At 64.7% G+C, this 49,235-nt stretch carries 67 protein-coding genes and 1 tRNA gene (1 of these 68 only partly in view); 31 read left to right on the top strand and 37 right to left on the bottom strand.

Going from position 1 to position 49,235, the window contains the following annotated elements; all coding sequences use genetic code 11:
• The 6 genes from AC3WN8_RS19300 to AC3WN8_RS19325 form a co-directional block, all read right to left on the bottom strand.
• Positions 1–329, bottom strand: the start of a protein-coding gene (locus AC3WN8_RS19300; protein ID WP_492671099.1) for an ABC transporter permease. The gene continues 430 nt to the left of window position 1, outside the view; only the first 329 of its 759 coding nucleotides appear in the window; the start codon lies at positions 327–329; its stop codon lies beyond the left edge, outside the window.
• A gap of 2 nt (positions 330–331) precedes the next feature.
• A complete protein-coding gene (locus tag AC3WN8_RS19305) occupies positions 332–1,531 on the bottom strand; it encodes an MFS transporter (protein ID WP_492671100.1) in 1,200 nt (399 codons plus the stop codon).
• Positions 1,528–2,643, bottom strand: a complete 1,116-nt coding sequence (locus AC3WN8_RS19310; RefSeq protein ID WP_492671101.1) for an ABC transporter substrate-binding protein — start codon at positions 2,641–2,643, stop codon at positions 1,528–1,530. Before AC3WN8_RS19310 ends, AC3WN8_RS19305 begins: the two co-directional genes overlap by 4 nt.
• A 20-nt stretch (positions 2,644–2,663) precedes the next feature.
• Positions 2,664–3,722, bottom strand: coding sequence for an ABC transporter substrate-binding protein (locus tag AC3WN8_RS19315; RefSeq protein WP_492671102.1), 1,059 nt, complete (start codon positions 3,720–3,722; stop codon positions 2,664–2,666).
• Between the two features lie 14 nt (positions 3,723–3,736).
• The gene (locus AC3WN8_RS19320; RefSeq protein ID WP_492671103.1) at positions 3,737–6,166 is read right to left on the bottom strand and encodes a TonB-dependent receptor; all 2,430 of its coding nucleotides are present in this window, start codon (positions 6,164–6,166) and stop codon (positions 3,737–3,739) included.
• A gap of 79 nt (positions 6,167–6,245) precedes the next feature.
• Positions 6,246–7,292, bottom strand: a complete 1,047-nt coding sequence (locus AC3WN8_RS19325) for an ABC transporter substrate-binding protein (protein ID WP_492671104.1) — start codon at positions 7,290–7,292, stop codon at positions 6,246–6,248.
• Between the two features lie 542 nt (positions 7,293–7,834).
• On the opposite strand from AC3WN8_RS19325, the gene AC3WN8_RS19330 reads away from it, so the two are divergent.
• The 3 genes from AC3WN8_RS19330 to AC3WN8_RS19340 all read left to right on the top strand — a co-directional run bounded on the left by AC3WN8_RS19330 (position 7,835) and on the right by AC3WN8_RS19340 (position 11,794).
• Positions 7,835–9,415, top strand: a complete 1,581-nt coding sequence (locus tag AC3WN8_RS19330; RefSeq protein WP_492671105.1) for a DUF4153 domain-containing protein — start codon at positions 7,835–7,837, stop codon at positions 9,413–9,415.
• Entirely contained in the window at positions 9,412–10,134 is a 723-nt protein-coding gene (locus AC3WN8_RS19335; protein WP_492671106.1) for a response regulator transcription factor, read from the top strand. Before AC3WN8_RS19330 ends, AC3WN8_RS19335 begins: the two co-directional genes overlap by 4 nt.
• Before the next feature lie 103 nt (positions 10,135–10,237).
• Entirely contained in the window at positions 10,238–11,794 is a 1,557-nt protein-coding gene (locus tag AC3WN8_RS19340; protein ID WP_492671107.1) for a sensor histidine kinase, read from the top strand.
• On the opposite strand, the gene AC3WN8_RS19345 is transcribed toward AC3WN8_RS19340, so the two are convergent.
• Positions 11,781–12,473, bottom strand: coding sequence for an endonuclease/exonuclease/phosphatase family protein (locus AC3WN8_RS19345; protein ID WP_492671108.1), 693 nt, complete (start codon positions 12,471–12,473; stop codon positions 11,781–11,783). The genes AC3WN8_RS19340 and AC3WN8_RS19345 overlap by 14 nt on opposite strands.
• Before the next feature lie 100 nt (positions 12,474–12,573).
• Between AC3WN8_RS19345 and radA the strand changes: the two genes are divergently transcribed.
• From radA to AC3WN8_RS19390, 9 genes are all read left to right on the top strand, one after another.
• The gene (gene radA, locus AC3WN8_RS19350; protein WP_492671109.1) at positions 12,574–13,947 is read left to right on the top strand and encodes a DNA repair protein RadA; all 1,374 of its coding nucleotides are present in this window, start codon (positions 12,574–12,576) and stop codon (positions 13,945–13,947) included.
• 117 nt (positions 13,948–14,064) lie between these two features.
• Complete coding sequence (locus AC3WN8_RS19355) at positions 14,065–14,619, top strand: CvpA family protein (RefSeq protein ID WP_492671110.1); 555 nt, start codon at positions 14,065–14,067, stop codon at positions 14,617–14,619.
• Entirely contained in the window at positions 14,616–15,044 is a 429-nt protein-coding gene (locus AC3WN8_RS19360) for an iron-sulfur cluster assembly scaffold protein (protein ID WP_492671111.1), read from the top strand. The genes AC3WN8_RS19355 and AC3WN8_RS19360 overlap by 4 nt, the downstream gene beginning before the upstream one ends.
• Positions 15,044–16,813 (top strand): cation:proton antiporter domain-containing protein, encoded by a 1,770-nt coding sequence (locus tag AC3WN8_RS19365; RefSeq protein WP_492671112.1) that lies wholly within the window; start codon positions 15,044–15,046, stop codon positions 16,811–16,813. Before AC3WN8_RS19360 ends, AC3WN8_RS19365 begins: the two co-directional genes overlap by 1 nt.
• Positions 16,810–17,139 (top strand): DUF423 domain-containing protein, encoded by a 330-nt coding sequence (locus AC3WN8_RS19370; protein WP_492671113.1) that lies wholly within the window; start codon positions 16,810–16,812, stop codon positions 17,137–17,139. The genes AC3WN8_RS19365 and AC3WN8_RS19370 overlap by 4 nt, the downstream gene beginning before the upstream one ends.
• A gap of 150 nt (positions 17,140–17,289) precedes the next feature.
• Positions 17,290–19,560: a TonB-dependent receptor gene (locus AC3WN8_RS19375; protein ID WP_492671114.1), complete on the top strand. Its 2,271-nt coding sequence runs from the start codon at positions 17,290–17,292 to the stop codon at positions 19,558–19,560.
• Between the two features lie 32 nt (positions 19,561–19,592).
• Positions 19,593–20,357 (top strand): tryptophan synthase subunit alpha, encoded by a 765-nt coding sequence (locus AC3WN8_RS19380; RefSeq protein ID WP_492671115.1) that lies wholly within the window; start codon positions 19,593–19,595, stop codon positions 20,355–20,357.
• Positions 20,350–21,813: a xylulokinase gene (locus AC3WN8_RS19385; protein ID WP_492671116.1), complete on the top strand. Its 1,464-nt coding sequence runs from the start codon at positions 20,350–20,352 to the stop codon at positions 21,811–21,813. The genes AC3WN8_RS19380 and AC3WN8_RS19385 overlap by 8 nt, the downstream gene beginning before the upstream one ends.
• A gap of 84 nt (positions 21,814–21,897) precedes the next feature.
• A complete protein-coding gene (locus AC3WN8_RS19390) occupies positions 21,898–22,881 on the top strand; it encodes an AraC family transcriptional regulator (RefSeq protein ID WP_492671117.1) in 984 nt (327 codons plus the stop codon).
• Here AC3WN8_RS19390 and AC3WN8_RS19395 read toward each other — a convergent pair.
• The 6 genes from AC3WN8_RS19395 to AC3WN8_RS19420 form a co-directional block, all read right to left on the bottom strand.
• Positions 22,878–24,056 carry an MFS transporter gene (locus tag AC3WN8_RS19395; protein WP_492671118.1) on the bottom strand — a complete coding sequence of 393 codons (1,179 nt, stop codon included), beginning with the start codon at positions 24,054–24,056 and terminating at the stop codon, positions 22,878–22,880. The genes AC3WN8_RS19390 and AC3WN8_RS19395 overlap by 4 nt on opposite strands.
• Before the next feature lie 22 nt (positions 24,057–24,078).
• Positions 24,079–25,671 (bottom strand): phytoene desaturase family protein, encoded by a 1,593-nt coding sequence (locus AC3WN8_RS19400; RefSeq protein ID WP_492671119.1) that lies wholly within the window; start codon positions 25,669–25,671, stop codon positions 24,079–24,081.
• On the bottom strand, positions 25,671–26,462 hold the full coding sequence (locus AC3WN8_RS19405) for an SDR family oxidoreductase (protein ID WP_492671120.1): 792 nt from the start codon (positions 26,460–26,462) through the stop codon (positions 25,671–25,673). Before AC3WN8_RS19405 ends, AC3WN8_RS19400 begins: the two co-directional genes overlap by 1 nt.
• Positions 26,455–27,945 carry a flavin-containing monooxygenase gene (locus AC3WN8_RS19410; protein ID WP_492671121.1) on the bottom strand — a complete coding sequence of 497 codons (1,491 nt, stop codon included), beginning with the start codon at positions 27,943–27,945 and terminating at the stop codon, positions 26,455–26,457. The genes AC3WN8_RS19405 and AC3WN8_RS19410 overlap by 8 nt, the downstream gene beginning before the upstream one ends.
• Before the next feature lie 107 nt (positions 27,946–28,052).
• Entirely contained in the window at positions 28,053–29,150 is a 1,098-nt protein-coding gene (aroB, locus tag AC3WN8_RS19415; RefSeq protein WP_492671122.1) for a 3-dehydroquinate synthase, read from the bottom strand.
• Complete coding sequence (locus AC3WN8_RS19420; protein ID WP_492671123.1) at positions 29,147–29,698, bottom strand: shikimate kinase; 552 nt, start codon at positions 29,696–29,698, stop codon at positions 29,147–29,149. The genes aroB and AC3WN8_RS19420 overlap by 4 nt, the downstream gene beginning before the upstream one ends.
• Here AC3WN8_RS19420 and AC3WN8_RS19425 point away from each other — a divergent pair.
• Genes AC3WN8_RS19425 through AC3WN8_RS19440 form a run of 4 tightly spaced genes read left to right on the top strand, consistent with a single transcriptional unit; the run spans position 29,697 to position 33,611 of the window.
• Complete coding sequence (locus AC3WN8_RS19425) at positions 29,697–29,933, top strand: hypothetical protein (RefSeq protein ID WP_492671124.1); 237 nt, start codon at positions 29,697–29,699, stop codon at positions 29,931–29,933. The two genes, AC3WN8_RS19420 and AC3WN8_RS19425, sit on opposite strands and share 2 nt — an antisense overlap.
• Positions 29,914–31,725 (top strand): hypothetical protein, encoded by a 1,812-nt coding sequence (locus AC3WN8_RS19430; protein WP_492671125.1) that lies wholly within the window; start codon positions 29,914–29,916, stop codon positions 31,723–31,725. Before AC3WN8_RS19425 ends, AC3WN8_RS19430 begins: the two co-directional genes overlap by 20 nt.
• Positions 31,722–32,651: a tyrosine-type recombinase/integrase gene (locus AC3WN8_RS19435; RefSeq protein WP_492671126.1), complete on the top strand. Its 930-nt coding sequence runs from the start codon at positions 31,722–31,724 to the stop codon at positions 32,649–32,651. Before AC3WN8_RS19430 ends, AC3WN8_RS19435 begins: the two co-directional genes overlap by 4 nt.
• Before the next feature lie 12 nt (positions 32,652–32,663).
• Positions 32,664–33,611, top strand: a complete 948-nt coding sequence (locus AC3WN8_RS19440) for an acetyl-CoA carboxylase carboxyltransferase subunit alpha (RefSeq protein WP_492671127.1) — start codon at positions 32,664–32,666, stop codon at positions 33,609–33,611.
• Positions 33,612–33,729: 118 nt separating this feature from the next.
• Here AC3WN8_RS19440 and AC3WN8_RS19445 read toward each other — a convergent pair whose 3' ends face one another.
• Positions 33,730–33,909: a Flp family type IVb pilin gene (locus AC3WN8_RS19445; protein ID WP_492671128.1), complete on the bottom strand. Its 180-nt coding sequence runs from the start codon at positions 33,907–33,909 to the stop codon at positions 33,730–33,732.
• Positions 33,910–34,026: 117 nt separating this feature from the next.
• Positions 34,027–34,209: a Flp family type IVb pilin gene (locus AC3WN8_RS19450; protein WP_492671129.1), complete on the bottom strand. Its 183-nt coding sequence runs from the start codon at positions 34,207–34,209 to the stop codon at positions 34,027–34,029.
• Positions 34,210–34,291: 82 nt separating this feature from the next.
• On the opposite strand from AC3WN8_RS19450, the gene AC3WN8_RS19455 reads away from it, so the two are divergent.
• On the top strand, positions 34,292–34,690 hold the full coding sequence (locus AC3WN8_RS19455; protein WP_492671130.1) for a (deoxy)nucleoside triphosphate pyrophosphohydrolase: 399 nt from the start codon (positions 34,292–34,294) through the stop codon (positions 34,688–34,690).
• A gap of 3 nt (positions 34,691–34,693) precedes the next feature.
• On the opposite strand, the gene AC3WN8_RS19460 is transcribed toward AC3WN8_RS19455, so the two are convergent.
• Complete coding sequence (locus AC3WN8_RS19460) at positions 34,694–35,563, bottom strand: class I SAM-dependent methyltransferase (protein WP_492671131.1); 870 nt, start codon at positions 35,561–35,563, stop codon at positions 34,694–34,696.
• 82 nt (positions 35,564–35,645) lie between these two features.
• Between AC3WN8_RS19460 and AC3WN8_RS19465 the strand changes: the two genes are divergently transcribed.
• From AC3WN8_RS19465 to AC3WN8_RS19485, 5 genes are all read left to right on the top strand, one after another.
• Positions 35,646–36,344 carry a ComF family protein gene (locus tag AC3WN8_RS19465; RefSeq protein WP_492671166.1) on the top strand — a complete coding sequence of 233 codons (699 nt, stop codon included), beginning with the start codon at positions 35,646–35,648 and terminating at the stop codon, positions 36,342–36,344.
• Positions 36,345–36,375: 31 nt separating this feature from the next.
• Positions 36,376–36,633, top strand: coding sequence for a glutaredoxin 3 (gene grxC / locus AC3WN8_RS19470; protein WP_492671132.1), 258 nt, complete (start codon positions 36,376–36,378; stop codon positions 36,631–36,633).
• Entirely contained in the window at positions 36,633–37,463 is an 831-nt protein-coding gene (locus AC3WN8_RS19475; RefSeq protein ID WP_492671133.1) for a carbon-nitrogen hydrolase family protein, read from the top strand. Before grxC ends, AC3WN8_RS19475 begins: the two co-directional genes overlap by 1 nt.
• A complete protein-coding gene (locus AC3WN8_RS19480; protein WP_492671134.1) occupies positions 37,460–37,933 on the top strand; it encodes a DUF1178 family protein in 474 nt (157 codons plus the stop codon). The genes AC3WN8_RS19475 and AC3WN8_RS19480 overlap by 4 nt, the downstream gene beginning before the upstream one ends.
• A gap of 117 nt (positions 37,934–38,050) precedes the next feature.
• Positions 38,051–38,127 (top strand) — tRNA-Arg (locus tag AC3WN8_RS19485).
• 13 nt (positions 38,128–38,140) lie between these two features.
• On the opposite strand, the gene AC3WN8_RS19490 is transcribed toward AC3WN8_RS19485, so the two are convergent.
• From AC3WN8_RS19490 to AC3WN8_RS19585, 20 genes are all read right to left on the bottom strand, one after another.
• Positions 38,141–39,223: a tyrosine-type recombinase/integrase gene (locus AC3WN8_RS19490; RefSeq protein ID WP_492671135.1), complete on the bottom strand. Its 1,083-nt coding sequence runs from the start codon at positions 39,221–39,223 to the stop codon at positions 38,141–38,143.
• On the bottom strand, positions 39,220–39,393 hold the full coding sequence (locus AC3WN8_RS19495; RefSeq protein ID WP_492671136.1) for a hypothetical protein: 174 nt from the start codon (positions 39,391–39,393) through the stop codon (positions 39,220–39,222). The genes AC3WN8_RS19490 and AC3WN8_RS19495 overlap by 4 nt, the downstream gene beginning before the upstream one ends.
• The gene (locus AC3WN8_RS19500; protein ID WP_492671137.1) at positions 39,393–39,755 is read right to left on the bottom strand and encodes a hypothetical protein; all 363 of its coding nucleotides are present in this window, start codon (positions 39,753–39,755) and stop codon (positions 39,393–39,395) included. Before AC3WN8_RS19500 ends, AC3WN8_RS19495 begins: the two co-directional genes overlap by 1 nt.
• Positions 39,748–39,933, bottom strand: coding sequence for a hypothetical protein (locus tag AC3WN8_RS19505; protein WP_492671138.1), 186 nt, complete (start codon positions 39,931–39,933; stop codon positions 39,748–39,750). The genes AC3WN8_RS19500 and AC3WN8_RS19505 overlap by 8 nt, the downstream gene beginning before the upstream one ends.
• Positions 39,930–40,142 (bottom strand): hypothetical protein, encoded by a 213-nt coding sequence (locus tag AC3WN8_RS19510; RefSeq protein ID WP_492671139.1) that lies wholly within the window; start codon positions 40,140–40,142, stop codon positions 39,930–39,932. The genes AC3WN8_RS19505 and AC3WN8_RS19510 overlap by 4 nt, the downstream gene beginning before the upstream one ends.
• 64 nt (positions 40,143–40,206) lie before the next feature.
• Complete coding sequence (locus AC3WN8_RS19515; protein WP_492671140.1) at positions 40,207–40,650, bottom strand: hypothetical protein; 444 nt, start codon at positions 40,648–40,650, stop codon at positions 40,207–40,209.
• Entirely contained in the window at positions 40,643–40,966 is a 324-nt protein-coding gene (locus tag AC3WN8_RS19520) for a Ref family recombination enhancement nuclease (protein ID WP_492671141.1), read from the bottom strand. The genes AC3WN8_RS19515 and AC3WN8_RS19520 overlap by 8 nt, the downstream gene beginning before the upstream one ends.
• On the bottom strand, positions 40,963–41,193 hold the full coding sequence (locus tag AC3WN8_RS19525) for a hypothetical protein (protein WP_492671142.1): 231 nt from the start codon (positions 41,191–41,193) through the stop codon (positions 40,963–40,965). The genes AC3WN8_RS19520 and AC3WN8_RS19525 overlap by 4 nt, the downstream gene beginning before the upstream one ends.
• Complete coding sequence (locus tag AC3WN8_RS19530; protein WP_492671143.1) at positions 41,163–41,870, bottom strand: ERF family protein; 708 nt, start codon at positions 41,868–41,870, stop codon at positions 41,163–41,165. The genes AC3WN8_RS19525 and AC3WN8_RS19530 overlap by 31 nt, the downstream gene beginning before the upstream one ends.
• Positions 41,867–42,001: a hypothetical protein gene (locus AC3WN8_RS19535; RefSeq protein WP_492671144.1), complete on the bottom strand. Its 135-nt coding sequence runs from the start codon at positions 41,999–42,001 to the stop codon at positions 41,867–41,869. Before AC3WN8_RS19535 ends, AC3WN8_RS19530 begins: the two co-directional genes overlap by 4 nt.
• Complete coding sequence (locus AC3WN8_RS19540; protein WP_492671145.1) at positions 41,998–42,228, bottom strand: hypothetical protein; 231 nt, start codon at positions 42,226–42,228, stop codon at positions 41,998–42,000. The genes AC3WN8_RS19535 and AC3WN8_RS19540 overlap by 4 nt, the downstream gene beginning before the upstream one ends.
• Positions 42,225–42,791 (bottom strand): hypothetical protein, encoded by a 567-nt coding sequence (locus AC3WN8_RS19545; RefSeq protein WP_492671146.1) that lies wholly within the window; start codon positions 42,789–42,791, stop codon positions 42,225–42,227. Before AC3WN8_RS19545 ends, AC3WN8_RS19540 begins: the two co-directional genes overlap by 4 nt.
• 3 nt (positions 42,792–42,794) lie before the next feature.
• Positions 42,795–43,193 carry a hypothetical protein gene (locus AC3WN8_RS19550; RefSeq protein WP_492671147.1) on the bottom strand — a complete coding sequence of 133 codons (399 nt, stop codon included), beginning with the start codon at positions 43,191–43,193 and terminating at the stop codon, positions 42,795–42,797.
• Entirely contained in the window at positions 43,190–43,354 is a 165-nt protein-coding gene (locus AC3WN8_RS19555) for a hypothetical protein (RefSeq protein ID WP_492671148.1), read from the bottom strand. The genes AC3WN8_RS19550 and AC3WN8_RS19555 overlap by 4 nt, the downstream gene beginning before the upstream one ends.
• Positions 43,354–43,602 (bottom strand): hypothetical protein, encoded by a 249-nt coding sequence (locus AC3WN8_RS19560; protein ID WP_492671149.1) that lies wholly within the window; start codon positions 43,600–43,602, stop codon positions 43,354–43,356. Before AC3WN8_RS19560 ends, AC3WN8_RS19555 begins: the two co-directional genes overlap by 1 nt.
• Entirely contained in the window at positions 43,599–43,820 is a 222-nt protein-coding gene (locus tag AC3WN8_RS19565) for a hypothetical protein (protein ID WP_492671150.1), read from the bottom strand. Before AC3WN8_RS19565 ends, AC3WN8_RS19560 begins: the two co-directional genes overlap by 4 nt.
• A complete protein-coding gene (locus tag AC3WN8_RS19570; RefSeq protein WP_492671151.1) occupies positions 43,817–44,452 on the bottom strand; it encodes a hypothetical protein in 636 nt (211 codons plus the stop codon). Before AC3WN8_RS19570 ends, AC3WN8_RS19565 begins: the two co-directional genes overlap by 4 nt.
• Positions 44,449–44,592 (bottom strand): hypothetical protein, encoded by a 144-nt coding sequence (locus AC3WN8_RS19575; RefSeq protein WP_492671152.1) that lies wholly within the window; start codon positions 44,590–44,592, stop codon positions 44,449–44,451. Before AC3WN8_RS19575 ends, AC3WN8_RS19570 begins: the two co-directional genes overlap by 4 nt.
• The gene (locus AC3WN8_RS19580) at positions 44,589–44,855 is read right to left on the bottom strand and encodes a hypothetical protein (RefSeq protein WP_492671153.1); all 267 of its coding nucleotides are present in this window, start codon (positions 44,853–44,855) and stop codon (positions 44,589–44,591) included. Before AC3WN8_RS19580 ends, AC3WN8_RS19575 begins: the two co-directional genes overlap by 4 nt.
• Position 44,856: 1 nt before the next feature.
• Positions 44,857–45,063 (bottom strand): hypothetical protein, encoded by a 207-nt coding sequence (locus AC3WN8_RS19585; RefSeq protein WP_492671154.1) that lies wholly within the window; start codon positions 45,061–45,063, stop codon positions 44,857–44,859.
• Positions 45,064–45,225: 162 nt separating this feature from the next.
• Between AC3WN8_RS19585 and AC3WN8_RS19590 the strand changes: the two genes are divergently transcribed.
• Positions 45,226–45,768 carry a hypothetical protein gene (locus tag AC3WN8_RS19590; RefSeq protein WP_492671155.1) on the top strand — a complete coding sequence of 181 codons (543 nt, stop codon included), beginning with the start codon at positions 45,226–45,228 and terminating at the stop codon, positions 45,766–45,768.
• A 9-nt stretch (positions 45,769–45,777) separates the two neighbouring features.
• Here the strand turns inward: AC3WN8_RS19590 and AC3WN8_RS19595 are convergent, their stop codons facing one another.
• Entirely contained in the window at positions 45,778–46,479 is a 702-nt protein-coding gene (locus AC3WN8_RS19595) for a S24 family peptidase (protein ID WP_492671156.1), read from the bottom strand.
• A 227-nt stretch (positions 46,480–46,706) separates the two neighbouring features.
• Here AC3WN8_RS19595 and AC3WN8_RS19600 point away from each other — a divergent pair, with 227 nt between their 5' ends.
• From AC3WN8_RS19600 to AC3WN8_RS19635, 8 genes are all read left to right on the top strand, one after another.
• On the top strand, positions 46,707–46,841 hold the full coding sequence (locus AC3WN8_RS19600; RefSeq protein WP_492671157.1) for a hypothetical protein: 135 nt from the start codon (positions 46,707–46,709) through the stop codon (positions 46,839–46,841).
• On the top strand, positions 46,841–47,227 hold the full coding sequence (locus tag AC3WN8_RS19605; RefSeq protein ID WP_492671158.1) for a hypothetical protein: 387 nt from the start codon (positions 46,841–46,843) through the stop codon (positions 47,225–47,227). The genes AC3WN8_RS19600 and AC3WN8_RS19605 overlap by 1 nt, the downstream gene beginning before the upstream one ends.
• The gene (locus tag AC3WN8_RS19610; RefSeq protein WP_492671159.1) at positions 47,228–47,455 is read left to right on the top strand and encodes a hypothetical protein; all 228 of its coding nucleotides are present in this window, start codon (positions 47,228–47,230) and stop codon (positions 47,453–47,455) included.
• A gap of 43 nt (positions 47,456–47,498) precedes the next feature.
• Positions 47,499–47,870 (top strand): helix-turn-helix domain-containing protein, encoded by a 372-nt coding sequence (locus AC3WN8_RS19615; protein WP_492671160.1) that lies wholly within the window; start codon positions 47,499–47,501, stop codon positions 47,868–47,870.
• A gap of 130 nt (positions 47,871–48,000) precedes the next feature.
• Positions 48,001–48,144, top strand: coding sequence for a hypothetical protein (locus AC3WN8_RS19620; protein WP_492671161.1), 144 nt, complete (start codon positions 48,001–48,003; stop codon positions 48,142–48,144).
• On the top strand, positions 48,144–48,506 hold the full coding sequence (locus AC3WN8_RS19625; protein WP_492671162.1) for a hypothetical protein: 363 nt from the start codon (positions 48,144–48,146) through the stop codon (positions 48,504–48,506). The genes AC3WN8_RS19620 and AC3WN8_RS19625 overlap by 1 nt, the downstream gene beginning before the upstream one ends.
• Positions 48,503–48,826: a hypothetical protein gene (locus AC3WN8_RS19630; protein ID WP_492671163.1), complete on the top strand. Its 324-nt coding sequence runs from the start codon at positions 48,503–48,505 to the stop codon at positions 48,824–48,826. Before AC3WN8_RS19625 ends, AC3WN8_RS19630 begins: the two co-directional genes overlap by 4 nt.
• Complete coding sequence (locus AC3WN8_RS19635; protein WP_492671164.1) at positions 48,823–49,014, top strand: hypothetical protein; 192 nt, start codon at positions 48,823–48,825, stop codon at positions 49,012–49,014. Before AC3WN8_RS19630 ends, AC3WN8_RS19635 begins: the two co-directional genes overlap by 4 nt.
• Positions 49,015–49,235 lie beyond the last annotated feature (221 nt).

Below are 49,235 nucleotides of genomic sequence, written 5' to 3' on the forward strand. Positions count from 1 at the left end.
ATGAAGGCAAGGATCGGCACTTGCCGCACCGCTTGGAACAGCGGCTGAAACAGCGCCTCGAACAGGCGCGACAGCGCGAGCGCGGTGCCGAAGGCGAGACCGGCCAACGCGCCGATGCCGAACCCCCAAGCCAGCCGGAACAGGCTGTCACCGAGATGACCGCCCAGTTCGCCGTTGCGCACGAGCTCGGCGATGGTCTGCGCCACTTCGGACGGGGAAACCAGGATCTGCGGCGGGAACAGGCCGGTCGACGATGCGAGCTGCCATGCGCCGACAAGCAGCACCGGCGGAAGCAGCGCCGTGCCGAAGGCGATGATGCGTGCGGACATGATCAGGCTTCTCCCAACGCGATTGGCGCGGCGACCGCTCTGCGCCGGCGCAGCAGCCCGATCAGGGCCGCCGCACCGAACAGCACGGGCAGCCAGAGCAGGAAGACCGACTGGACCGCGACGAACTTGCTCGCGAGGCCGCCCGCGATCGCGCCGAATGACGATCCGGTCATCGATGCGAGATTGTAGAGACCGGCGATCTTGCTTTTGCCGCCGGGCACGCTCGCCAGCATGCGGACATTGACGAGGTGGACGATCGCGGATCCCGCGCTCAGCAGCATCGCGCCCAGGGCCAGCCCGGCAAAACCGCCGGTCAACCCAAGCGTCGCGAGCGCCAGCGCGGCCAGCGAAAGGCTGATGCCATAGGCATGCGGTGTCGCCAGGCGCTGGACGAGCGATCCGCCGAGGAAGAGCATCGCGACGGAGATCGTGCCCTGGAACAGCATGACATGGATGCCGTCCTGCTCGGTGAGCAGCGGCAGCCCGATGGCGACGAGGATGATGAAGGTGCCGAACAGCGCATTGGTCGCGCTGCTGACGAATTCGACGAGGCAGCTTTCGGCAACGCCGACATTGGCGAAGATCAGCTGCAGCTCGGCGATGAAGCCGGGGGTTTCCTCAGGCCCGCGCACGTCGCGCACCGGCAGGAAGGACAGGCTGAACAGCGCCATCAGACCGAACAGGGCGGCGACGATCCAGAAGCTGATCGCGATTCCGGCGCGCTGGCTGAGCAATGCGGCGGCGGCGGGGCCGATGATCGCGGTCCCGCCGGTGAGTGCGCCGCGATACCAGCCCGCCTTCGCCTGACCCAATGTCTTCAGACGTTCGAGGAAGGACGAGTTCATCGAAACCATGCGGAACGGGATGCACAGCCCGATCAGGCCGCGCCCGGCGGCAAGCGCGAGCCACGAGCTGCTGAGCGGCATGATGAGATTGACGAGCAGTGGGCCGAGGCTCGACAGGAAATAGACGCCGCGCGCGCCATAGCGAGCGATGATGAACCCGGCGGGCACGGTCACCAGCACCATGCCGATCGATTCCATCGCCGATACGATACCGACCTGGAACGGCGTGGCGCCCAGCGAGATCGCGTAGAGTGTCGTCAGGATCTTGCCGAGACCGACGGTGAGGCCGCTGATCGCGGCGAGCAGGATGAAGCTGGAAAGGAAACGCGTATCGGACAGCGTGTTCTCGTCGCTCATGAGCGCGGCACCTCTTGCGTGGCGGCCGCCTTGGCGGCAGCGGGGCGCCAGAAAGTCTCGAGCTTGAGGTTGCGGATCGCCTGGTCGGCGAAGCGCCGGTCGAGCAGTGCGTCGACATTCACCTTCTCGCGCACCAGGCCTTGCTTGAAAGTATAGTCGGCGGCGGCCCGGTAATGTTCGAACACGGGCGCGTCGAACAGCGGCGACCAGCGATCGGCCCATGCGACGCGGGGTTCGTCCCATTCCTTTTCGACCACGCTCAGCGGGGTTTCGCCGCGCGACGCGATTTCGGCGATGGCGGCCCGGTTCTCGGGCTGCGCCGCCCAATGCGCGGCGCGGACATAGGCGTCGGCGACGAGCTGGGTCAGTTCGGGTTGCTGGTCGACGAAATCCTTTCGGGCGAACAGCTCGGCACGCATCTTCCAGTCGGTCGGCGCTTCCTTGGTCGACCAGATGATCCGGCCGACGCCCTTCTGTTCGAGCAGGATCGCGTCGGACAGCAGGAAGACGGCGTCGACGTCGCCCGATGCGAGCGCCGCGTGGCTGGCGGGCGGATTGATGTTGAGGATCTTGAAATCGTCGAGCTTCAGGCCGTTGGCGTCGAGCAATTTGGCGAAGGGCAATTCCCACGGCCGGCCGCGATGGAGCGCGATCCTTTTGCCCTTCAGGTCGGCGATGCTCTTCGCCTCCAGCCCCTTGCGGACGACGAGATAGGCGTTCTGGCCGCGCCCCGACGGTACGATCAGCCGGGTCTCGACGCCGCCGGCATTGGCGATGAGCGCGGGGAAATCGCCATAGCCCGCGAAATCGATACGCTTGCCGGCAAAACCCTCGTTGATCAGCGGTCCGCCGACCGCGGTCGGCACCGGAAACCAGGCGAGTTCGACGCCTTTCTTGGCAAGCTGATCCTTCAGCCAGCCCTGCTGGATCACGACCTGTGCGAGGCCGCTATATTCCTGCCGGCCCTTATAGGGATAGGCGATGGTCGCGATCGTGAGCGTCCTGGGCAGGCCTGCGGTCTGCGCCGGCGCGTGCCCACGAAACTGGAACGCGATGAGCGCCGCGATGGCGGCGACCGCGAGTATGGCGATCGACAGGGATTTGCGCGACATGGTCTCGATCCTCCCTTCGCTCAGGCCGCGTCGCGCGCGCTGGCATCGTACAGGGCCTCGAACGGGCGCCGGTCGATCCACGCGCCCACGTCGAAATGGCTCGGCAGGAAACCGCGCTCGAACAGGAAGGTCGTGAAATCCGCAAGCGCGTCGATCGACGCGTCCGAAAGATCGGTTCCAAGCCGCTCGTGCAGCGTGTCGCCGCCATAGGCGGCGCGGACGAACTGTTCCGATGACCCGGTTTCGCGCGCGATATAGGCCAATGTTTCCTGCGGGTTATAGACCGCCCAATCGCCGGCGGCGATCACCTGGGCGAGCAGCCGTTCGGCGATCTCCGGATACTGGTCGAGCGTCGCCGCATCGACGGTGAGCGGACGCGGCGTGCCGTTGTTGATCCGGATCTTGGGATCGGGATGGAAACCGGTGTCGATCACGACATGCGCACCGGCGAGAAATGCGAACTCATGGCCGAGCGACCCCTTCACATGGATCGCATCGACCTCGCCGCGTACCAGCGCCTGGAATTCGGCGGTGTAGAGCGGGCGTCCGCTCCATCCACGGCGTGCCGTGATACCCAGCGGCGCTTCGCCGTCGGCGGTTGCCGGATCGCTCGCATCGATATCGATCCATTCGACCTCATGCTCGCCAACGCCGCCGAGCGAGAGGCCCGCGAGCAGCGCGCGCAGTGCGGTGGCGCGGAAGATGTCGATGCGCTGATCCTTGCGCAGCGGCAGCGCGATCCGCCGCCCCTTGAGATCGGCGACGGTGCGGATGCCCGATCCCGGCAGCGCGATGATCGCCTGGCTTTCGTCGATCCAGGACAGGCCGATGACGCGCGTCTCGACGCCGGCGGCGCGCGCCCAGATCGCCGGCACGCTGCCGCCCTGGCGAAAGCTGTGCGGCAGATGATGGTCGATATGCGAAGCACGCGCGCTCGCATCACTGGTTTCCTGGATCGAATTGACGCGGACGCCGAGCGGCGCGAACGCGCTGTCGATCAGCCCGCGGTTGATCGCGATGCCAAGCGGCGTGGGCACGGGGCAGCGCGTGTACCAGATTTCCTTAGGGTAATTGGACATGGCCTGGTTCCTCTTCAGAATTTTGCGGAGACCGACGCGCCCCAGGTGCGGGGGTCGCCATAGGTGGTGAGACGCGCTCCCTGCTGGGTGCCAAAGGTCAGGATCTTGTATTGCTTGTCGGTCAGGTTCCGGACGAAGAGCTGGAATTCGAGCCGGTCGCCGGGCGCCGAGAGCGAAAGCCGCGCATTGCCGAGCGCATAACCCGCCTGTTGCTGGTAACGGCTGACCAGATAGTCGTTGGCGTTCGGATCGGTTTCCTGCGCGTTGACCGTGAAATACTGGCTGGTGCGGTAGCTCCAGTCGCTGCCGACCGCGATTTCCCAGTCGCCGACGGGGAAGCTGTATTCGGCGTCGATATTGCCGGTGAAATGCGGCGCGCGGGTGAACTGGTTGCCCTTGCCGAACAGCAGGCCGGTATTGGGATTGTTGGGGATGAAATCGTCGGTGTAATTGGTGTCGAGCAGGCCGATGCTGCCCGCGATGCGCAGGCCCTTGATCGGCCGCGCCGCGACGTCGAGCTCGACACCCTTCGACCAGCCCTTGGCGTTGATCAGCCGTGCGGTGAAGATCGTCGTGCCGCCCGCCGAGACCGGGACGCCCTGCACCAGCACCTGGATCTTCCTATAGTCGTAATAGAAAGCGGCGAGATTGGCGGTCAGCTTGCCGTCGAACCATGAGGTCTTGAGCCCCGCCTCGTATGAATAGAGATCCTCCGGCGCGATCCCCTCCGGATCGAACTGGACTCCGGCAGTGGCGCTCGCCTGGAAAGTGCCCGACCGGAAACCGCGCGCGAAACGGCCATAAAGCAGGGCGTCATCGCTGATCCTGAATTGCGGCGTGACGTCCCAGGTCAGCCGGTTCCAGGTTTTCGACGGAGATGCGGTGAAGGGTGCGTAGGGCGTGCTCGCCGTCACCGAGCTTCTGAGCCACCAGGTCGAGGGATCGGTGAAAGTGACGAGCGGCCGCGCTGCGGTGGGCGCTGTCGCGGGATCGACGGTGTTGAGCCGCCGCGACGCATCGCCCGCGCCGTTGAATATGTCGATCGTCGCCGCGCGCTTTTCCGATGTGTAGCGGATACCCGCGGTCAGGCTGAGCGCATCGGTGAAGTTGAACGTGCCGCTGCCGAACAGCGCATAGCTTTTGGCGGTCTGGTCGTAGAGCACATTCTGGAAATAGGCGTGGCGCCAGCGCGCCGGCCCGGTGCCGCGATCGCGATAGGCCGTCGTCGCGATCGTCGCGGTCGATGCGTCGGACGAGAAATCTTCCCAGAAATAATGCGCACCAAGGATCCAGTTGAAACGATCGTCGCGCGGGCTGGTGATCCGGAGCTCCTGCGTGAACTGTTCGCTCGACAGGTCGGTGCGCGAACGTGAGCCCTCGAAGACGGTATAATCGGCATCGCCCTGGCTGAGATTGTCGCCCTTGTCCCAGGCCGTGATCGAGGTGATCGTATAGTCGCCGGGCGTCCATTCGAGGGTCAGCGTGGCGCCGCGCTGCTTGGTCTTCGAAATCCCGGGCACGTTCGACGCGTAGAGATCGCGGTCGCCGGTCGGCACATTGCCGTAATCGTCGGCGGGTGCGGTCGCGCCTTTGAGCGCGGCCGTGTCGGGAAAGGCGGGCTCGATGAAGCGCGGGATCGGTGTGCCGTCGAAATTGCGGAAACGGCCGGAGAGCAGGATCTTCAGATCGTCCGACGGCTTGACCAGCAATTGCACGCGTGCGGCGAAATCGTCGAAGCGGCCGGTGCCTTTCTCGGCGGTGCCGACATTGTCGTAGACGTTGCCGCGCCGCTCGTAGAAGAACGATCCGCGCGCCGCGACGACATCGTCGACCACCGCGCCGCCGAAGCCGCCCTGGGTGAAGACCGACCCGAAATTGCCGATGCCCGCGCGGACATAGCCCGACGGATCGAATTCGGGTTTGCGCGAGATATAATGGATCGCACCGCCGACGGTGTTCTTGCCCCAGAGCGTGCCCTGGGGGCCGCGCAGCACTTCGACGCGTTCCAGATCGAACACCGGAAAGGCCTGGAAAAATGGCGAATTGACATAGACTTCGTCGAAATAGACCCCGATCGGATTGACGACGTTCGCCGCCGGATCGTTGCTGCCGACGCCGCGGATGAACCAGCGCGGGCGGTTGCGCCCTTCGGTCTGCGCCGCCGAGGCATTGGGGATCAGGCGGATGATCTCGGCGGCCGAGCGGACTTCGAGCCGCTGGAGCGCATCGCCGCCGACCGCGGTGATCGCGGTGGGCACGTCCTGCAATTTCTCCTCGCGCCGGTTGGCGGTGACGATGATCGCTTCGCCGTCATCGACGGCAGGGGCGCCTGCGGCTTCGGCGGCTTCGGCTTCGGGCGGTTGTGCCCATGCCGGCACTATGGGCGCGGTGAGCGATACCGCGCCGGCCAAAGCGAGATGTGAACGGAAACGGGTTTTCAGCATCGAGTTGTCATTCCTGAAGAAAAATGGGCCGCACCCGATGACGGGGCGCTCTGCGGCGATGTGTGGATGGTGAGGTGCGTCAGGCGGCCTTGCGGGCATGGCTGGCGAGTTCAGCCAGCGGGCGCGGATCGACCCAGGCGCGCGCGTCGAAGTCTGCGGGCAGGAAGCCGTGCGCGAATAGGAAGTCCTTGAAGTCCGACAAGGCGTCGGTGGCCTCGTCGGTCAGGAAGGTGCCGAGCCGCTGGCTGGCATGTTCGCCATAGGCCGCGCGCACCCAGTCGGGCGAGGAGCCGGCCTCGCGGGCGATATAGGCGATCGCTTCGTCGGGATGCGCCGCCGCCCAGTCGCCCGCATCGAGCACGCGGCGCAGGAAGCGCGTGACGAGATCGGGGCGTGCCTCGATCAGCCCGGCATCGACAGTCAGCGTGCGCGGCGTGCCGTTGTTGATGCGGACCTTGGGATCCGGGTGGAAGCCGAGATCGGCGACGATGCGCGCGCCGATCAGCCGGGCGGTTTCCAGCCCGAGCGCGCCCTTCACATAGATGGCGTCGACCTCGCCGCGGACGAGCGCCAGCACTTCGGCACGATAGCCGTGACGGCTGCGCCGCCGAAACCCTTCGCCCGTGGCGATCCCGTCGGTGCCGTTCGGCGCCTCATTGACCGCATCGACACGTTCGACCGCGTCGAGCGAAAGCCCGTCGAGCTCGAGCGCCTTGGCGAAACCCCTGAGTGCGCTGGCGCGATTGAAGTCGATCGAGATCGGATTGACGGGAAGCCCGATGCGGCGCCCGCGCAGGTCGCGCGCCCGGCCGATGCTCGCACCCGGCAGCGCCAGGATCGCCTGGAACTCGTCGGTCCAGGACAGGCCGATAACGCGCGTGTCGCGGCCGTTCGCCCGCGCCCAGATCGCCGGAATATTGCCGCCCTGTCGGAATGAGTGCGGCAGGCTGTGATCGAAATGCGATTCCCGTGCATTCGGGTCGCTGGTTTCCTGGACCGAGCGCAGCGCGATGCCGTCGCGGCCGAATTCCTCGGCGAACCAGTCGAGTTGGACGGCAAGGCCGAGCGGCGTGGGGACGGGGCAGCGCGTATACCAGAGTTCGCTCACCTGTGGCGTGTTCGTCATGTCGAAAGCCTTTCTGACGGGCGCACGTGCCCGATGTCGCGCGGCGGCGCCGCGCGGCTGAAAAATGTGCAGAGGGTTTGCGCGGGCCTCGTGGCCCGCGGTCAGTTCAGCTCAGCAGCGGCATCGCCGCAGGCGGATTCCGTCTGTCGTGGAAACGTGTCTTCGCATTCGTCACTTCCCCTTAACCCTGGGGGGATCACGAAGCCGGGCGTCACGCTACCCTGCATCGCGCTTTAGCCGTTGTTGACGCGGAGCAAGCTGCATCCCTTCAAAAGCCGCGGGTCCTATCGGCAGCCAAAATGCTGAAGGGCGACGACCACGCGCCCTTGGTTCCGATGAATTCTACCTAAACCGTAGAGAATGAGTCGGCAACTCAACTTTTGCTATTCCGTGCCAAAGCGCGGGTAGGTTGCGGCATCCGCCGATCCGGGATGCAGGACTGCACCAATTCTGCATCCGCGCTCCTTCAAGGCAAGACGCCGTGCGGACCAACGCTCCCCGAAGGTACGGCATCACCCGGTCTCCACCGGGAGAGTTCGGTCATGCCGCTTCGCTATTCCTATACCGTCAAATTCGCCGCGGCGCTTGCGCTCGCGCTGTTCGCCAACTGGCTGTTCCTGTTTCACCATGTCGGCGCGACGCCGGGCTATTTCGCATTGGCGCTGCTCGCCGCGCTGATCGTCCTGCGGCCCGTGACCTGGCGTGACCGCAGCGCGATCGTGGCGGTCATCGCCGCCGCCGGTTTTGCCGGCGTGCTGATCGAGGCGCCGTCGCCGCTCGCGTCGATACTGTGCTGGGTCGCACTGGCCTTCGCCGCGCTCGGTCCACGAATCGCCCGGTTCGACGATGCCGGACGCTGGGCGTTGCGGCTGATCCTCCATGTCTTCTCGATTCCGGTGGGGCCGGTGGTCGATGCCGGACGCTGGCGCCGCGCGCGGCGTCGGAGCGGCGGTGGGAAAACTCGCTTGTTGCCGCTCCTCGCATTGCCGATCGCGGGAAGCCTTGTCTTCCTGATGCTGTTTGCCAGCGCCAATCCGATCATCGCGGACGCATTGGCGATGCTCGATACCGGTCTGGCGATCGAGGCGACCTCGCCGATCAGGATCGCTTTCTTCCTGATCGCCTTCGCTCTGTGCTGGGCGCTGCTGCGACCTTTCATCTTCTCGCCGCTTGCCCCGCCCAGGCCGGGTGGGGCGGTCGTCGCGCTGCCCGGTGTCAGCATCGCGTCGGTCACGCTGTCGCTGGTGATCTTCAACCTGCTGTTCGCGGTTCAGAATGCGCTCGACATCGCCTTTCTGTGGAGCGGTGCGCCATTGCCGGGCAAGACGACGATGGCGGATTATGCGCATCAGGGCGCCTATCCGCTGATCGCCACCGCATTGCTCGCCGGCCTGTTCGTGCTGGTGACGATGCGCCCGGGATCGGAAACGGCGGCACGGCCGTCGATCCGTGCGCTGGTGACGATCTGGGTGGCACAGAATATCCTGCTCGTCGCATCCTCGATGCTGCGTACCTTCGACTATATCGACTCCTATTCGCTCACCCGCTTCCGCATCGCCGCGCTGATCTGGATGGCGCTGGTCGCGGCCGGACTGATCCTGATCTGCGTGCGGATGTGGCGAGGAAAGAGCGACGGCTGGCTGATCAGCGCGAACGCCGCCGCGGCCCTGCTGGTGCTTTCGGCGTGCAGCGTCGTCGACCTAGGGCGCATGGCCGCGGCCTGGAATGTGCGTCATGCCCGCGAGGCCGGCGGGCGCGGCGTACATCTCGACCTTTGTTATCTGAACGAACTCGGATCCTCGGCTTTGTTGCCGATCGTCGAGCTGGAGGGGCGCACCGGGGATGGCGCGCTCCGCGAGCGGCTCGCCTGGTCGCGCAATCGGCTGATGGACGAAATGGAGCCGGTGCTGACCGACTGGCGCGGCTGGACCTGGCGTGACGAGCGCCGCTTCCGCACCGCCGAGCGGCTGATCGCGGAAAAAGGGCTCAAGCGCCAGCATTTCGGGCCGCGTCAATGCAATGGCCTGCCATATCCGCGTGAAGAGGCGCCGGAAGCCGTGACGGTCGAGGCGCCCGCCGGCGGGAACGCGGCAATCCCTTTGACAGAGGAGGTCAAGCGGTGACAACAGCCTATGCCATGAGCCGGATGATCCTGATCGTCGACGACGACCCGCATATTCGCGAAGTGCTGTCCTTCGCTCTGAGCAAGGCCGGTATGGAGACGCGAGAGGCCGGGGATGGGGAGGAGGCGCTTGCCGCTGTCGGGAAATGGAATCCCGATCTCGTCATACTCGACATCAACATGCCGCGGCTCGACGGGATCGAAGTCTGCCGGCGGCTGCGCGCCACGGGCGATGTCCCCGTGCTGTTCCTCTCGTCGCGCGACGACGAGATCGACCGCGTCGTGGGGCTGGAACTGGGCGCCGACGATTATGTCGTCAAACCCTTTTCACCGCGCGAAGTGGTGGCCCGGGTCAACGCAATCCTGAAGCGCGGCGGGCGAGCACTGGCGGCCGCCGGACCGCAGACGCAGGTGGTGCATAATCGCCTGTCGCTCGATCCCGAGGCCTGGGAAGCGCGCTGGGCGGGCGACCCGATCGAACTGACCGCGACCGAATTCCAGCTGCTCCTGCTGCTCGCATCATTGCCGTCCAAAGTGTTCAGCCGCGACGCGATCATCGACCGGTTGCATGGACCCGGCTTCGCCGTGACCGACCGCACGATCGACAGCCATATCCGCAACCTGCGCGCGAAGTTCGTCGGCGTCGGGGCGGGCGATCTGATCGAGACGCGCGCCGGGATCGGCTATCGCATCGGGGCATGCATGGGCGCGGCACAATGACATCTTTCCTGTCATCCCCGCGAATGCGGGGATCCAGGAAATGCCGGGAATCGCGCGCTATGTTCCGGGATCCCCGCTTTTGCGGGGATGGCATTCGGCTGCGATGATCGAGCCGCTCAAGCAATGGCTCAAGCGGCATTGGCCGCCGATCCGCTTGCGCGCGATCCTGTTCGGCGTGCTGCTGTTCGTCGCGGCGCTGCCGGGCGTCGCCGCGGTGTTCCTGCGCGTCTATGAGAATACGCTGGTCCAGCAGACCGAGACCGAATTGATCGCGCAGGCGGCCGCCCTTGCCGGCGCCTATCGCGCGGCATGGCCCGAACCGATCGCGGATGCACCCCGGCCGCTCAGGATCGAGCGGCCCAGGGTCGATCTCAATGCGATGCCGATCCTGCCGGTGATGACCGCGCCGGCCGCGGCGGCGCCTGCCGACAGGCGCGCGGCGGTTACCGGGCGGCGGCTGAAACCGGTGGTCGAGGATACCGTCCAGACCACGCTCGCCGCCATCCGCGTGCTCGATCGCACCGGCATCGTGGTGCTCGGTCGTGATGATCTCGGCCGAAGCTATGCGCGGGTTCCCGAAGTCAAGGCCGCGCTTGGCGGCGCAAGCGCGACGGTGTTGCGCCGGCGCGGCGGCTATGAAGCGCGTTATGCGGCGGAGGCGCTCAGCCGTGCCTCAGCGATCCGCGTCCATTATGTCCGGCCTGTGATTGCCGATGGCCGCGTGATCGGCGCATTGATGCTGTCGCGCAGCCCGCGCGGCCTGTTCCTCGGCATTTATCAGGATCGCGGCAAGATCCTGTTCGGCATGTCGGCGATCTTCGTGACCTTACTGTTCCTCGCGGGCTTGCTCTCGCGCGCGATCGCACGGCCGATCGAGGCTTTGAGCCGCGCGACCGAATCGGTGGCGCGTGGCGAGGTGGATGTGCCCGAAACGCCCGCGACCGCGGCGATCGAGATCCGTACGCTCTACGAGAATTTCGCGCTGATGGCCGAGCGGATCGAGGCACGTTCGCGTTATCTGCGCGATTTCGCCGCGGCGGTGAGCCACGAGTTCAAGACGCCGATCGCGGGGCTGCGGGGTGTCCTGGAACTGCTCGGCGACCATGGCGCCGAGATGACCGAGGCGGAGAAAACCCGCTTCCTGTCCAATGCCATGGCCGATGCCGACCGGCTTTCGCACCTGGTCCAGCGATTGCTCGATCTGGCGCGGGCGGACATGACGGTGATGCCGAGCGATGCCAGGACCAGCCTTGGCGGCCCTGCGCGGCGCGTGGCCGACGCGCATCGGGGCGAGGGGCTGGCGATCGACGTCGCGATCCCCGACGATCTGCCGATGGCGGCAGTGCCGGCCGAGCTGATCGAAGCCGTGCTCGAAACATTGATCGAGAATAGTCGGCAGGCAGGGGCAGGGCGGATCGCGATCTCCACGCAGCGCGACGGAGACGGGCTATTGCTGCTTGTATCCGATGATGGTCCGGGCGTGCCGGCCGCCGATCATGAGAAGATCTTCGAGCCATTCCATACGGGGCGGCGGACCGAGGGCGGTTCGGGCCTTGGGCTCGCCATTGCGCGCTCCTTGCTGACGGCATGTGGCGGCGGGATCCGCAGCGTCCGCGTCGCGGCTGGCGCCGTGATCGAAATCCGGCTCAGGCCGGCTTGAGATCGGCCCAGATCGGGAGGTGATCCGACGCCTTGCGTGCAGTGGCGCTATGATGGACGCCGCTGTCCGCCACCTGAAGATGTTCCGACACCATGATCCGGTCGAGCATCGCCACCGGACGGCGGGCATGGAAACTCTTGCCGCATTCGGCGAACGCGAAATGCTTGCCGAAATCGCGCAGGCAGCCCGATCGGCTGCTCCATTCGTTGAGATCGCCCATCATCACCGTCGGCATCGGCTCGCAGGCATCGAGATGGTGGAGCAGGGCATGCGCCTGACGGCGGCGCCAGAGACCGGACAGGTCGAGATGCATGCCCACTACGCGCAGCCTCGCGCCATTGATGGCGATATCCGCGAGCACGGCGCCGCGTGGTTCGAGCGCCGGCAGGTGGATCACTTCCCGGCGGATGATTTCGGCGGATTTGCGTAAGAGGATGGCATTGCCGTGCCAGCCCAGGCTGTCGGCGCGCATGTCGAAGGGAACATGGGCATAATCGCTATGCTCGTCGAGCATGCGCAGTGGAATGACGCCGATACGTGCGCCGAAGCGGCGATCTGCCTCCTGCAGCGCGATCACGTCGGCGCCGATTTCGTTGAGCACGTCCAGCGTGCGTTCGGGCCGGCGGCGGCGATCGGTGCCGATCGATTTACGAATATTGTAGCTGGCGACGCGCATCATGCGGACGCCATAGCGGGACGAACGGAAAAGAGTGAGCCCATTGCGCAAGAACGCACGAACGCGTCTGGCGTTCTATCGATGGAACAGTTAGGGAACATCGATGGCAAAACCTCAGCGTCGATATGTCTGCCAACTTTGTGGCTCGGTCGCTTCCAAATGGCAGGGACAATGCGTCGATTGCGGCGAATGGAACACGCTGGTCGAAGAGGCCGGCACCGTGGTCACGCCGTTCGCGGCCAAGCATAATCTGCAATCGGGCGGCCGCGCGGTCACTCTGGTCGGGCTCGATGCCGATATCGCACTGCCCGAGCGCGCATCGACGGGCATCAAGGAACTCGATCGGGCGCTGGGTGGCGGCTTCGTCGAGGGTTCGGCGACGCTGATCGGCGGCGATCCGGGAATCGGCAAATCGACCCTGCTGCTGCAGGCGGCGGCACGGCTGGCCTTGTCCGGCATGGCGGTGGCTTATGTTTCGGGCGAGGAAGCGGCCGACCAGGTGCGCTTGCGTGCGCGGCGGCTGGGGCTCGGCAATGCGCCGGTGCAATTGGCGGCCGCGACCTCGGTCCGCGACATATTGACGACCTTCGGGACGGGTAAGCCGCCGGCATTGCTGGTGATCGATTCGATCCAGACCATGCACAGCGACCTGATCGAGGGCGCGCCGGGCACGGTCAGCCAGGTGCGCGCGTCTGCGCAGGAACTTATCCGCTTCGCCAAGGAGCGCGGCACTGCTCTGGTGCTGGTCGGGCACGTCACCAAGGACGGGTCGATCGCCGGGCCGCGCGTGCTCGAGCATATGGTCGATACCGTTCTGAGCTTCGAAGGCGAAAGAAGTCATCAATATCGGATCTTGCGCGCGATCAAGAACCGCTTCGGCGGCACCGACGAGATCGGCGTCTTTTCGATGGCCGAAGGCGGGCTCGAGGAGATCTCGAATCCGTCCGCGCTGTTCCTCACCAACCGTGACGAGACGGTGACGGGATCGACGGTATTCCCCGCGCTGGAAGGCACCCGACCCGTGCTGGTCGAGATCCAGGCGCTGACCGTAAGGCTGGCGAGCGGCGCGACGCCACGGCGTGCGGTGGTCGGTTGGGATTCGGGGCGGCTGGCGATGGTGCTCGCGGTGCTCGAGGCCCGGTGCGGGCTGAGTTTCTCGACCTGCGAAGTCTATCTCAACATCGCGGGCGGCTATCGGGTGACCGATCCGGCCGCGGATCTGGCGGTCGCGGCGGCTTTGATCTCGGCGCTTGGCGAGCGTCCGGTGCCGTCCGATGCGGTCGCGTTCGGCGAGATTTCGCTGTCGGGAGAGATCCGGCCGGTGGCGCATGGCGCATTGCGGTTGAAGGAAGCCGGCAAGCTCGGCTTCGGTCGCGCGCTCGTCCCCTCGGCACTGAGCGCGGAGAAAGGCGGGCTGACGCTTTCGGGCTTCCGGACGCTGCGTCAGTTCGTCGATCATATGCTGGCGCGCGAATAAGACCGCTGCCTGCTTGAAGCGCGGTGCACGCTTCCCCAAGTGCAGAAACGGTGGAGATTTCGCGATCATCGCCGAATGCCGATTCAAATTTACGCAAACTTGGTCTAGCTGGAGCCCATGGCTGCCTTCACCGCTCTCGATATCATCGTTCTCCTGCTGGTCGGCGGTGCCGCCGTGCTCGGCTTTTTGCGCGGCTTCACCACTGAGGTCCTGTCGCTGATCGCCTGGATCGTCGCGGTCTTCGCGGTGAAGCTGTTCCATGAACCAGCCACGTCGCTCGTCAGCGGTTGGGTGGGAACCGAGGGCGGCGCGATGGTGCTGGCCTTCGCATTGGTGTTCGGCCTGACCTTTCTCGCCGGGCGGCTCACAGCACGCGCGATCGGGCGCCGCACGCGGCAATCGGCGTTGGGCAGCTTCGATCGCGTGCTGGGTGTGGGCTTCGGTGCGCTCAAGGGGTTGATCATCGCGACCGTGATCTATCTGGCGGTCAGCCTGGTCTATGACACGCTTTATGGCGGCCGTGCGCAGCGCCCCGAATGGATGGCCAAATCCTATACCTATCCGCTGCTCGACGCTTCCAGCCGGGCGCTCGTCGATTTCGTCCAGCAACGCCAGTCGGAGGGCGACGCAGCGGAGAATGCCGATACGGCGAAGAATTCGACCGCGAAATGAACGCGCCGCTCTACAACACCGCCATATTGAAGCTGGCCGCGACGATTCCCTATCATGCACGCCTCGCCGATGCGCAGGGCATTTCGGAAAAACGTTCGCCGGTCTGCGGCAGTCGTGTGACCGTGGACGTGATCCTCGACGCCGATGGCCGGATCGCCGAGCTGGGTCAGGAAGTGCGCGCCTGCGCGCTCGGCCAGGCCTCCGCCTCGCTGATGGCCGCTGCCGCGATCGGCAAGACCCGGGCGGAGCTCGAAGCGGCGCGCGACGCTTTGGCCGGTTTCCTTGCCGGCACGCGCGACGATCCGGGCGACTGGCCGGGGCTGGACATCTTCCTTCCGGCGCGGCCGCATGCGGCGCGTCATCCCTCGATCCGGCTTGCCTTTGAAGCGGTCGCGGAGGCGGCGGCGCGCGCCGCGGGCGCCTGATGCACGAAGCCGGCGGCGTGCCGATGCTGCGCGACGGCGTGGTCCTGCTCGGTTTCGCGATGGTGTTCGTGCTGCTGTTCCGCAAGCTCGGGCTGGGTGCGGTGCTCGGCTATCTCGTCGCCGGGGCGCTGGTCGGACCGCATCTGCTGGGGCTGGTCGGCGATGCCGAGCAGAAACTGGGTATCGCCGAACTCGGCATCACCCTGCTGCTGTTCCTCGTCGGTCTCGAACTGTCGCCGACCCGATTGTGGCAGATGCGCAGCGATATTTTCGGCCTCGGCCTGCTCCAGGTCGCCTTGTGCGGACTGGCGGTCGCATTGCTGGTCTATGCTAGCACGCCGTTCACGCTCGCCGCGGCATTGGCGCTCGGCCTGCCATTGGGGCTGTCCTCGACCGCGCAGGTCCTGCCGATGCTGCAGTCCGCGGGACGGTTGCGTACGCCGTTCGGCGAACGGGCCTTTTCGATCCTGCTGTTCCAGGATCTCTCGATCGTCCCGCTGATCACGATCATCGCCGCATTGTCGCGCAATCCCGCTGACGCTGCCGGCCCGCCGGGCTGGGTACTCAGCCTCTATACGGTCGCGGCGGTGGTCGGGCTGATCCTGGCCGGCCGCTATATCCTCAATCCCCTGTTCCGGCTGATCGGCAATCTCGGCGAGCGCGAGATGTTCGTCTTTGCCGGCCTGTTCACGGTGATTGCCAGCGCGGCGGTGATGGAGGCGCTTGGTCTTTCGACGGCGCTGGGGGCTTTCGTCGCCGGCGTGATGCTCGCGGAAAGCCCATATCGCCACGAGCTGGAGGCCGATGTCGAGCCGTTCCGCACGATATTGCTCGGCCTGTTCTTCCTCGCCGTCGGCATGATGCTCGATCTGACCGTCATCGCCGAGCGGCCGGTATTCGTGCTCGCGATGGCGGCTGCACTGATCGTCACCAAGGCTGGGATCGTGATGGGGCTCGGCCTGTTGTTCAGGATGCCCTGGCGCCAGGCGCTGGCACTGGGACTGTTGCTCAGTCAGGGCGGCGAATTCGGATTCGTCCTGTTCGCACAAGCGCAGAACGCGATGCTGATCGAGCCGCAGGCCGCCAGCCTGTTCGGCGCTGTGGTGACGATCTCGATGGCGACGACGCCGTTCCTGATGGCCTTTACCCGGCGCTTCCGCGCGGAACCGCGACCGGGTGCCGCAAAGCTGGACGGGCCGGTCAGCGACGGCGCCTCGGCGATCGTTGTCGGCTATGGCCGCTTCGGCCAGACTGTCGGGCAGATGCTGGTCGGCCAGCGCGTTCAGGTGACGCTGATCGATTCGGATCCCGAGACGATCGCGGTCGCGGGCGATTTCGGGATGAAGGTCTATTATGGCGATGGCACGCGCGTCGACCTGCTGCGCCGTGCGGGCGCCGAGCATGCGCAGGCACTGATCTTCTGCCTCGACGGCGACCGGCTGGACGAGGCATCGCTCGGGCTGATCGCCAAGGCCTTTCCCGACGCGTCGATCCTGGTGCGTGCCTATGACCGTCGGCACATGATGCGGATCGGTGCGGCACCGATCGCGGGTGCGGTGCGCGACGTCTATGAGAGCGCGATCGTGCTGGCGCGTCAGGCAATGCAGGCGCTGGGCATCGACGATGCCGAGATCGCTCATACCGAAGCCGATTATCGCGAACGCGACGAAGCCCGTTTGAAGGTGCAGAGCGAGACCGGCGATATCCGGGCCGGGATGGAGCGCATGTTCAGCCAGCGCAATGCGGCGCTTGAGGAGGATTGCGGATGATCGTCTTGTTTGCGGCTTTATCGGGCGCGATCGCGGTCGCCGCGGGTGCATTCGGCGCGCATGGCGCATCGGGTCAGGCTGCGGAATGGTTGAAGACCGGTGCAACCTATCAGCTTGTCCATGCGGTCGCGGCGTTGGCCGTCATCGACAGGGTCGGCGCGAAGGGGCCGGCCGCGCTTTTCGTCGCCGGTGGCGCGATCTTTGCGCTGACGCTTTACGCCATGGCGATCGGCGCGCCGCGCTGGCTGGGGGCGGTCACGCCGATCGGCGGCGTACTGCTGATCATCGGCTGGCTCTGGCTGGGCTGGACTGCGCTCAAGGCCTGAAAACGGGCATCGAATCCGGTCGGAGGGCGCCCGGACGCATAACATCTTCACGCCCTGGACATCCGGCGCAGTCGATGGATAGACGCCGGACCGGCTTCATTGCCTTATCCCACCCATGAAATGTCCAGACCATAAGGACGGGGGGATAAGATGATCGACCAGATGAAAGTCGTGCGGATTGCCGCGCTGACATCGGCCAGTGCGCTGATCCTTTGCGGCGCGCCCGTTGCCGCCCAGACCGAAAACGCCGCATCCGCCGCTGCGGACGAGAGCATCGGCGACATCGTCGTCACAGCGCGTCGCCGTGAGGAGACGCTGCAGAAGGTGCCGGTGTCTATCACCGCCTTCACCGCAGCCGACCTCCAGTCGCGGCAGGTCGACAATGTGTCGCAGATCGCGCAGTCGACGCCCAATCTCGTCTTCAATTCCTCCGCGCCGATCTCGGGCAGCAACACGGCCGCCTCAATCTATATCCGCGGCATCGGCCAGAGCGATTTCACGCTCGTCACCGATCCGGGCGTCGGCCTCTATCTCGACGGCGTGTACATCGCCCGCTCTGTGGGCGGCGTGCTCGATCTTGTCGATGTCCAGCGGGTCGAAGTGCTGCGCGGGCCGCAGGGCACCTTGTTCGGCAAGAACACGATCGGCGGTGCGATCAACATCACGTCCAAGCCTCCCGGCGATACGCTGGGCGGATCGATCGAAGTCAAGACCGGCAGCCGCAGCCGCATCGACGTGAAGGGCGTTCTCGATCTGCCGATCTCCGATACGCTTGCCGTCCGCGTTTCGGCGGCCACGCTCAATCAGGACGGCTATGTCCGAAACCAGGGTGGTCCGCGCCTGGGCGATGTCGATGCGCTGATCGGCCGTGTCGCGCTGCGCTGGAAACCCACCGACCGCCTGACCGTCGATCTCGCGGCCGACGCCACGCGCCGGCGCGAGCATGCCCAGGCGCAGAAGCTGCTCGATTTCAATCCCAATGCCGGTGCACCGACATTCGGGCCGTTCAACGGGGTGATCGCGCCAGCGCTCGGCCTGCCGCAATATGACGCGCGCTTCACGCGGGGCGGCCCCTATCAGACCTTCCAGGGCGACAATCCCAATACGATCTCGCATCTCGATCTATGGGGCGTTTCGGGCACGGTCGAATATGATCTGGACAGCGTGACGGTGAAGTCGATCACCGCCTTCCGCAAGTTCGACAGCCAGTTCGGCCGCGACACCGACAATTCGCCCTACACGATCGTCGAAACCTATGACGATATCAGCCAGCAGCAGTTCAGCCAGGAAATCCAGCTGTTCGGTTCCGCGCTCGACGATCGCCTCGACTGGCTGCTGGGCGGCTATTATTTCACCGAGAAGGGCGACAATCTCAACAATGTCTACACCTCGGTCATCCTGATCAAGAGCGGCGGCGCGGTGAAGAACGACAGCCTCGCCGGCTTTGCCCATCTCAGCTTCAAGGCGACCGACAAGCTCCGCCTGACGGCGGGCGCGCGCTATACCGACGAGACCAAGCGCTTCACGCCCGATCAGCAGGTGCTGTTCTACGATTATACCCAGGCGCTGTTCGGCGGCGCCGGCTTCACCGACGGCCAGCGCATCCTGCCGCAGATGCAGTCGAAGCGGAAATTCAACAATTTCTCGGTCCTGCTCGGCGCCGATTATCAATGGACCGACCGGTTGATGACCTATGTGTCCTTCTCGCAGGGCTTCAAGTCGGGCGGCTTCAATCAGCGCGTCTTCCCGCCGCGCGCCGTCCCCGGATCGTTCGAGCCGGAAAAGGCCGATGTGTTCGAGGCCGGCCTGAAGACCTCGAACGCGGCGGGCACCGTGCGTTTCGATCTTGCCGGCTTCTACACCCGTTACCAGGACATCCAGGTCCGCATCCTCGACGTGATCGCGCCGGGAACCGGCAATGCCGCCGCCGGCCGCGTCTATGGTGCAGAGGCCGAATTGACGGTGAAGCCGGCACCGCCGCTGACGCTGCAATTCTCGGGCGGCTATCTCGATACGGGCTATACGCGGTTCGATGCCAATTTCGATCCGTCGCAGGGCATCACCAAAGACAATCGCTTCGTCAATTCGCCGAAATGGTCGCTGGCGGCGTCGGCAAGTTACGTCATCCCGCTGGGCGACTTCGGTGACCTCACCTTGCGCGGCGACTGGAGCTATCGTTCGAAGACCTACAATGACGCCGCGAACAGCGAGAATATCGCGCAGTCCGGCTTCAGCCTGTTCAATGCCGGCATCGTCCTCGATACCGCCGACAAGGCATGGCAGGTCGCGGCGGGCGTCAAGAACATCGCAGACAAACGCTATCTGCTGACCGGCAACAACGAATTTGGCGGCTTCGGTTATGTCGAGGGCGTCTATGCCAGACCGCGCGAATGGAGCCTGTCCGTTCGCCGGACTTTCTGATCCTTTCCCCGCCGCGCCATTCCGGACTCTTCATGCTCAACAGCTTCAACCAGACCGCGCGCTTGCCGCGCGGCAATGGGCTCGATCGTCTTGCGGGGCGGGGGCGTCCGATCCTGGCCTGTTATTTCCCGCTCGGCGATCCTGTGTTCGAAAGCGGCATAGACGCGATCTACCGCTCGGCCGGCGTCGATATTTTCGAACTCGGCCTGCCGTCCGCCAATCCCTACATGGATGGGGCGGATGTCGCCGGGGCGATGCGCCGGGCATTGGCGGGCGGGATCGACCCCTATGCTCGGCTTGCCGACATGGCGGCCTGGCTTGCGGACGCGCCCGACGGTCCGGCAGGGGTCTGCATGGCCTATGCCGATCTCGACCTGTCGCGCATCGCGGCGTGGCCGGGGCTGGACGGCATGCTGATCGTCGGCTCCGTACCGGGCGGTTTCCCGCCGGGCCTGCGAACCTGCGGGTTGCTCAAGCTCGATTTCACCGCCGAAGAGCTGGCGGCCGCCGCTGCCTGGGACGGCTATGTGATGGTCCAGGCCGTCGCCGGCGTCACGGGGCCGCGCGACCGGCTCGATCCGCGGCTGGCCGATACGATCGCGGCGGCCCGCCGCGCGGGCGTGCATCGCCCGATCCTGGCCGGCTTCGGCATCGGCACGGCGGAACAGGCGCGCGCCGCGGTCGATGCGGGTGCCGACGGTGCGGTGATCGGATCGATGTGCGTGCGCAAGGCGATCGAGGGGCCGGACGAGCTCGCGCGCTTTCTCGACAGGGTGAGGTCCGCGCTCGATGACTGAGCACGGCTATATCCTCGGCATCGATCTGGGCACGACCTCGCTGAAGGGCGCGCTCTACGATCTCGACGGCAAGCTGGTCGCGGCCGAATCCGTCGCCTATCCGACGCATCGTTTCGCCGATGGCCGCGTCGAGCAGGATGCATGGGATTGGCTCGAGGCATTCTGGCACGTCGCGGATCGGATCATGGCGGGTCGTGCGCCCGCCGATATCCGCGCCATCGGCCTGTGCAGCCAGGTCAACACCTATGTCTTCGTCGATGGCGACGGCGCGCCGCTGGCGCCCGCCATCGTCTGGCAAGATGTGCGCGCCGCCGAGCAGGCGAACCGGCTGGACGCGATGATCACCGACGACCAGCGGCAGGCCTGGTGGCCGTCGGGCATGACGGTCAGCGCCAGCCATATGCTGCCGCAAATGGCGCATATGGCGGCGACTGCGCCCGATATCTGGGCGCGGACGGCGAAAGTGCTGTCGCCCAAGGATTTCCTGCTGCGCCATCTGACGGGCGCATGGACCGCCGATCCGCTGGCCGCGTTCGATCTGGTCGACGCATCGGGCGCGTATATCGACGCGTTCCTGGCGCTGGTGCCCGGCGCGCGCGAACGCGTCGCGCCGCTCGCGCCGTTTCGTGCGCTGATCGGTCGCTTGCGCCATCCGCATTGGCCGGATTGCGCCGCGCCTGTCGTCAACGGTACGATGGACGCATTCGGCTGTCTGTTCGGATCGGGCGCGGCGCGGCCGGGCGAGGGCAGCTATATCAGTGGCACAAGCGAGATCGTCGCGCTGATCGGCGATCGCCCCGGCGGCCATCCCGGGATCGTCAGTTTCTCGCCCGTCGGCGATTGGCATGTCCAGGCGGGCCCCACCCAGAGCGGGGGCGATACGTTGCGCTGGATGGGCACGCTCCTGAACCTGTCGCACCAGGATGTGCTCGATCGTGCGGCGCTGGCCGATCGCTCCGGCAGCGGCGATGGTGTGCTGTTCCTGCCCCATCTCGAGGGTGAGCGCGCACCCTTGTGGGATGCGCATGCGCGCGGCGCCTTTGTCGGTCTGAATTCCCATGACGCTGCGCCGCAACTGGCGCTGGCCGCGCTGGAGGGGGTCGCGCTGTCCGCGCGCCTGGTTTTCGACGGCGCGGTACAGGCCGTCGGCGGGCGCCCCGATGCGCTTTATCTCGGCGGCACCGGCAATCGGTCCGATCTCTGGGCGCAGATCCGCGCCGATGTGCTCGGTATCAGGCTGCACCGTGTCGAATGCCTCGACACCGGCTCGGTCGGCGCCGCGATCATGGCCGGCATGGGCATCGGTCGTTATCGATCGATTTCGGAAGCATCGGCATCGCTTGTCCGGATCGAACGGACGTTCCTGCCGGATCCGGCCAAGTCCTCCCGCTATCGGCGCATGATGTCGCGCTACATGGCAGCGTATCGGCAGCTCAAGGGATTGGATGCACTCTGAAGCGTACAGACGATTTATTTTAAGCTTGAACAGAATCGGCGTTTACGACAGATTTATGAATTATCGTTCCCGAAGGACAGAACGATGCTCGACGATCCGGCTACGCTTCCCTTGTCTTCGCGCATCGGTCTCGTTTCGAGCGATGTCGGCGAATTCAGCCATTATCTGGCCGGGTCCTATTGCAGCCATCACACGCTCGTGCGCGGCAGGCAACGTTTGGTGGATGCCCGCCACCATCGCGTGCCGCTCGGCAATGTCTCGCTGAACTATCTGCAATATGGCGCCGAAGTGGAGATCGACGCCGGCCGTTTCGAAACCTTCTTCATGCTGGAACTGCCCGTGTCGGGCTGGACCGAACTGGAGCATTGCGGCCAGGCCGTCCGCAAGGGAGTGGGCACCGCCACGATCCTCTCGCCCACCGAACGCGTCCGCTCGATCTGGTCGGAGGATTGCGGCCAGCGGATGATCAAGATCTCCCGCGCGGCGATGGAACGGCGCGTCGCCGACATGCTGGGCCGCGCGATCACGCAGCCGATCATATTCGAACCGCTGATCAGCCTGTCGAGCGAGCCGGGCGTCTCGATCGGGCGCCTCTCCAATTTCCTGTTCGATCAATATGAGCTCGATCCGGGGCTCTTCGGCGAACGGCGCGTCACGGCCGAGATCGAAAGCGCGCTGATGACGCTGCTTCTGCTCGGCCAGACCAACAATTACAGCGATGCCCTGCGGGCGGCGTCATCCGGTGCGATGCCGCGCCATGTGCGCCGCGCGCTCGACTATATCGAGCATAATCTGCGCGAGGATATCAGCATGGAGGCGCTGGTCGAAGCCGCCGCCGTCAGCGCCCGCGCGCTTTATACCGGGTTCGAACGCTTCGTCGGCACGCCGCCCTTGCTCTACATCCGCAATCGCCGGCTGGAGGGCGTTCGTGATGCCTTGCTCGAAGCGAGCGCGCCGACGACGGTCAGCGAATTGGCGATGGAATGGGGCTTCACCCATCTCGGCCGCTTCTCGGCCGAATATCGCCGCCGTTTCGACGAATTGCCGTCGGAGACGCTGCGGCGCTAACCGGTTCTTCGCCGGATCATTGCGAGGCTGGCAATCACGCAGACGAGGCACAGGACCGGCGCGATGACCGCCTCTCCATAAAGTTGCGCGATCGGCGCATTTCCGCGCAATGCGCCCACCGCATAGGATCCGATTCCGACGCCCACCATCATCGCGGCCGTGAGCATCGATGCGATCCACGAGATCGCCTCCGGCGAACGGCCTGCGGTGAAAGCCACCAGCATCGGGAAAAAGGCTGAACAGGACAGGCCGGCGATCGCGAAGCCGGCATAAGCCAATGGCGGGCCATCGATCATCGGCAGCGCGAACAGAGTCGCCGCCATGAAGAGCGGCAGGACCAGCAGGAACGCGGCCGGCGGAACCCGTGCCGCCATCACCGTCGCCAGCAGCCGGCCGATGGTGAGCGCCGCCCAGAAGCAGGTCAGCGCCATCGCCGCACGTGCGGCATCGAGGCCGCGTTCTTCGGTCAGGAACAGGATCGCCCAGTTGGAGAAAGTCCCCTCCGCCACCGAATAGAGCAAAGCCGCGCCCGCGCAGGTCCAGAAGAACAGGGTGCGGCCCGGATGGCGCGCTGCCGGTGCAGTGTCGGGGCGGATTTCGGGCGCGGGGAAGCGCGTGATCGTCGCCAGCGCGAGCAGCGCCGCGCTGGTGATAGCAAGGGATGTGGGCCCGGCCATCCATAGTCCGCCATCGGCAAGCGCGGCGAAGTAGACCGGTGCCAATGTCAGTCCGGCGCCGGCGCACATATGCAGCGCCGTGACGGCGCTGCCCTGTCGTTCGGGGAAAAGCAGCGCGGCAAAGGCATTGAGCGGGCCACCGCCGAAACCGAAGCCGAAACCGAACGCCGCCGTCGCCGCCATGATCATCATCAGCGCACCTGCCGGCGACGCGCCGAGCGATAGCGCCAGCAAAGCCTCCGCCACGCAGAAACAGGCGAGCGCGACCAGGAACATCGCCTTCAGGCTCATTGCGCGGGCGAATGCGCCGCCGCCGACCGCGCCGACCACTGCCGCAATGAGCTGGGGAACATAGATCGCGCCATAATCCGCGCTCGAAAAGCCGTGCGCCGCCCGCAGCACGACGCTGCTCGCCGGGAAACTGACGAGCGTCAGGCCGATGACGAAACCGCCGAGATAGACGCAGACGGCCGCCGCCGTTCGATCCCTGGGCATCATCCTGCTTCTCCTTCGCGCTGCGTCATCGGATATGCTCCGCCGCCATCCAGCCGGACATGCCACCCAACCCCGGACCGGGATGGGTCGATGCGCCGATATGATAGAGCCCGCGGACCGGCGTCTCGTGATTGCGGCCGGCCGGGGAGGGGCGCCAGAGCATGAACTGATCGATGCTGCACGCCCCGCCATAAGGGTCGCCGTCGACCAGGTTCATATTGAGCCGTGCGAGATCGGCCGGGCTGATCGCGTGCCGGCCGATGATGGCGCCTTCGAGATTGGGGATCAGCGCGCATAGCCTGGCGACGATACGATCGGCATAGGCATCGCGGATCGCGTCGGTCCAGCGGCCGTCGGGCGGGGGCGCGATTTCGCCGAGCGCATCGCCCTTCAATGCGCCGTCGCGCGGCAATTCCTGCAGCTGGATCCAGAAGATCCATTGTCCGTCGGGCGCGCGGCCGGGGTCGATCGCGACCGGCTGCGCGACGACGATCGTCGCCTCAGCCGGCAACAGGCCGCGTTCCGCTTCGTTGACCGCGCGCGAGACGCCGTCCAGCCCCGGCGTGATGTGCAGCATTGCGACATCGCGCAACGCGGTATCGGGCCATTGCGGCGGTTCGCTCAGCGCCAGATGGATCTGCATCTCGCCGCGCCCGTGCCGATAGGCCGCGGCATCGATGCGGACCTGAGGCGGCGTATCCGTCGGGGCGAGCAGGCGTCCGTAAAGTTGCGCCGGCGTCACCGAAGCGACGACCGCTTCGGCCGCGCTCAATGTCTCGCCGGTCGCCAATTGTACGCCAGTCGCTTTGCCGTCGGCCGTCACGATGCGGGCGACATCGGCGCCGGTGCGGATCGCGCCGCCACGGGCTTCGATGATGGCGCGGAAAGCATCGACGATGCGGTCGCTTCCGCCCGCGACCATCGGGCTTCCCGCCTGTTCGAGCGAGAAGAGGACGAGCCGGTTCATCAGCGCCGACAACGGGCTTTCCGGAGACAGGCCGACATGCAGCACCCAGGGCGCGAATAATGCGCGGGAAAGCGGCGATGCGAACTCCGCCTCCAGCCAGTCGCGGGTCGATCGCATCGCTTCGCCGAAGAAGCGGACAAGGCCGCGCAGCCCGCGCTTGCGCCATGCGCCGATCAGCAGGCGCAGCGTGCTCCAGCGCCACAGCTCGCCGCCGAGCAGGCCGAAGATCAGCGGCGCATCGGCTTCGATCGCTGCCATCGCGCGGACATAGGCAGCGCCGTCGCCGGAGGCGAGCGCATCCATCGCCGCTGCATTCGCGGCCCGATCGCGCCGGAAAATCAGCGAACGACCATCGGGCATCAGTATCGCGGTCGGTGCCTCGCCATTGACGAAATGCGCCCCTGCCTCTGCCAGCAGCGGTTCGAACGTCGCGAAATGGGGGGCGGTCACGAACAGGGGATAGAGCGTGGACAGCGTGTCGTGGCGAAAGCCCGGAAGCGTCAGTTCGTCGGTGCGGATACAGCCGCCCGCAACCGCCTCGCGTTCCAGCAGGCACACGCGCTTGCCCTTGAGCGCCAACGCCGCGCCGCAGACGAGCGCGTTGATGCCGCTGCCGACGATCAGGACATCGAAAGCGCTCGGCGCCGCCATCAGCGCGGGGCGCTCAGCAAAGGCATCAGCGGAATCCGCCGCTCGGGGCCGAGCGCGCCATAACCGCCATCGACCGGGGTTTCCCCACCGGTCATATAGGACGCCGCATCCGACGCCACGAAGGCGACGACGTTCGCGACTTCCTCGGCATCGGCGACGCGGCCGATCAGGTTGAAATCGGCGGAGACCGCATCGGCATGCGCGCGATCGCTGCCGGTCAATCCGTCGAACGGATCGGACCAGATATGGCCGAGCGTGACCATGTTCACGCGGATGCCGTCGCCGGCATAGTCGATCGCCTGGCTCTTGTTCAGGTGGCGCAGCGCCGCCTTCGCCACGGGATAGGCCCAGCGGCCGACATGCGGGACCTGGCCCGAAATCGACCCGATATTGACGATATTGCCGCGGTTGCGGGCGAGGTGCGGCCGAGCGATCTCGCCCAGGATCGCCGCCGACACGGCACTGACGTTCAGCGTCTCGAGCCAGGTGGCGCGCGACGTGGCCGCGCCGTCATCGCCATAGGAACAGGCATTGTTGACGAGGATGTCGAGCCGTCCGAAGCGCGCGATCGCGGCATCGACGAGCGCATGGCAGGCCGCGTCGTCGGTGATGTCGGTGGGCACGAACAATGCGCGTTCGCCAAGTTCCGCAGCGATCGCTTCTCCCTTGACAACGCTGCGCGCGGCAATGACGACGCAGGCGCCCAAGGCATGCAGCTTGCGGGTGATGGCGGCGCCGATCGATGCGGCGCCCCCCGTGACGATCGCGACTTTCCCGTCGAGTTCAACCATGTCGCAATGCCCTTGAGTTGGCCGCATGTCGGCGCTGCAGTCGCGCGATCAGCGGCGCGTAATCGGCCGCATCGATCGCGACGAACCAATGTTTGATGCGTGTCGCGAGGGGCAGCGGCAGATCGATGTCGCGCAGCAGTTCGTCCATGTGATGGACGGAGAAGGGGATGATGTTCGTGCCCTTGCTGTGCTTGCCGTCGGTGCGCGCTTCCATCCAGGCGAGCCGCTCGTCGATATAGGCGTCGCGCTCGGCTTCGGATGGCAGGGCGACGCCGCCCGAAAGATGATCGGCGAGCCAGAGCGCGCTGACTTCGGCATTCAACTGGCTGAAGAATGACGAATTATAGCCGTTGAACGCGATGCGCGGCGCGCCGGTCGGGATCATCGACCGATACAGCCGGAAATTGCCGTGCGTGTCGGTGACTTTCGCCAGCACCTCGGGTGGCAGGAAATCGCAGCGCTGCTGCCAGCCCGTGCCGCACACGATCACATCCGCCGGCAGCGTCTCGCCGGTGTCCAGCGTCGCACGCCCAGGCTCGAGCATCGCGATCGCGCCCCGGCGGAAACCGAGCGCGCCCGAAGCGATCGCTTCATAGAAGCCGTCGGTGACGAGGCTCACGGTGCTGCGCGCGATCGTCTCCAGCGGTTTTCCGGGATGAAGCCCGATCTTGCGCAGCCGCAATTGTCGCGCGATCACCACCTCGACGCTGCCCATCATCGCATTGCGGATCGGCCGCCCTGGCCCGTGCAGGAAGCGTTCGAAACCCTCCACCCGGATATAGCGGAACAGCCCTTCGCCGAGCCGGTTCAGGAACAGATGCTTGAAGTTCAACTTGCCCGCGAGCTTCTTCGGAATCTTCCAGATGAGATTGCGGGCGATCACCGTCGTCGATGCGGTGAGGGCGAGGCTCGCCTTGGCGACGTCGCAGGACGATTTGCCGTAGCCGATTACCAGCATATGGCGTCCGCGCGCGGCTGCGGCGTCGGTGAACTGGCTGGTGTGCACGATGCGCCCGCCGGCGGCCTCGAACGCCTCGGCACCCGGAAATTGCGGGATTGCGGGGATGGAGAAGATCCCGTTGCAGACAATCAGATAATCGACGCCGACGGTGTCGGTCTCGCCCGCGGCAGAGCGCGTTTCGATGCTCCAGCCGGTCGTTGTCGGACGCGCGGCAACAACCTCGGTGTCGAGCCTTATGGCGTCGCGAAAACCGAAATGATCGACATAGGTTTCGAGATAGGCCTGGACCTGCGCGCCGCTCGGCCATTCCGGATAATCGGCGGGCATCGGGAAATCGGAAAAGGCATAGGTTTCGCGCGGGTTCTGCGTCGTCAGACCGGGATAGCGACGCGATGCTGCCCACACCCCGCCAATATCGGGTTCGCGTTCGAACACGGTCACGTCGAACCCGAACTGGCGAAGGATCTTCGCGGTGCTGAGCCCCGCCAATCCGGCGCCGATGATTCCAATCCTTGCTGTCACATGCCCCCCGAATTCCTCGAACGGGAGCCATGTCTAGATATGGGGTGGCTGGGACGCTGTGCGCTGATCGCGCAAACTGTCCATTTTATGCAGATATCGAGGCGCGATTATCTCGCTTCGATATCCAGAAAGGCCGCGACGTCGGCGAGCGCCACGCTCTTGTCGACGAACGAATCGCCGATGCCGCGCGCGAGGATGAAGGGCAGGGTGCCTGCCGCCATCTTCTTGTCGTGCAGCATGTGCGCGACCAACGTCTCACCCGAAGCGGCGATGCCCGCGGCCGCGAGGCCGTCGGGCAGGCCGATCGCGCGCAGATGCGCGGCGACGCGTTCCGCATCCTGCGCCGAACATAGGCCGCGGCTGGCGGAGAAACGGAAGGCGAGCGCGATGCCGGCGGCGACGCCCTCGCCGTGCAGCAGCCGGTCCGAAAAACCGGTTTCGGCTTCGAGCGCGTGGCCGAAAGTATGGCCGAGGTTGAGCAGCGCGCGGCGGCCGCTGGTCTCGCGTTCGTCCTCGCCGACGATCGTCGCCTTGGCGGCGACGCTCGTCGCGATGGCCTGCGTGCGTGCGTTGGAATCGCCCGCCAGCAATGCCGCCGCATTTGCCTCGCACCATTGGAAGAAATCGAAATCGCCGATCAGCCCGTACTTCACGACTTCGGCATAGCCGGCCCCGACTTCCCGGCGCGGCAATGTGTCGAGGACGGAGGGGTCGATCAGCACGAAACTCGGCTGATGAAAGGCGCCGATCAGATTCTTGCCGGCGCGCGTGTTGATCGCGGTCTTGCCGCCGACCGAGCTGTCGACCTGTGCGAGCAGGGTGGTGGGGATCTGCACGAAGCCGCAACCGCGCTTCAGGATCGACGCGGCAAAGCCCACCAGATCGCCGATCACGCCGCCGCCCAGCGCGATGACATGATCACCACGTTCGACTTCGAGCGCGAGCAGCCGATCGGTCAGGGCTTCGAGCTGTGCCCAGCTCTTGGTCGCCTCGCCTGCGGGCAGCACGATGACATGGCGCTTGATATCGCCCAGCGACGCTTCGAGCCGGGGGAGCTGGTGCATGGCGACATTGGAGTCTGTGACGATGACGGCACGGCCGCGCTTGAGCCAGGGCGCAAGCCGCTCCCCGGCGCGATCGAGCGCGCCGGCCTCGATCGCGACCTCATAGCTGCGGTCGCCGAGCTGGACGGGCACGACGCTCATTGTGCCGCCCGCTTCTTGAGTGCTCGCATGATGCTTTCGACGGTGATCTCGTGGGGCGACGGCTCGCTGCGGATATGGATCGGCGCAAGCGCGTAGAGCGGATTGCGGATTGCGGCGAGTTCGGTCAGCACGGTGCGGGGGTCCTTGTCACGCAACAGGGGACGTGTGTCGCGTCGCGAAACGCGATGCGCGAGCACGTCGATATCGGCGTCGAGCCAGATCGCAAGCGCGCGATCGAGGATCAGCGCGCGCGTCTCGTCCTGAATGAAGGCGCCGCCGCCGGTGGCGATCACCTTGGGAGAGCCATCGATCAGGCGCGCGATCACCCGGCGCTCGCCGTCGCGAAAATAGGATTCGCCGTAACGCTCGAAAATTTCGGAGATGGAGAGGCCGGCGGCAGCCTCGATCTCGTGATCGGCATCGACGAAGGGAAGGCCGAGCCGCGCCGCCAGCCTGCGGCCCACCGTCGATTTTCCGACGCCCATCAACCCGACGAGCACGATCGGCCGGTCCGGTCTCGACGATGTTGCGGGGGCGGTCTGGGGCATGGCGGCGCGCTATACACAAGCCGGATCGATGGAGCAAAACGGTGCAACGCGTCGCTTGGCTCTTGCCGCTCGGGCGTTGGCGCAGCATAGGACTGGCATGTCGCGCGCCATTCGAAACCTCGTCATCCTGCTCGTCGTCTTGGCGGGCGGTCTCTATTTCCTTTCCACGCTTGCGCATGAACAGCCGCAAAAGCGTGTCGAGAAGACCGTGCCCAATGAAGCGCTTGGGCGATAGGGTTTCCCGCCTGGCGCTGATCGGCGCCGCGTTTGCCGGCATCGGGCTGGCCATCGCGATTCCCGCCATCGGGCAGGAGGCGCCCGAATCGCTCTTGCCGCCTGGCTTTGGCGATCCGGTGCCCGCCGCACCGCCTCCGGCGACCGGGTCGCGCCCTGCCACGCCGACCCCGGCCCCGACTTCCGGACCGATCGTGCAGCCATTGCCGGGCCAGCCCCTGGCAGCCGACGCCGAAGGGATCGAAGGCGAAGGCGAGGATGAGCCGCTTCAGCCCACGCTGCCGTCCGAACCCGTGCTCCCGCTGGGCAATGTCGGGCCTCTGCTCGATATCGATGGCGGGATGGGCAATGGCGCGTTCGGCGGCACCGACGGACAATTGCTGTCGCGGCTGATGCGCCGGCTCGATGCGCCGCTGCCGTCGCGCTGGACCTCGATGCTGCTCCGGCGGACATTGCTTTCCAACGTGCCGACGCCGCACGGTGTTTCTGCGCCGGACTGGATCGCGGAGCGGGCATGGTTGCTGCTGCGCATGGGGGAGGCCGATTCGGCGCGCCTGCTGGTGCAAGTGCCCGATGCCAGCCAGTACAGCCCGAAATTGTTCGAGGTCGCGATGCAGACCTCGCTCGCGCTCGGCGACCCGGCCGGACTTTGCCCGCTGGTCGAACCGGCATCGGCGGTCAGCCGCGAAACCGGTTGGATCCTGGCGCGCGCGATGTGCGCCGCACTGTCCGGTGAGCCCGGCACCGCAAGTGCCGCGATCGAGCAGGCGCGCCGCACGCGGCTGGCCGGGCGCAGCACGATCGATCTGTTGCTGGCCGAGAAGGTCGTGGGCGCGGGCGTCAATGGACGCCGCTCGATCACCATCGAGTGGGACGGCGTCGATCAGCTCACGGCCTGGCGTTACGGTCTGGCCAGTGCCACGGCCGTCGATATCCCGGCTGCCCTGTTCCGCACCGTCGGTCCGCAGGTGATGGGCTGGCGCGTGCGTGCGCCGATGCTGCCCGATTCGGAACGGATCGCGGTCGGTCGCCGCGCCGCGGTGCTCGGCGTGCTGTCGAGCGCGGCGTTGGTCGATCTTTATGGCGGCGTGCTCGATCATACCGACGTTTCCGAACAATCGGGAACGCCGCCGCTGAAGCTGCGCGACGCCTATGCCGCGGGCGACATCGGCGATCGGCTGGCGGCAATGCGCAGCCTGTGGGACGAGAACGAAGCCCGTGACGAGCGTTATGCCGGCCTGATCCTCACTGCCCGCGCGGCTGCGCGGGTCGCGCCGAACGCCGATTATCTGACCGACAGCCCGCAGCTTCTGCGCGCGATGTTCACCGCCGGGCTCGATCGGCGCGCGGCGCGCTGGACGGGAATCGTCGAATCGGGCGGTGAGGATGAAAGCTGGGCATTGCTGGCGCTCGGTATGCCCGCCACGCGCGGGCTGACCGTCAATGTCTCGCGGGCAAACGGCTATGCGGGCTCGGTCGATTCGCTGAAGGGCCAGTTCCTTGTCGCCGGATTGGCGGGGCTGGGACGGCTCGATCTGACCGAGGCCAAGGGGCTGGCGACCGATCTGGACTTCGAGCTCGACCGGTCTTCGCGCTGGAGCCAGCTTCTCGATCGCGCCGCGGCGAGCGGGCAGAAGGGGACGACCGTCCTGCTCGCGGCGATCGGCATGCAGACCAATGACTGGCGCTATGTGCCGCCGACGCACCTTTATCACATCGTCTCCGCGCTGCGGAGAGTGGGGCTCGAGCCCGAAGCGCGGATGATCGCGGTGGAGGCGCTGACGCGCTCGTGATCGCGCCTGCCGGACAGGATTCGGCGCTGATCGACAGGTTTCTCGAAATGCTGGCGGCGGAGGCGGGCGCGGCGCGCAACACGCTTGCCGCTTATGGCACGGACCTGCGTGGCGCCTCGTCGCTGCTTGGCGGCCGTCTCGGCGCGGCGGATGCGGCTGCGCTGGGGGCGCTCGCGGCGGGCTGGGCGCCGCTTGCGCGCGCGACGGTGGCGCGCAAATCCGCGGCACTCCGCCGCTTTTTCGCCTTTCTCCATGATGAGGGATTGCGCGCCGACGATCCGTCCGCGGCACTGCCGCGGCCCGCGGCGATCCGGCCATTGCCCAAGATCCTCGACCATAAGGATGTCGACCGCCTGTTCGCGGAGGTCGAGCGCGGATTGGCGCGCGCGGACGCGAATGCGCAGGATCACCGCCTCGCCGCGTTGATCGAGCTGCTCTACGGCTCGGGATTGCGCGCGACCGAGCTGGTTTCGCTGCCGCGCCGCGCGATCGCGTCCGACCGGCCCTTCCTCATCCTGCGCGGCAAGGGCGGGCGCGAGCGGCTGGTGCCTATTTCCGATCGTGCACGCCACGCAGTCGCCGCCTGGGCGGCTTTTGTGCCGGTCGATTCGCCCTGGCTGTTTCCGTCCGGAAAGGCGCATCTCAGCCGCGTTCGGCTCTACCAGCTTGTCCGCGAGCTTGGCATGCGTTCGGGCATTCCGCCCGAACGAATCAGTCCACATGTGCTCCGTCATGCTTTCGCGACGCATCTTCTGGAGGGGGGCGCCGACCTGCGTGCGCTCCAGGCGATGCTCGGTCATGCCGATATCGCAACCACACAAATCTATACGCATGTCGACAGCCGTCGGCTGGTCGAGCTGGTCAATAGCCGCCATCCGCTGGCCGATCGTCCAGCACGCGTTGACGCGAACGGCCGGTCGGCCTAACCCGCCCGACGCATGGTTAGCTTTCTCGACTTCGAAAAACCGATCGCCGAGCTCGAATCGCGCATCGCCGATCTTCGTGACACCGCCGACACGGGCACCGTCGACATCGAATCGGAGGTGTCGAAGATCCAGGGCAAGGCCGACAAGCTGCTGGTCGACACCTATGCCAGGCTGTCACCTTGGCAGAAAACTCAGGTGGCGCGGCATCCGGAGCGACCGCATTTCAAACATTATGTCGCCGGGCTGTTCGAGGATTTCATGCCGCTCGCCGGCGATCGCGCCTTTGCCGACGATCAGGCGATCCTGGGCGGCCTCGGCCGGCTCGGCGGCCGTCGGGTGATGGTGATCGGGCACGAAAAGGGTGACGATACGGCGAGCCGGCTCAGGCACAATTTCGGCATGGGCAAACCGGAGGGCTATCGCAAGGCGATCCGGCTGATGCAGCTTGCCGACAGATTCGGCATTCCGGTGGTCACGCTGGTCGATACGTCAGGCGCGTTTCCGGGTGTGCAGGCGGAAGAACGCGGCCAGGCGGAAGCGATCGCCCGCTCGACCGAGCAATGTCTGGCTCTGGGCGTTCCGATGGTCGCGGCGATCGTCGGCGAAGGCGGCTCGGGCGGGGCGGTCGGCCTGGCGGCTGCGGATCGGGTGCTGATGTTCGAACATGCCGTCTATTCGGTGATTTCACCCGAAGGCTGCGCGTCGATCCTGTGGCGGACCGCGGACAAGGCAAGCGAGGCGGCGGACGCGATGCGTGTCACCGCCCAGCATCTGAAACAGTTGGGCGTGATCGACCGGATCGTGCCGGAGCCCGTGGGCGGGGCGCATCGATCGCCGGCCGCGGCGATTGCATCGCTCGGCAGCGCGATCGGTGAGGAACTCGATACATTGTCGGCGCTGGGCGCCGATGGCCTGCGTCGTGCTCGGCGCCAGAAATATCTGACGATCGGCAATATCTGACGATCTTATAGATTGGCGACGATCTTGGTGGTTTGACGAACAAAGAAAATGGGCGGCAGAAACCTGCCGCCCATCTCCGTTTGGGATCTCCGCCGGTTGCCCGACGGAAAGGCCAAAATCAGGTGCCGCTCTTCGTCTTCATCTTTTCCGCAGCGTTGGTCATCGTGGTGCTGATCTGACCACCCAGCGACTGGAACGCGGCAACGCCGGCAACGGCGATCAGAGCTGCGATCAGGCCATACTCGATGGCGGTCGCGCCCTTGGATTCGCGAATCATCTTAAGGAAATTCTTGTTCATGTTGGTCTCCTGGTTCAAGCTTCATTCCCGGACGACTAGAATTTCTTCCAACCGACACTTCCGATTTAAGGGGCGAATATTTCCAAAAGGTAAATCTGTTGGAACTTGTTCGGAATTTTACGACGCGCGCAGCACTTCCTGCGAAACGTAATTCCACATATTGGACAGGCCGCCCCCGAATGCCTGGATCCCACCCATTGCGCCGAGCGCGATGAGCGATACGATCAACCCATATTCGATCGCCGTGGCGCCGCGGCGCGATGCGCGGAGCGAGGCGAATTTCTCCCGAATTCGCTTCATGGTTGCAATTCCCGTTCCCTGGTTTCACGAGCGTAGCGCACCGCTCGTTAATAAAATCCTGCACCCGGAGATCGCATCACCCATGAAGCTGCTTTTGGTCAGTGCGGCCGCGCTTATCGATGATCAAGGCCGGGTCCTGGTCCAGCAGCGTTCGGCGACGCGCAGCATGGCCGGTTTGTGGGAGTTTCCGGGCGGTAAGGTGGAACCGGGCGAGACTCCCGAACACGCCCTGGTGCGCGAATTGCACGAAGAACTCGGGATCGATATCGACCCCGATACGCTGTCGCCGGCGGTGTTTGCGAGCGAACCATTGGGCGACGCGCATCTGCTGCTGCTGCTTTATCTCTGCCGCGAATGGCGCGGAACGCCGGCGGCGCTCGATGCCGACGGGCTGCAATGGATATTGCCGGGCGGATTGCGGGCGCTGGCGATGCCGCCCGCGGATATTCCGATGATCGCCCTGCTCGAAAAGCTGGTCTGAACCTTAGGTCTTGGGCTCGAGCGCTTTCGCCAGCGACATGGTGGCGCTGCCGCGCCGGGCGGGGACGGGCTGATCGGGGCCGGGCGACCAGCCGGTCAAACAGACGATCTCGAAATGCTCCGCGGTCTTCCCGTCGGGATCTGCGCGGCTGGCGAAGGCCGTCGCCGCATGGCCGATCCAGTCGCGCGACAGGCGCGGATGCTCGCCCGCCAATATGTTCGTCGCCGCCATGCCGCGCAGATCGGCGGTCAAGCCGAGCAGGCTGGAATAGCGGACATCGAGCCCGAAGGAATCGGCGACAGGCAGGGTGAAACCGGCGCGTGCGAGCAGGTCACCGGCCGCCCGGACATCGACCTGGGGGTGGATGCGTGCGCGCGCGCCGCCCTCGATCGCTATATCCGCGGCCAGCGCGACAGCCTTGAGCACCCTGAGGCTTCCGGCGCCGAGCATCGCGCCGAGGAACAGCCCGTCGGGGCGCAGCGCGCGTCGGATCAGCGCGAGCGCGCCTGGCAGATCGTTGACGCTGTCGAGCGCGCCGGCGCTGACGACGAGATCGAAGCTCGCATCCGCAAAGGGCAGCCTGTCCTCGTCCGCCTGCACTGCGTTCGCGCGTGCGGCGAAGCGGTGGCCGGCGTCGAGCGCTGCCACCTGGATGCCGCGTGCGCGCAATATGTCGGCGATCGCGCCGTCGGCGGTGCCCAGGTCGAGTGCGCGGGTGAAGCTGCGTTTGACGCCGTCCAGGCGGTCGATCAGTTCCGCGGCCATATGCTCGCGCAGAAATGCGTGATCCGCAAAGTCGGGCGCGGCGCGATCGCGGCGCTGGCGCCGCAGGCGGCGATCGAAAATCTCTGGCGGTGTGTCGGCTGTGGGCATGGAGCGGCTTGTGCATCGCGGGCCATGACACGACAAGGGTGTCGTGAGACTGGCATTCGCACCCGCGGTCACGATCGTTCGCATGATGCGCGATTTCGCGTTGCCGCCGCGTTGTCCGGGCTGCGGCGTGGTGGTCGAGGGCGACCGCCGCTTCTGTCTCGATTGCTGGCAAAGGCTCGATTTCCTGCCCGATGGCGGCTGCACGGCCTGTGGCCGGCCGATGGACGGCGGCGAAGGGTTGACCTGCGGCGCATGTCTTGCGCATCCGCCGCTCCATGACGGCGTGCGCGCCGCGGTTGCCTATGGAGAGATCGCGCGTGGGCTGGCGCTCAAGCTCAAATATTCCGGACGCACCGCAATGGCGGATATCATCGCGGCGCAACTCGTGCGGCATGTGGATGTCGCCGCCGATGGGCTGCTCGTGCCGGTTCCGTTGCATCGCTGGCGGATCTGGCGACGCGGCTATAATCAGTCGGCGCTGATCGCTCGCGCATTGGCGCAACGGACGGGGGCCGCGCTTTCGCTCGATGCGCTCGGCCGGATCAAAGCAACACCCGCTCTGCGCGGTATGGGCGCGGCCGCTCGCGCCAGGACGGTGCGCGGCGCGTTTCAGGTGCCGCCCTCGCACCGTGCGCTGCTCGCGGGGCGCACGGTCTGGCTGGTTGACGATGTCCATACCAGCGGTGCCACCGCAAACGCCTGTGCAAGAGCCCTGAAACGCGGCGGCGCGGCGCGTGTCATTCTGTTGTGCTGGGCGCGCGTGCTCGCCGAGGAATATTGACTTCCGCGTCCGCGCACCACACCTGAGGATTATGGCAAAGGTCGAGATCTATACCAAGGCGTTCTGCGGTTATTGCGTGCGGGCAAAGGCATTGCTCGGGCGAAAGGGCATCGCATTCGAAGAATATGACATCACCATGGGCGGGCCGAAGCGCCAGGAAATGCTCGATCGTGCGCCGGGCAGCCTGACGGTTCCGCAGATTTTCATCGATGGTCGCCATGTCGGCGGTTCCGACGATCTGGCGGCCCTTGACGCGGCCGGCCGGCTCGACCCCCTGTTGGCCGGCTGATGCGCGCCGCGCTGCTGCAGATGACGAGCGGGATCGATCCCGCGGCCAATGCTGCGACGATCGTTGCCGCGGTGCACGAAGCCAAGGCGGGCGGCGCGGATATGCTGTTCACGCCCGAAATGTCCGGCTTGCTCGATCGCGACCGGCATCGCGCTGCGGCGCATCTGCGCGACGAGGCGGGGGATATCGTCCTCGCCGCCGTGCGCCGTGCGGCTGCGGATGCCGGACTCTGGGTTCATATCGGTTCGCTGGCGCTGGCCGGCGAACGTGAGGATGGGCGGCTGGTCAATCGGGGTTTCGTGATCGACGATACCGGCGCGATCCGCGCGCGTTACGACAAGATGCATTTGTTCGACGTCGATCTGGCGACCGGCGAAAGCTGGCGTGAATCGGCGGTCTATGCGCCTGGAGAACGCGCCGCGCTGGCAGAGACGCCCTGGGGAGCAGTCGGTCTGTCGGTCTGCTACGACCTTCGCTTCGCGGCGCTGTATCGCACGCTTTCCGACGGCGGTGCCACGATATTGACGGTTCCCGCCGCCTTCACCGTACCGACCGGTCAGGCGCATTGGCATTTGCTGCTGCGCGCCCGCGCCGTCGAATCGGCCTGTTTCGTGATCGCTGCCGCGCAATGGGGGCGGCACGAGGACGGGCGCGAGACCTACGGGCATTCGCTCGTGATCGATCCCTGGGGGCAGGTGTTGCTCGACATGAACGAAGGAACGGGCGTCGGTTTCGCCGATCTCGATCCCGCCCGGATCGAGGATGTTCGTGCTCGCGTGCCGGTGCTCCGCCATCGCCGCCCGATACCCGAATTGAGCCGCACGCCATGATCGTCTTCGATCTGCGTTGCGCCCACGGGCATGTGTTCGAAGCATGGTTCGGATCGAGCGGCGATTACGCCGACCAGAAGCAGCGCGGGCTGCTGTCCTGTCCGATGTGCGGCGATGCCGGCATCGAAAAGGCGGTGATGGCGCCCAATGTGACGGCGAAGGGCAATAGCCGGCCGGAGACGGCGAGCGTGCCGATGGCAGCCAATACCAACGCGCCGTCGGATCATTCTCCCGCGGAGGTGAAAGCGATGCTGGCGATGCTGGCGCGGGCCCAGTCGGCGATGCTCGAGCAATCCGAATGGGTAGGGCGCGACTTTGCCGACAAGGCGAGGGCGATGCATCTTGGCGAAACCGACAAGATCTCGATCCATGGCGAAGTTTCGGGCGAGCAGGCAAAGGCGCTGATCGACGAAGGCGTGCCCGTCGCGCCGCTGCCGTTTCCGGTGATTCCGCCCGAAGCGCAGAATTAGAGCGACCCTCAGTCGGACGGACTCATTTCCGCTTCAACCGGATCGGCTCGCTCGATGTCATCGGAAGCCGCGGGCTGATTGACCCCGCGCGCGCAAGCCCTTAACCAGCGTGGCGGCGCGCCCGTAGCTCAGCAGGATAGAGCACCAGATTCCTAATCTGGGGGCCATGGGTTCGAATCCCGTCGGGCGCACCACAAGTCATTTTTTCTATCCTAATTTCAATGCGTTATCTTGGCCGTTGGCTAACCCGATTTCTTGGTTAGCCAAATCAGCCTTCACGATCTCCGCCATCGCCTCGTCTGCCATGCGCACCTGATCGGCGTTCCGGGTGTAGCGCGCGACCTCCGCATCAGACGTATGGCCAGTCAGGGATTTGATCCGCTGGTTGCTCAGGCCGATCTCAGCCATGCGGCTGGCGGCGGCTTTGCGCAGACCGTGCGCGGCGCAATCCTGAAGGCCGGCCTCGTTGCAGCGCTTGCGAAACCAGTTGCCAAAGCTCTCTTTGGTGTACGGCTTGTTCAGGCTGGAAACGAGGAAGGCGAGATGCCCGGACGGGCATGCATCGATCGCCGCTCGCAGCCTGGGGTGGATCGGGATCATCATGTCCTTGCCGGTCTTCATCTGCTTGACGCGGATCCGGCCATCCTTGATGTGCTGCACGCCCATGGTGACGATATCGCTCCGGCGCTGCGCGGTGTAGAGGAGAAGGGCGAGCGCCAGATGGGCCTTCGTGCCGACCGGGTGCCGCGCTTCGAATTGCGCGATCTCGGTCTCCTCCCATTTATGGAAGCCGTCGCCAGTCACCTTGATCGGCTTGACCACCTTGGCGGGATTATCGGTGCGCCAGCCAAGCAGGATGGCATAGTCCAATATCATCCGGAGGCGCTTCAACAGATTGTTCGCGGCCGACGGCGTATCGGACATTTTCTCCATCAGCTTGGCGATGTGTCGCGCGTCGAGATTGGCGACCATCGCATCGCCCCGCTTCGCTCGGAAGCGCTCCAGCTCGCCGCGATAGACGACACGGGTGCGTTCGGATGGAATGCCTTTCCACTGAACGCTGCCATAGAATTGGCTGATCAGGTCATTGATCGTTCCGGGCGAAATTCGACCTTTGCCGACGACGATGGTTGCACCATCGCGCCACGCCAGATATTCTTTCCAGAACTCGTCAGAGCCAGGAACCGTCTGCGCATAGTGGGTGGGCCGATCCTTCATCCTGAAGCGGATGCGGACCTTGCCGTGCCGGTCGCGGAACTCGCTGGCGTAGGGCGGAAGCCTACGGTTCATTCTAGGTCTTCCCATCCGCCACCGCCTCGCTTCTTTGATTCGGAGACGGCGATGATGCGGATTTTTCCAGTTGGGTCTATCTCGACCGTCCCGACCGTAAAGCCAGCCGCCGCGACGCCAGAGACAGCGCGCTTGACATCAGCTTTCGTGAAACGAGCCGGAGCGCTCATCACTCTTCCTCTCTCGGCTGATTGGGGAGGACCAGCTCTGCCGAAACGATGATCTTGGTCCCCGGCGGGAAGTCCTTTGCGAAGGCCTTGTAGCCATCGCCGTGGATGAATCCGAAGTTGCCGAAGAATAGGCCGTGGGGCTTCTGCTCGACAATCAGCTCGGCGCATGTTCGCGGGTTTTCGATCGACAGAACCTCGTTCGGTCTTGAATGACGGACGCAGCGCCAGCGACCGTTGGAATAGTTCTTAAGCTCGAAGCTCTCCATCAGGTCGCGCTTGGTCGAATAGTTGTAATTCGCGGTCTCTGGGCAGCCAGCGACACCGCACTGGAAGCGCAGCGGCCATCCGTAACGCCTACCCATCGATCCAAGCCTCTTCACCATTGGACCCGCGAGTCCAGAATTTGGGTGTGCCCATCGTCTTGCGATTGACCCGCCGACGATCGGGCAGGAACACAGGGCGGTTGCGATCACCCTGGATATGGACGTCTCGCCAGTGGGCGGGGTCGAGACGGGCGAATGCCTTTGCGGGGGTGGTCATGCGCATTCCTCCCAGCTTTCGAATGGAAAGTGCCGGCCAGCGCCGGGGGCATTGTCCCATCCGCCGAACTCGTTCATCTGCTGCCAGCGGCCTTTGATGCCGTGGCGGAACTGCTCGCTCTTGGGGCTGTATGCCTTCCAGCGCATCGGGAACGAGAGGACGACTTGGAATACCTTGCCGTCGATTTTTGGCGGTTCGCCTTTCGTCATCCCTAAATCCTTCCCCGCGACCGTAGCTCTAGGCAGTCGCGGTATTGATGCGCCTAGAGCGCGGTTATGCCGCCTCTCGCTCCGCTTCGCGGGTCAGGTCGGTGACCGGAACGCCAAGCCATTTCGAGAGTGTGGAAAATGCCCAGTCGATGAAGGCGGTGCGCTCCGGCTCCGTCATCTTCCCGAATGAGATGCTGTCGTAATTCTTGACGATCTCACCGCTTGGCAGGATCGTCTCCCCGTAGAGGCCCCGGCGATCCTTCAGGATCTTGTGGAGCATGCGGTCATCGATCGCGTCGCCTTCGCAGCGGTCGGAGAGCATGGGCGCTGCGATGCCCAGGACGATCCAGTAGAGCGCGATACGGCGGTTGTTGCCCTGGCTCCGGGTGATCTTGACCCGGACGTGCGATCCGTCGTCCAGCGCGGCCACAGCAGCTTGTGCGGCCGGGTTCGCGACGAACAGGCCGCCAAGCTTCTTCTGGAAGATCAGGGGCGGTTCATCAGCCATCGTTCGAAGCCCAAAGCTTGTCGGCGACCGCCAGAAGGTCGATCCCGTAGGTTGCGGTGAACCCGGCATGGCCCAACGCCTCGACGCTTTCGTGCGGGCCGAACTGGATCATGTGATGGCGCGGGCACAGCGGCACGACGCGTTCGTGCGTTCGTGTAAGGCGAGAATGCCCGTTACTTGTCACATGGTGGATTGTGGAAGGCATATCGCACACAAGGCACCCCATCTGCGCGACGCGATCGAAATGACGGCGTTCGGCAGCGGTCTTGGCCTTGCGGCGGCTGACCTTCATGGGGGTCTTGCGCGCGAGCATCATCCGCGCTCCCGATACTGGCGGTTCCGGTCGATCTGCTTGGCCCGGTATTCCGGATCGTGCCTGTAGCGGTCCCGGCGACGCTGGTTGCGTTCGTCACGGCGCTGGCGCGCTTCCGCCAAACGACGATCCCGATATTCCGGGTCGGTCGCATACCGCTTGCGGCGGTAGCGGTTTTCTATGTCGGCGCGGCTCATGATCAGCCAGCCGCCAGCGGGTTTTTCTGCCACGAATTATTGTCCGCGGCAGTCAGTTCATTCTTGATCCGCAGCAACAGCGCGTTCAGCGGTTCGAACTCGGCGGGCAGATCGATACCGCCCTCCATGAGCTGCGGGGCATCTCGGCGGACCTGCTCTAGCAGGGCGTCCGTCTCTTCCAGAGCGAGCAGTGCATCGAACTGGTCGCTGTCGCCGCAGCTGCGGACTTCGCGGTCGAATTGCTTCACAGCGTTCCAGAGCGCCGTCTTGCTCGGATATGGGCCGTCCAGCTTCACGCGCTTGGTAGGTTCCTGATCGGTCTGGCGAGGCGGTGATTTTGCCGCTGCGTTCCCGTCATCGTCCTCGGGGCAGACGCCGAACGCGGTCATCAACGAATAGCGCCGGGCATAGGTCAGCGCGGAGCCGTAGCCCTGCGCATCCTGCTTGCTGGCGGGCACGAACAGCTTGCCGAAACTCATCTGATCGCCGCCCTCGTGACAGACGATCGTCTCGACGCATACGCCGCCCTGCTGCTCGTGGTTGACCTGGGAGAAGAACAGGCCATGCTTGATCAGCGCGGGCTTGATCGCCTCGACGACGCTGGACAGGTCGGCATACTTCGATTTGAAATGCGGGTTGGCGCTGTCCTTCACCGCTCCCTCGATCTCGGGAAACGCCTTGGACATGGCCGCGAAAAGCGCCTTGCTCATTTCTCAAAACTCCTTGTGAAATATCGGGGCTCGTCGATCCAGCCCATGGGCTTCCGTTCGATCGGCTTTGGTGACAGGATCTTGCGAAGATCTTCGTCGCGTAGGCTGGCCATGTCGCGGGTGCGGTTCATGAGCGATTGCCCACGATATCGAGATCGGAGAGAGCGCCGTCGCCACGGCAGGCCCCATCTTCGGCATAATTCCATGCCGTGCCGGTCTTCGCCTCATCGTCGGTTTTCGGCGGGTTGTATTTGCAGACCCAGACCCGGCGACGCCCGCTCAATGTGCGCTCGTCCAGAACCCGGCCAGGAAAGCCGTGGCGCGTGACGACGGGCATGCTCCAGTTGATCGCGCTCACAACCCACCCCCAACTGACTGAACAGTTTCCATCGTCACCTTGCGAGAGACGGGAACAACACGGTAGGCGATGATGTCGGCTGGGGCCTGCCAATGGTCCCAGCGGAGCGTTCTGGGATGCCGGGATTTCCAAACCGCTTCGTCCCGGAATTTCACCTCGATAGGAAATCCTGCGTCTACCGGGCACTCACCGCCAGCCCACTCGATCCAGCCATCGTCATCAGCCTTCGCCTTGGCCTTCGGCAGCCAGCGGCCCAAAGCGTCGCGCTTCTGATCGGGCTTGCCAGCGAGGGCGAGCTGATCGGTTAGACGACCAATTTCCTCAAGCCTCTTCATCGCGACGGCGGAAAGTCCGTTGCGGTCATCGGTGAGCTGTCTGATCTTAATTGCCATTCGTTGCCCGGAGAGCCGAAGGTCCGAGATCGTCTTCAGGTGCCGCTTGACGCACAGGTCCACAGGCTCAGCGGGCGCGGGTTTGCCGCGAAGAAACCATCCGGCCGCCATACCGATCAGGCTGCCCGCTGCGCCGGATATGGCCCCGGCTCCAATGACTATGATATCCATGTCTCAGTCCTCTGATTTGGGGGTGGGGGTTGCGACATCTTCGACGTCGTAGGCGTGCCGAAAACCGGCTGTGCGACGAAGGAATGCATCCACTGTGGTCATGTGAAGCTTGCCCTTGCCGAAGACATTTCCGTCGGGGCTGACGAACTTGCGGGTGTAGAAAACGCGCCTCGGGAAACGGCCCGGCTTGAAGGTGTCGATGACCGTGAGGATCATTTCGCCTTCAGCGTTGGCAACGACATCGGTATCGCCGTAAGGTCCGCAGTTCTCGATGTGGACGCCGGGGCGCCAAGACTGGATTTCCTCGAACCCATCCACATTCAAGATCGTCACGACGCAGCGGACAAAGGGATAGCGGACGCGGAACACGTCGCCAGCCGAGGGAATGTCCAGCCCCGTCACAGCCCAAGCTCCACAGCCCGAGCTTCCTTCTCGGCGATCAGTATTTCGAGTTCGTCTGCTTCATCCTCATTGAGGCAATCAGCGAACATCAGTTCGAGATACCGTAAGTCCAGTTCTAGAACCGGCCAGCTAAGGTGTGCGTCTGAGTAGGGGAGCTGCATCACGAATGCTCCTCAATCCATGTGTCGATTTCCTCGATCACGCCTGCATGCGTCTTGCTGGTCACAGAGCGAGTGTCTTCCGGACCATCAAAATCCGGGTGAGTGGCCTGGAAACCACCGAGGAAATCGCGATCGATCCGCCAGCCGCGATAGTGGTCAGGCCATCCGCAATATTTGCAGACGTCGCCGTCAACCTCGTCCTCGCCACAGTTGGCGCAGCGGCCATTCTCGTCAGTGGTGATGCTCACAGCACTTCTCCATCAGCAATATCCTGATACCTGTCGCTCAGGGCTTGGAGGGCGTCAGCCATGGCGAGGCCGACGAACTCGGTTCCTTCGATCGCCTCGATTTCCGAAAGGACCGAGGGGATGTGAATGGCATCCAATGCGACCTGCGCAGCCCGTACCGCCTTCGCAGCGGTTTCAAGGTCAGCAGCTATCTGCCAAGGTTTGTCGCGCTGGGTCATGCGGCCCTCGCTTTTGAACTCGGCGCGTTCGCTTCGAATACGGCCTGCGGGAAGCCCGGTGGCGTGGCGCTGCGGAAATTCGCGCGCTCAGTGCCCGGGCCGGCCTTATGGATGCGATCATCAGGTATGGGCAGCATTGGGTCAGGCTCGCTCAGCCCCACAGGCATGATGAAGCCATTGAATGCCCAGACTGCCGTTTTCTTGGTGTAGTTCGCGGCCGGATCGATATGGGCGAACATCCAAGGGTGGAAATAATGATCCGGTTCGCGCCAATAGGTGCTGATGGTGCTGATCGGGTTTTCGATGAAGCCCGGAGCACCAGTCGCGTCGATCAATTCGGCCGAGCGCGCGAACAGTTCGATGCTGTCACGCAGCGCGTAGAGACCCTTCCCGCGGAACCAGCGCGCGCCACTGACGGCGACGTTCGTGCAAGGCGTGAAGGCGCACGCAAACGCGATCTGGCGACCAAGAGGCGGGATCCAGCGCAGCACGTCGGCGCCGACGAAAACAATGTTCCCGTCCCGCGTCTCGCCCTTCGGATGCTGGATATCGACGCAATAGCATTCGTATCCGGCATCAGCCCAAGGGCGGGCCATGATGCCCGTCTTGTCAAAGAGGAAGATCGCGATCATGCCGCAGCCGCGATTTCAAAGGCCGCGTTCAGCGAGTGACAGACCCGAGGATCGCGCGTCACGCCGTAAACGAAATACTCGCCGTCAAGCAGCCAGATTGCGCAACGGTCGTCGCGATAAATGAGCTTGCCCCCGCTCATGCCGCTTCATCCATCGAATGAGCGGCGATCTCATTGAACCGAGCCTTGAAAGCGCGATCCCAAGTACGGCACGCAGCGCACTGCGCATCATAACCAGCCATCAGCTCGTTGAACTTGGCATCGCTGACCGTGCGGTATGCGCCGAAGGACAGCGGCCCCGTGCTCGGCATTGCCGGGCGTTCGCCTATCTCGGCTTTCACCTGATCACCGATCGCTTGGAATTGCTCCTGCGTCAGTCTGGGGCGGGTGGTGATGGCGAGCATGTCAGGCTGCCCAGCCACGGAAGAAGCGGTTGTTCTCGACGGTGCGAGCCGCGACATCTGCCGACTGATAGGCAACCCGACCGGCGTACATGTAGCCACGCACGACGTAGCGGCCTTTGAAGCGGCCAGCGGTCAGCTGCTCAACGCGGGTCTGCTCGGGGCCGTAGCTCCCTTCCATGTTCGCGGTGCGGATAACCTTGTGTGCCATTTCGTCCTCCATCGGGCCGGGTCGGCTCCGTTGATGGGGACGATATAAGCAATCATGCCTAGATAGTCAAGCATAAAATAAGCAGGATTGCATAGATGCTGCTTACGCGTATTATGATGTCATGACTCCACATCGCCACAAAAATGCAGCAGGCTTCACCCCATGGGGCGGAAACGAATCGCAGCAGCGCTGCTCGCGGCATCGAGTTTTCTGGTGCTGGCTTTTTTCGGCTGGGGGCTTGAGCGGGCCTTTGATTGGCTCGCCGACCAGGGCGCGCTTGTGACTCAATTGGCACCAGAGGACATAGGAGGCGGCTTGGCGGTTATGCTGCTGGCGGCTGCAGCAGGTGTTCTTTTTTGGCCAAGTCCGAAAAGGGCGGGTAAATTTGATGCGCTTGCCGCTGAAGTACGCGAAACCCTTCAAGGGATTGAACTCGCTCGATCGGGAAATGCCCAAACGAGGGCGGCGGCATTGGCGCGGTCCGACGCAACTCGCGTCACTCTGGAGAAGGCCGGGTTTGCGACGCCGGTTCTTAGTATTGCCGATGATCCATCGAGAAAGATGAACTGGATTCAACACTACCTTTTTTCGATCGAGCCCATGCTAAGCGCGGGGCACGTACGAGAAGCAAGGGAATGTGCGGAGCGCATTTCATCTGAGATTGCAGAGCTTCGGAAAAAGCCCTCGCCTCGCATCGAGTCGTAGCGAACTGGCTCAAAGCCGCCGCGCAAACCAGACCGGACGCCCCATTATTGTGGTGTCGGTTTCCTCAATTTCGTATGATGAATATCGATCATTCGCTGAGAAAATCCGGTACCACCCTCGCCTCTGCGGAACTCGCTCCACCAATTTCACGACGTACCCATCGCCATCCCACAGGGCAAAAGAGCCAGGTTGAAGCGGATCTCGGTCCCTTCGGTCGATCAGGATTTGGTCGCCGTGCAGAAAATCCGGCGCCATACTGTCTCCACGAACATCGATCAGTTCGAAATCTGAGGGGCGCCCCCTTAACTCCTCCTCAATCAAACGACGTGGCAACTTTGCCACACTCATACCGCCCTCACCGGAGCCGCCGCCGCCCATTCCCCCATACGACGGGAGAACATTGACACTGACATAGTCGGTATGATCGGCCTCATCGCCGGTCGCCCAGCGCGGAAAACGCGGATAAGCATTCTTGAGTTTGTCGAGAGTTGGCTGGCTTAAGCGGCTGGTGGCAGAGCCATTCGCAGCTCGGTTTATTGTCGTGTTTGCCATTCCGGCCTTAGCGGCGATCCTGGCTATCGAATCACCACTCCATTCGACCAGTTCAAGCACCAGTCCTCTGTCTTCTTCGAGTCCGTCCATATCGGCTCGAATAGCAAAAATGCCTACGCTCGACGCTAAGCAAGATTGCTCTTGAATATAAGCAATCATGCCTATATCATGCCTGATATGGAACAGGACGACCCCGTATCCCGGCTGTACGCCCGCGCAAAATCTGCGGGGCAGTCCATGGCCGCCATTTGCCGCGAGGCCGGCATCGCTGAAACAACGCCTTCGCGGTGGAGGAATAACCGCAACGGGCCGACATATGACACTGTCCGCAAGCTCGACGCCGCGCTCGACAGGCTGATCTCGTCCGGACCCACGCAGGCCGCAGCATGAAAGCCGCCGAACTCGCATGGGCGAAGACGGTCAACCTGACCGATCCACGGGAGCCGCTTGAGCGCCGTCTGTGGGCCGCGACCGTCCTTCAACAGCATGGGCTGCTTTCCAAGAAAGAGGGACGGGATTGATGGGCGAAATTCGAACTTGGGGCGACAACCTTAACCAGCAGGCGCAGTTCGCAAACACCGTCCATCAGCAGGGCGGCATGTACAACACCGGCAGCCCAAACGCGCTCGCTCAGGCGCAGTTGGCCGCTCAGGCGGCGATGCAATGGCAAAACCCGCGCAACCACTTTCCCCCCACTACGGAGAACACCATGGACCGGAACCCCACCGATCGCGCAACTGCGCTCGAATGTCTGAAATGGGCAATCAATTCGCCCACAAAGGGACAGGATCTCAAAGCGGTCATTGCTCGCGCGGAATCCTATTACGCGTTCGTCACTGGTCAGCCCGAAGAGACGATGACCGACCGGGCCGTCAAGGCAGTGAGCGCCGCCCTCAAGGGCAAGTAGATGATCACCCGCGTCCTCCGTCTCCTCCTCGAACGTCGCCTGTTCCGTCTCGGACAGCGCACCGGAACACTCGTCCATGCAGGAGCATCTCCAAGCGGCAACGAGCCGTTCGATGATCCGGCGCACTTCGGCGACATGCCTTTGGTCGTCCACAGCGACGGCGGGGATTGGGGTGGCTGGGTTCATGCCCAACCAGATACCGACCATATTGGAGGGAATAATGGCTGAGCTATCGCCGAAAGCGCGGTATTCCATCGCGCAGCAGGGAGAGATGTTCCGGCTTGCCGAGCGCGATCTTGGACTGAGCATCGCCGAACTGGCCCGGCGCAGCGGCATTTCCAAATCCACGATCAAGGGCTGGCGCGACGGCTCCGCGATGCCTGCATGGGCATTGGGTGAGCTTGGCATTCCCGACGAGCTGGCAAGCCTCGTGCTTGATCCGTTCGGGAAGTTCGTCGGCACCGCTGGTGAGGATGACGGTGATCTTGACGCGCTGGCGACAAAGGCGAGCGAATTCCTCGCCGAATATTCCAAGGCCCGTCACCCCGCGAGCGCCGGAGGCATCCATATCGTCCCGCAGGAGCGGGCAGGGCTGACCGAGCTTCGGCAGGGGCTGCGCGCCCACGCGAGGAAGGCCGCCTGACCATGTCCGGGGGGATAGCTCCATATTGTCGCATCGACTTCGACATGTTCGGACGGATTGTCCGCGTCGAGCCTTTGCGCCGTGAGCTGATCCAGCCGATTCCATGCAACAACAAGGTGGAGGCCCGGCGATGCAACCGCTGATCCTGACCCATCAAATGCACATCGACGCGCTGGCCTTCGAACTGGACCAGCGCCTTGCCGCACGCAAGCTGCTGCGCCCACAGCGTCAGGCAGCGGCGATGCGCGGCGTTCGCAATCGGAGGTGGCGTTGATGCTCGACCTTCCGTTTCCACACAAGATCCTATGGCCGAATGGCCGCGGTCATCACATGGTCAAGCACCGCGAGAACAAGAAGCACAAGCAGTGGGCGCATGATGCCATGCTGGCCAGCCTCTCGCGTCACAAGATCGTTGATACCGGCCAGCGCTTCCACATCCTGGCCACCTTTTATCCGAAGCCGAAGACGACGCGCGCGATCGACAAGGACAACGCGAGCGCCAGTCTGAAGGCATATCAAGACGGTATCGCCGCCGCGCTCGGCATCGACGACGACCGCTTCGACGAGCCGCAGATCCTGTTCGGCGAGCGCGTGCCCAACGGCAAGGTCATCATTCTGGTTGGGGAGGCCATATGACACCCGAGATCGAAACCATCGCAACATCGCTGCTCAGAAAGATGACGTGTCCCGATGCTCATCGGTTCATCGTCGAAAATCTCGACCCGAGCGTTCAGTACAGCGCGATCGAGCGAGTGCGGAAGCGGCTATCGAAGCAGGGCAAGGCGTATCTTCGCCCTGTCCAGTACATCGAAGCGTCTCCCATTCTGGCGCCCCTCGACCGAGATGCGGCGCGCAAAGGGTCCGACAAGCTCCGCAAGGCGATATGGGCTTATCACGCCAAGCACGCGCCATCGGCTGCGGCACGGGAGAATTACGCCAAGGCTGCACGGCTATGACCCGGCGCATCCCTGAATATCGTCTCAAGGTCCACCCCTGGACGATGGATGAAGACGCCAAGCTCTGCGAGCACGTGGCCGAGGGCAATTCCATTGCGAGCGCCACCAAGATCCTGCCGGGCCGAACCCGTGGCTCCATCGCCGGCCGCTGGATGCGGCTCTCCGACTGGATGGAGGGCAGGGGGTGAGAGAGCCGGCGGCGATCATGCTTGATTTGGCCAAGGCAGGCTTGTCGCCGGAGCAGCTTGCGCTCGTCATGGAGTTGACGGCGTCGATGGGTAGTGTCGCGCAGCCTGCTCGTTCGAAGGGGGCTATCCGGACTGAACGGTATCGTCAGCGTCACAAAGCGTCACAAAGCGTCACATGTGACGAAAGTGACGCTTGTGACGAAACGCCCCCCCTTTCTCCC

The sequence above is a fragment of the Sphingobium sp. FW305-3-2-15-F-TSA7 genome (assembly GCF_058787155.1).

Coding starts and splice junctions, on each gene's coding strand:
- AC3WN8_RS19305 (WP_492671100.1), bottom strand. CDS start 1,531: ATGAGCGACGAGAACACGCTGTCCGATACGCGTTTCCTTTCCAGCTTC.
- AC3WN8_RS19310 (WP_492671101.1), bottom strand. CDS start 2,643: ATGTCGCGCAAATCCCTGTCGATCGCCATACTCGCGGTCGCCGCCATC.
- AC3WN8_RS19315 (WP_492671102.1), bottom strand. CDS start 3,722: ATGTCCAATTACCCTAAGGAAATCTGGTACACGCGCTGCCCCGTGCCC.
- AC3WN8_RS19320 (WP_492671103.1), bottom strand. CDS start 6,166: ATGCTGAAAACCCGTTTCCGTTCACATCTCGCTTTGGCCGGCGCGGTA.
- AC3WN8_RS19325 (WP_492671104.1), bottom strand. CDS start 7,292: ATGACGAACACGCCACAGGTGAGCGAACTCTGGTATACGCGCTGCCCC.
- AC3WN8_RS19330 (WP_492671105.1), top strand. CDS start 7,835: ATGCCGCTTCGCTATTCCTATACCGTCAAATTCGCCGCGGCGCTTGCG.
- AC3WN8_RS19340 (WP_492671107.1), top strand. CDS start 10,238: ATGATCGAGCCGCTCAAGCAATGGCTCAAGCGGCATTGGCCGCCGATC.
- AC3WN8_RS19345 (WP_492671108.1), bottom strand. CDS start 12,473: ATGATGCGCGTCGCCAGCTACAATATTCGTAAATCGATCGGCACCGAT.
- radA (WP_492671109.1), top strand. CDS start 12,574: ATGGCAAAACCTCAGCGTCGATATGTCTGCCAACTTTGTGGCTCGGTC.
- AC3WN8_RS19355 (WP_492671110.1), top strand. CDS start 14,065: ATGGCTGCCTTCACCGCTCTCGATATCATCGTTCTCCTGCTGGTCGGC.
- AC3WN8_RS19360 (WP_492671111.1), top strand. CDS start 14,616: ATGAACGCGCCGCTCTACAACACCGCCATATTGAAGCTGGCCGCGACG.
- AC3WN8_RS19365 (WP_492671112.1), top strand. CDS start 15,044: ATGCACGAAGCCGGCGGCGTGCCGATGCTGCGCGACGGCGTGGTCCTG.
- AC3WN8_RS19370 (WP_492671113.1), top strand. CDS start 16,810: ATGATCGTCTTGTTTGCGGCTTTATCGGGCGCGATCGCGGTCGCCGCG.
- AC3WN8_RS19375 (WP_492671114.1), top strand. CDS start 17,290: ATGATCGACCAGATGAAAGTCGTGCGGATTGCCGCGCTGACATCGGCC.
- AC3WN8_RS19380 (WP_492671115.1), top strand. CDS start 19,593: ATGCTCAACAGCTTCAACCAGACCGCGCGCTTGCCGCGCGGCAATGGG.
- AC3WN8_RS19385 (WP_492671116.1), top strand. CDS start 20,350: ATGACTGAGCACGGCTATATCCTCGGCATCGATCTGGGCACGACCTCG.
- AC3WN8_RS19390 (WP_492671117.1), top strand. CDS start 21,898: ATGCTCGACGATCCGGCTACGCTTCCCTTGTCTTCGCGCATCGGTCTC.
- AC3WN8_RS19395 (WP_492671118.1), bottom strand. CDS start 24,056: ATGATGCCCAGGGATCGAACGGCGGCGGCCGTCTGCGTCTATCTCGGC.
- AC3WN8_RS19400 (WP_492671119.1), bottom strand. CDS start 25,671: ATGGCGGCGCCGAGCGCTTTCGATGTCCTGATCGTCGGCAGCGGCATC.
- AC3WN8_RS19405 (WP_492671120.1), bottom strand. CDS start 26,462: ATGGTTGAACTCGACGGGAAAGTCGCGATCGTCACGGGGGGCGCCGCA.
- aroB (WP_492671122.1), bottom strand. CDS start 29,150: ATGAGCGTCGTGCCCGTCCAGCTCGGCGACCGCAGCTATGAGGTCGCG.
- AC3WN8_RS19425 (WP_492671124.1), top strand. CDS start 29,697: ATGGCGGCGCGCTATACACAAGCCGGATCGATGGAGCAAAACGGTGCA.
- AC3WN8_RS19420 (WP_492671123.1), bottom strand. CDS start 29,698: ATGCCCCAGACCGCCCCCGCAACATCGTCGAGACCGGACCGGCCGATC.
- AC3WN8_RS19430 (WP_492671125.1), top strand. CDS start 29,914: ATGAAGCGCTTGGGCGATAGGGTTTCCCGCCTGGCGCTGATCGGCGCC.
- AC3WN8_RS19440 (WP_492671127.1), top strand. CDS start 32,664: ATGGTTAGCTTTCTCGACTTCGAAAAACCGATCGCCGAGCTCGAATCG.
- AC3WN8_RS19445 (WP_492671128.1), bottom strand. CDS start 33,909: ATGAACAAGAATTTCCTTAAGATGATTCGCGAATCCAAGGGCGCGACC.
- AC3WN8_RS19450 (WP_492671129.1), bottom strand. CDS start 34,209: ATGAAGCGAATTCGGGAGAAATTCGCCTCGCTCCGCGCATCGCGCCGC.
- AC3WN8_RS19455 (WP_492671130.1), top strand. CDS start 34,292: ATGAAGCTGCTTTTGGTCAGTGCGGCCGCGCTTATCGATGATCAAGGC.
- AC3WN8_RS19460 (WP_492671131.1), bottom strand. CDS start 35,563: ATGCCCACAGCCGACACACCGCCAGAGATTTTCGATCGCCGCCTGCGG.
- AC3WN8_RS19465 (WP_492671166.1), top strand. CDS start 35,646: ATGATGCGCGATTTCGCGTTGCCGCCGCGTTGTCCGGGCTGCGGCGTG.
- grxC (WP_492671132.1), top strand. CDS start 36,376: ATGGCAAAGGTCGAGATCTATACCAAGGCGTTCTGCGGTTATTGCGTG.
- AC3WN8_RS19475 (WP_492671133.1), top strand. CDS start 36,633: ATGCGCGCCGCGCTGCTGCAGATGACGAGCGGGATCGATCCCGCGGCC.
- AC3WN8_RS19480 (WP_492671134.1), top strand. CDS start 37,460: ATGATCGTCTTCGATCTGCGTTGCGCCCACGGGCATGTGTTCGAAGCA.
- AC3WN8_RS19490 (WP_492671135.1), bottom strand. CDS start 39,223: ATGAACCGTAGGCTTCCGCCCTACGCCAGCGAGTTCCGCGACCGGCAC.
- AC3WN8_RS19495 (WP_492671136.1), bottom strand. CDS start 39,393: ATGAGCGCTCCGGCTCGTTTCACGAAAGCTGATGTCAAGCGCGCTGTC.
- AC3WN8_RS19500 (WP_492671137.1), bottom strand. CDS start 39,755: ATGGGTAGGCGTTACGGATGGCCGCTGCGCTTCCAGTGCGGTGTCGCT.
- AC3WN8_RS19505 (WP_492671138.1), bottom strand. CDS start 39,933: ATGACCACCCCCGCAAAGGCATTCGCCCGTCTCGACCCCGCCCACTGG.
- AC3WN8_RS19510 (WP_492671139.1), bottom strand. CDS start 40,142: ATGACGAAAGGCGAACCGCCAAAAATCGACGGCAAGGTATTCCAAGTC.
- AC3WN8_RS19515 (WP_492671140.1), bottom strand. CDS start 40,650: ATGGCTGATGAACCGCCCCTGATCTTCCAGAAGAAGCTTGGCGGCCTG.
- AC3WN8_RS19520 (WP_492671141.1), bottom strand. CDS start 40,966: ATGATGCTCGCGCGCAAGACCCCCATGAAGGTCAGCCGCCGCAAGGCC.
- AC3WN8_RS19530 (WP_492671143.1), bottom strand. CDS start 41,870: ATGAGCAAGGCGCTTTTCGCGGCCATGTCCAAGGCGTTTCCCGAGATC.
- AC3WN8_RS19535 (WP_492671144.1), bottom strand. CDS start 42,001: ATGAACCGCACCCGCGACATGGCCAGCCTACGCGACGAAGATCTTCGC.
- AC3WN8_RS19545 (WP_492671146.1), bottom strand. CDS start 42,791: ATGGATATCATAGTCATTGGAGCCGGGGCCATATCCGGCGCAGCGGGC.
- AC3WN8_RS19555 (WP_492671148.1), bottom strand. CDS start 43,354: ATGCAGCTCCCCTACTCAGACGCACACCTTAGCTGGCCGGTTCTAGAA.
- AC3WN8_RS19565 (WP_492671150.1), bottom strand. CDS start 43,820: ATGACCCAGCGCGACAAACCTTGGCAGATAGCTGCTGACCTTGAAACC.
- AC3WN8_RS19570 (WP_492671151.1), bottom strand. CDS start 44,452: ATGATCGCGATCTTCCTCTTTGACAAGACGGGCATCATGGCCCGCCCT.
- AC3WN8_RS19575 (WP_492671152.1), bottom strand. CDS start 44,592: ATGAGCGGGGGCAAGCTCATTTATCGCGACGACCGTTGCGCAATCTGG.
- AC3WN8_RS19580 (WP_492671153.1), bottom strand. CDS start 44,855: ATGCTCGCCATCACCACCCGCCCCAGACTGACGCAGGAGCAATTCCAA.
- AC3WN8_RS19585 (WP_492671154.1), bottom strand. CDS start 45,063: ATGGCACACAAGGTTATCCGCACCGCGAACATGGAAGGGAGCTACGGC.
- AC3WN8_RS19590 (WP_492671155.1), top strand. CDS start 45,226: ATGGGGCGGAAACGAATCGCAGCAGCGCTGCTCGCGGCATCGAGTTTT.
- AC3WN8_RS19595 (WP_492671156.1), bottom strand. CDS start 46,479: ATGATTGCTTATATTCAAGAGCAATCTTGCTTAGCGTCGAGCGTAGGC.
- AC3WN8_RS19600 (WP_492671157.1), top strand. CDS start 46,707: ATGAAAGCCGCCGAACTCGCATGGGCGAAGACGGTCAACCTGACCGAT.
- AC3WN8_RS19605 (WP_492671158.1), top strand. CDS start 46,841: ATGGGCGAAATTCGAACTTGGGGCGACAACCTTAACCAGCAGGCGCAG.
- AC3WN8_RS19610 (WP_492671159.1), top strand. CDS start 47,228: ATGATCACCCGCGTCCTCCGTCTCCTCCTCGAACGTCGCCTGTTCCGT.
- AC3WN8_RS19615 (WP_492671160.1), top strand. CDS start 47,499: ATGTTCCGGCTTGCCGAGCGCGATCTTGGACTGAGCATCGCCGAACTG.
- AC3WN8_RS19620 (WP_492671161.1), top strand. CDS start 48,001: ATGCAACCGCTGATCCTGACCCATCAAATGCACATCGACGCGCTGGCC.
- AC3WN8_RS19625 (WP_492671162.1), top strand. CDS start 48,144: ATGCTCGACCTTCCGTTTCCACACAAGATCCTATGGCCGAATGGCCGC.
- AC3WN8_RS19630 (WP_492671163.1), top strand. CDS start 48,503: ATGACACCCGAGATCGAAACCATCGCAACATCGCTGCTCAGAAAGATG.
- AC3WN8_RS19635 (WP_492671164.1), top strand. CDS start 48,823: ATGACCCGGCGCATCCCTGAATATCGTCTCAAGGTCCACCCCTGGACG.